Source organism: Modestobacter lapidis, assembly GCF_054780755.1.
Genome location: NZ_BAAGVS010000025.1, coordinates 1 through 56,117 on the forward strand (window position 1 = coordinate 1; position 56,117 = coordinate 56,117).

Annotated in this window: 53 protein-coding genes and 2 pseudogenes (1 of these 55 running past the window's edge); 27 read left to right on the forward strand and 28 right to left on the reverse strand. The window is 75.7% G+C overall.

The features are described 5' to 3' along the window. Positions 1-1,926, reverse strand: a 1,926-nt coding sequence (locus ACYVG5_RS18340) for an Hsp70 family protein (RefSeq protein WP_460683427.1), incomplete at its 3' end; no start/stop codon positions are given. Between the two features lie 401 nt (positions 1,927-2,327). Here ACYVG5_RS18340 and efeB point away from each other — a divergent pair. The 4 genes from efeB to ACYVG5_RS18360 all read left to right on the forward strand — a co-directional run bounded on the left by efeB (position 2,328) and on the right by ACYVG5_RS18360 (position 8,785). Beyond that, entirely contained in the window at positions 2,328-3,611 is a 1,284-nt protein-coding gene (efeB, locus tag ACYVG5_RS18345; protein WP_222048497.1) for an iron uptake transporter deferrochelatase/peroxidase subunit, read from the forward strand. A gap of 24 nt (positions 3,612-3,635) precedes the next feature. Beyond that, on the forward strand, positions 3,636-4,754 hold the full coding sequence (locus ACYVG5_RS18350; protein ID WP_246630193.1) for a glycerate kinase family protein: 1,119 nt from the start codon (positions 3,636-3,638) through the stop codon (positions 4,752-4,754). Between the two features lie 183 nt (positions 4,755-4,937). Further along, the gene (locus ACYVG5_RS18355) at positions 4,938-6,755 is read left to right on the forward strand and encodes a protein kinase domain-containing protein (RefSeq protein WP_460683428.1); all 1,818 of its coding nucleotides are present in this window, start codon (positions 4,938-4,940) and stop codon (positions 6,753-6,755) included. A 116-nt stretch (positions 6,756-6,871) separates the two neighbouring features. Continuing rightward, positions 6,872-8,785 (forward strand): PP2C family protein-serine/threonine phosphatase, encoded by a 1,914-nt coding sequence (locus tag ACYVG5_RS18360; protein ID WP_222048499.1) that lies wholly within the window; start codon positions 6,872-6,874, stop codon positions 8,783-8,785. On the opposite strand, the gene ACYVG5_RS18365 is transcribed toward ACYVG5_RS18360, so the two are convergent. After that, positions 8,778-9,101: a hypothetical protein gene (locus tag ACYVG5_RS18365; RefSeq protein ID WP_222048502.1), complete on the reverse strand. Its 324-nt coding sequence runs from the start codon at positions 9,099-9,101 to the stop codon at positions 8,778-8,780. The two genes, ACYVG5_RS18360 and ACYVG5_RS18365, sit on opposite strands and share 8 nt — an antisense overlap. Continuing rightward, the gene (locus ACYVG5_RS18370; protein ID WP_222048503.1) at positions 9,098-10,048 is read right to left on the reverse strand and encodes a hypothetical protein; all 951 of its coding nucleotides are present in this window, start codon (positions 10,046-10,048) and stop codon (positions 9,098-9,100) included. Before ACYVG5_RS18370 ends, ACYVG5_RS18365 begins: the two co-directional genes overlap by 4 nt. Before the next feature lie 146 nt (positions 10,049-10,194). On the opposite strand from ACYVG5_RS18370, the gene ACYVG5_RS18375 reads away from it, so the two are divergent. The 3 genes from ACYVG5_RS18375 to ACYVG5_RS18385 all read left to right on the forward strand — a co-directional run bounded on the left by ACYVG5_RS18375 (position 10,195) and on the right by ACYVG5_RS18385 (position 14,304). Continuing rightward, positions 10,195-11,478, forward strand: coding sequence for a competence/damage-inducible protein A (locus tag ACYVG5_RS18375; RefSeq protein WP_222048505.1), 1,284 nt, complete (start codon positions 10,195-10,197; stop codon positions 11,476-11,478). A 351-nt stretch (positions 11,479-11,829) separates the two neighbouring features. Continuing rightward, on the forward strand, positions 11,830-13,458 hold the full coding sequence (locus ACYVG5_RS18380) for an acyl-CoA dehydrogenase family protein (RefSeq protein WP_222048507.1): 1,629 nt from the start codon (positions 11,830-11,832) through the stop codon (positions 13,456-13,458). Positions 13,459-13,590: 132 nt separating this feature from the next. Then, positions 13,591-14,304, forward strand: coding sequence for an NYN domain-containing protein (locus ACYVG5_RS18385; protein ID WP_460683429.1), 714 nt, complete (start codon positions 13,591-13,593; stop codon positions 14,302-14,304). A gap of 17 nt (positions 14,305-14,321) precedes the next feature. On the opposite strand, the gene ACYVG5_RS18390 is transcribed toward ACYVG5_RS18385, so the two are convergent. Then, entirely contained in the window at positions 14,322-14,669 is a 348-nt protein-coding gene (locus tag ACYVG5_RS18390; RefSeq protein ID WP_222048509.1) for a PRC-barrel domain-containing protein, read from the reverse strand. A gap of 71 nt (positions 14,670-14,740) precedes the next feature. Between ACYVG5_RS18390 and ACYVG5_RS18395 the strand changes: the two genes are divergently transcribed. Next, the gene (locus ACYVG5_RS18395; RefSeq protein WP_460683430.1) at positions 14,741-15,184 is read left to right on the forward strand and encodes an AAA family ATPase; all 444 of its coding nucleotides are present in this window, start codon (positions 14,741-14,743) and stop codon (positions 15,182-15,184) included. A 10-nt stretch (positions 15,185-15,194) separates the two neighbouring features. On the opposite strand, the gene ACYVG5_RS18400 is transcribed toward ACYVG5_RS18395, so the two are convergent. After that, positions 15,195-15,674, reverse strand: coding sequence for an ATP-binding protein (locus tag ACYVG5_RS18400; RefSeq protein ID WP_222048510.1), 480 nt, complete (start codon positions 15,672-15,674; stop codon positions 15,195-15,197). A 302-nt stretch (positions 15,675-15,976) separates the two neighbouring features. On the opposite strand from ACYVG5_RS18400, the gene ACYVG5_RS18405 reads away from it, so the two are divergent. Genes ACYVG5_RS18405 through ACYVG5_RS18420 form a run of 4 tightly spaced genes read left to right on the forward strand, consistent with a single transcriptional unit; the run spans position 15,977 to position 19,592 of the window. Then, positions 15,977-16,618, forward strand: coding sequence for an ABC transporter permease (locus ACYVG5_RS18405; RefSeq protein ID WP_222048511.1), 642 nt, complete (start codon positions 15,977-15,979; stop codon positions 16,616-16,618). After that, on the forward strand, positions 16,611-17,804 hold the full coding sequence (locus ACYVG5_RS18410) for an ABC transporter ATP-binding protein (RefSeq protein WP_460683431.1): 1,194 nt from the start codon (positions 16,611-16,613) through the stop codon (positions 17,802-17,804). The genes ACYVG5_RS18405 and ACYVG5_RS18410 overlap by 8 nt, the downstream gene beginning before the upstream one ends. Beyond that, entirely contained in the window at positions 17,801-18,601 is an 801-nt protein-coding gene (locus ACYVG5_RS18415) for an ABC transporter permease (protein ID WP_222048512.1), read from the forward strand. Before ACYVG5_RS18410 ends, ACYVG5_RS18415 begins: the two co-directional genes overlap by 4 nt. A 1-nt stretch (position 18,602) precedes the next feature. Then, positions 18,603-19,592, forward strand: a complete 990-nt coding sequence (locus ACYVG5_RS18420; RefSeq protein ID WP_222048513.1) for a glycine betaine ABC transporter substrate-binding protein — start codon at positions 18,603-18,605, stop codon at positions 19,590-19,592. Here ACYVG5_RS18420 and ACYVG5_RS18425 read toward each other — a convergent pair. Next, positions 19,544-20,530, reverse strand: coding sequence for a nucleoside hydrolase (locus ACYVG5_RS18425; protein ID WP_460683432.1), 987 nt, complete (start codon positions 20,528-20,530; stop codon positions 19,544-19,546). The genes ACYVG5_RS18420 and ACYVG5_RS18425 overlap by 49 nt on opposite strands. Before the next feature lie 886 nt (positions 20,531-21,416). Between ACYVG5_RS18425 and ACYVG5_RS18430 the strand changes: the two genes are divergently transcribed. Both ACYVG5_RS18430 and ACYVG5_RS18435 read left to right on the forward strand, forming a co-directional pair. Next, positions 21,417-23,234 (forward strand): gamma-glutamyltransferase family protein, encoded by a 1,818-nt coding sequence (locus ACYVG5_RS18430; protein ID WP_222048519.1) that lies wholly within the window; start codon positions 21,417-21,419, stop codon positions 23,232-23,234. Positions 23,235-23,335: 101 nt separating this feature from the next. Beyond that, positions 23,336-25,825 (forward strand): SpoIIE family protein phosphatase, encoded by a 2,490-nt coding sequence (locus tag ACYVG5_RS18435; protein ID WP_222048521.1) that lies wholly within the window; start codon positions 23,336-23,338, stop codon positions 25,823-25,825. Between the two features lie 10 nt (positions 25,826-25,835). On the opposite strand, the gene ACYVG5_RS18440 is transcribed toward ACYVG5_RS18435, so the two are convergent. After that, on the reverse strand, positions 25,836-26,279 hold the full coding sequence (locus ACYVG5_RS18440; protein WP_222048522.1) for an ATP-binding protein: 444 nt from the start codon (positions 26,277-26,279) through the stop codon (positions 25,836-25,838). A gap of 349 nt (positions 26,280-26,628) precedes the next feature. On the opposite strand from ACYVG5_RS18440, the gene fabG reads away from it, so the two are divergent. Further along, a complete protein-coding gene (gene fabG / locus ACYVG5_RS18445) occupies positions 26,629-27,384 on the forward strand; it encodes a 3-oxoacyl-ACP reductase FabG (protein WP_222048524.1) in 756 nt (251 codons plus the stop codon). A gap of 110 nt (positions 27,385-27,494) precedes the next feature. Here the strand turns inward: fabG and ACYVG5_RS18450 are convergent, their stop codons facing one another. The 9 genes from ACYVG5_RS18450 to ACYVG5_RS18490 all read right to left on the reverse strand — a co-directional run bounded on the left by ACYVG5_RS18450 (position 27,495) and on the right by ACYVG5_RS18490 (position 36,622). After that, a complete protein-coding gene (locus tag ACYVG5_RS18450; protein ID WP_222048526.1) occupies positions 27,495-28,274 on the reverse strand; it encodes an SDR family NAD(P)-dependent oxidoreductase in 780 nt (259 codons plus the stop codon). A 9-nt stretch (positions 28,275-28,283) separates the two neighbouring features. Continuing rightward, positions 28,284-28,997, reverse strand: a complete 714-nt coding sequence (locus ACYVG5_RS18455) for a DUF5701 family protein (RefSeq protein ID WP_222048528.1) — start codon at positions 28,995-28,997, stop codon at positions 28,284-28,286. 81 nt (positions 28,998-29,078) lie between these two features. Continuing rightward, positions 29,079-30,383: an Nramp family divalent metal transporter gene (locus ACYVG5_RS18460; RefSeq protein ID WP_222048530.1), complete on the reverse strand. Its 1,305-nt coding sequence runs from the start codon at positions 30,381-30,383 to the stop codon at positions 29,079-29,081. Positions 30,384-30,478: 95 nt separating this feature from the next. Next, positions 30,479-31,093, reverse strand: a complete 615-nt coding sequence (locus ACYVG5_RS18465; protein WP_222048532.1) for an N-acetyltransferase — start codon at positions 31,091-31,093, stop codon at positions 30,479-30,481. Next, a complete protein-coding gene (locus ACYVG5_RS18470; protein WP_222048626.1) occupies positions 31,090-31,809 on the reverse strand; it encodes a Mut7-C ubiquitin/RNAse domain-containing protein in 720 nt (239 codons plus the stop codon). Before ACYVG5_RS18470 ends, ACYVG5_RS18465 begins: the two co-directional genes overlap by 4 nt. A gap of 145 nt (positions 31,810-31,954) precedes the next feature. Further along, positions 31,955-32,611, reverse strand: coding sequence for an alpha/beta fold hydrolase (locus ACYVG5_RS18475; protein WP_460683433.1), 657 nt, complete (start codon positions 32,609-32,611; stop codon positions 31,955-31,957). Next, positions 32,541-34,760 (reverse strand): HNH endonuclease signature motif containing protein, encoded by a 2,220-nt coding sequence (locus tag ACYVG5_RS18480; RefSeq protein WP_222048536.1) that lies wholly within the window; start codon positions 34,758-34,760, stop codon positions 32,541-32,543. The genes ACYVG5_RS18475 and ACYVG5_RS18480 overlap by 71 nt, the downstream gene beginning before the upstream one ends. A gap of 66 nt (positions 34,761-34,826) precedes the next feature. Beyond that, on the reverse strand, positions 34,827-35,849 hold the full coding sequence (locus ACYVG5_RS18485) for an NADP-dependent oxidoreductase (protein WP_222048537.1): 1,023 nt from the start codon (positions 35,847-35,849) through the stop codon (positions 34,827-34,829). After that, on the reverse strand, positions 35,846-36,622 hold the full coding sequence (locus ACYVG5_RS18490) for an SDR family NAD(P)-dependent oxidoreductase (protein WP_222048628.1): 777 nt from the start codon (positions 36,620-36,622) through the stop codon (positions 35,846-35,848). Before ACYVG5_RS18490 ends, ACYVG5_RS18485 begins: the two co-directional genes overlap by 4 nt. A gap of 101 nt (positions 36,623-36,723) precedes the next feature. Here ACYVG5_RS18490 and msrA point away from each other — a divergent pair, with 101 nt between their 5' ends. Continuing rightward, complete coding sequence (msrA, locus tag ACYVG5_RS18495) at positions 36,724-37,377, forward strand: peptide-methionine (S)-S-oxide reductase MsrA (RefSeq protein ID WP_222048539.1); 654 nt, start codon at positions 36,724-36,726, stop codon at positions 37,375-37,377. A gap of 76 nt (positions 37,378-37,453) precedes the next feature. Next, on the forward strand, positions 37,454-38,596 hold the full coding sequence (locus ACYVG5_RS18500; protein WP_222048541.1) for a methyltransferase: 1,143 nt from the start codon (positions 37,454-37,456) through the stop codon (positions 38,594-38,596). A gap of 52 nt (positions 38,597-38,648) precedes the next feature. On the opposite strand, the gene pucL is transcribed toward ACYVG5_RS18500, so the two are convergent. Genes pucL through uraD form a run of 3 tightly spaced genes read right to left on the reverse strand, consistent with a single transcriptional unit; the run spans position 38,649 to position 40,425 of the window. Further along, positions 38,649-39,569 (reverse strand): factor-independent urate hydroxylase, encoded by a 921-nt coding sequence (gene pucL, locus ACYVG5_RS18505; protein ID WP_222048543.1) that lies wholly within the window; start codon positions 39,567-39,569, stop codon positions 38,649-38,651. A 35-nt stretch (positions 39,570-39,604) separates the two neighbouring features. Then, positions 39,605-39,922 (reverse strand): hydroxyisourate hydrolase, encoded by a 318-nt coding sequence (gene uraH, locus ACYVG5_RS18510; protein WP_222048544.1) that lies wholly within the window; start codon positions 39,920-39,922, stop codon positions 39,605-39,607. Beyond that, the gene (uraD, locus tag ACYVG5_RS18515) at positions 39,919-40,425 is read right to left on the reverse strand and encodes a 2-oxo-4-hydroxy-4-carboxy-5-ureidoimidazoline decarboxylase (RefSeq protein ID WP_460683434.1); all 507 of its coding nucleotides are present in this window, start codon (positions 40,423-40,425) and stop codon (positions 39,919-39,921) included. Before uraD ends, uraH begins: the two co-directional genes overlap by 4 nt. Positions 40,426-40,445: 20 nt before the next feature. Between uraD and ACYVG5_RS18520 the strand changes: the two genes are divergently transcribed. The 4 genes and pseudogenes from ACYVG5_RS18520 (at position 40,446) to ACYVG5_RS18535 (ending at position 42,762) form a co-directional block, all read left to right on the forward strand. Next, positions 40,446-41,669 carry a DUF6986 family protein gene (locus ACYVG5_RS18520; RefSeq protein ID WP_246630196.1) on the forward strand — a complete coding sequence of 408 codons (1,224 nt, stop codon included), beginning with the start codon at positions 40,446-40,448 and terminating at the stop codon, positions 41,667-41,669. 62 nt (positions 41,670-41,731) lie between these two features. After that, positions 41,732-41,941: pseudogene (locus ACYVG5_RS18525) on the forward strand (hypothetical protein); the annotation flags it as partial. Between the two features lie 194 nt (positions 41,942-42,135). Further along, positions 42,136-42,255: pseudogene (locus ACYVG5_RS18530) on the forward strand (sensor histidine kinase); the annotation flags it as partial. Continuing rightward, positions 42,238-42,762: an ATP-binding protein gene (locus ACYVG5_RS18535; RefSeq protein ID WP_460683435.1), complete on the forward strand. Its 525-nt coding sequence runs from the start codon at positions 42,238-42,240 to the stop codon at positions 42,760-42,762. The pseudogene ACYVG5_RS18530 and the gene ACYVG5_RS18535, both read left to right, overlap by 18 nt. A 93-nt stretch (positions 42,763-42,855) precedes the next feature. Here the strand turns inward: ACYVG5_RS18535 and ACYVG5_RS18540 are convergent, their stop codons facing one another. Further along, entirely contained in the window at positions 42,856-43,266 is a 411-nt protein-coding gene (locus ACYVG5_RS18540; protein ID WP_222048548.1) for an STAS domain-containing protein, read from the reverse strand. Positions 43,267-43,352: 86 nt separating this feature from the next. On the opposite strand from ACYVG5_RS18540, the gene ACYVG5_RS18545 reads away from it, so the two are divergent. Then, on the forward strand, positions 43,353-43,928 hold the full coding sequence (locus ACYVG5_RS18545) for an NADPH-dependent FMN reductase (protein ID WP_222048550.1): 576 nt from the start codon (positions 43,353-43,355) through the stop codon (positions 43,926-43,928). Here the strand turns inward: ACYVG5_RS18545 and ACYVG5_RS18550 are convergent, their stop codons facing one another. After that, the gene (locus tag ACYVG5_RS18550) at positions 43,929-44,444 is read right to left on the reverse strand and encodes an NUDIX hydrolase (protein WP_246630197.1); all 516 of its coding nucleotides are present in this window, start codon (positions 44,442-44,444) and stop codon (positions 43,929-43,931) included. Between the two features lie 42 nt (positions 44,445-44,486). Here ACYVG5_RS18550 and ACYVG5_RS18555 point away from each other — a divergent pair, with 42 nt between their 5' ends. After that, a complete protein-coding gene (locus ACYVG5_RS18555; protein ID WP_222048554.1) occupies positions 44,487-45,026 on the forward strand; it encodes a DnaJ family domain-containing protein in 540 nt (179 codons plus the stop codon). Here the strand turns inward: ACYVG5_RS18555 and ACYVG5_RS18560 are convergent. The 5 genes from ACYVG5_RS18560 to ACYVG5_RS18580 are packed head-to-tail and all read right to left on the reverse strand — an operon-like array spanning position 44,923 to position 50,119. Further along, positions 44,923-45,633, reverse strand: coding sequence for an ABC transporter ATP-binding protein (locus tag ACYVG5_RS18560; protein WP_222048556.1), 711 nt, complete (start codon positions 45,631-45,633; stop codon positions 44,923-44,925). The two genes, ACYVG5_RS18555 and ACYVG5_RS18560, sit on opposite strands and share 104 nt — an antisense overlap. Next, entirely contained in the window at positions 45,627-46,625 is a 999-nt protein-coding gene (locus tag ACYVG5_RS18565) for an ABC transporter ATP-binding protein (protein WP_222048557.1), read from the reverse strand. Before ACYVG5_RS18565 ends, ACYVG5_RS18560 begins: the two co-directional genes overlap by 7 nt. Further along, a complete protein-coding gene (locus ACYVG5_RS18570) occupies positions 46,622-47,449 on the reverse strand; it encodes an ABC transporter permease (protein WP_222048558.1) in 828 nt (275 codons plus the stop codon). Before ACYVG5_RS18570 ends, ACYVG5_RS18565 begins: the two co-directional genes overlap by 4 nt. Next, on the reverse strand, positions 47,442-48,503 hold the full coding sequence (locus ACYVG5_RS18575; protein ID WP_246630198.1) for an ABC transporter permease: 1,062 nt from the start codon (positions 48,501-48,503) through the stop codon (positions 47,442-47,444). The genes ACYVG5_RS18570 and ACYVG5_RS18575 overlap by 8 nt, the downstream gene beginning before the upstream one ends. Continuing rightward, positions 48,500-50,119 carry an ABC transporter substrate-binding protein gene (locus ACYVG5_RS18580; RefSeq protein WP_222048559.1) on the reverse strand — a complete coding sequence of 540 codons (1,620 nt, stop codon included), beginning with the start codon at positions 50,117-50,119 and terminating at the stop codon, positions 48,500-48,502. The genes ACYVG5_RS18575 and ACYVG5_RS18580 overlap by 4 nt, the downstream gene beginning before the upstream one ends. A 189-nt stretch (positions 50,120-50,308) precedes the next feature. On the opposite strand from ACYVG5_RS18580, the gene ACYVG5_RS18585 reads away from it, so the two are divergent. Next, the gene (locus ACYVG5_RS18585) at positions 50,309-50,836 is read left to right on the forward strand and encodes an antibiotic biosynthesis monooxygenase (RefSeq protein ID WP_222048560.1); all 528 of its coding nucleotides are present in this window, start codon (positions 50,309-50,311) and stop codon (positions 50,834-50,836) included. Positions 50,837-50,866: 30 nt separating this feature from the next. Here ACYVG5_RS18585 and ACYVG5_RS18590 read toward each other — a convergent pair whose 3' ends face one another. Next, entirely contained in the window at positions 50,867-51,280 is a 414-nt protein-coding gene (locus tag ACYVG5_RS18590) for a MarR family winged helix-turn-helix transcriptional regulator (RefSeq protein ID WP_222048561.1), read from the reverse strand. 91 nt (positions 51,281-51,371) lie between these two features. On the opposite strand from ACYVG5_RS18590, the gene ACYVG5_RS18595 reads away from it, so the two are divergent. The 3 genes from ACYVG5_RS18595 to ACYVG5_RS18605 all read left to right on the forward strand — a co-directional run bounded on the left by ACYVG5_RS18595 (position 51,372) and on the right by ACYVG5_RS18605 (position 55,402). Continuing rightward, on the forward strand, positions 51,372-53,219 hold the full coding sequence (locus tag ACYVG5_RS18595; RefSeq protein WP_222048636.1) for an ABC transporter ATP-binding protein: 1,848 nt from the start codon (positions 51,372-51,374) through the stop codon (positions 53,217-53,219). 109 nt (positions 53,220-53,328) lie between these two features. After that, positions 53,329-54,240 (forward strand): diguanylate cyclase domain-containing protein, encoded by a 912-nt coding sequence (locus ACYVG5_RS18600; protein ID WP_222048562.1) that lies wholly within the window; start codon positions 53,329-53,331, stop codon positions 54,238-54,240. Positions 54,241-54,286: 46 nt separating this feature from the next. Beyond that, entirely contained in the window at positions 54,287-55,402 is a 1,116-nt protein-coding gene (locus ACYVG5_RS18605; protein ID WP_246630201.1) for an alkene reductase, read from the forward strand. 285 nt (positions 55,403-55,687) lie between these two features. Here the strand turns inward: ACYVG5_RS18605 and ACYVG5_RS18610 are convergent, their stop codons facing one another. Continuing rightward, a protein-coding gene (locus tag ACYVG5_RS18610) for an SDR family NAD(P)-dependent oxidoreductase (protein WP_222048563.1) crosses the window boundary here: on the reverse strand, positions 55,688-56,117 show its 3' portion. 326 nt of this gene lie beyond the right edge of the window; the window shows 430 of its 756 coding nt (coding positions 327-756); its start codon lies off the right edge, out of view — the gene reads right to left on this strand; the stop codon is at positions 55,688-55,690.

Here is a 56,117-nt window from a genome sequence, read left to right on the forward strand (position 1 = left end):
TGTCGTGGTGGGTGGCGTGGTGGCGGGCGGGGTCGTCGTGGTGGGCGGTGTGGTGGTGGGCGGCGTGGTGGTGGGCGGTGTGGTGGTGGGTGGCGTGGTGGTGGGCGGCGTGGTGGTGGGCGGTGTGGTGGTGGGTGGCGTGGTGGTCGGTGGCGTGGTGGTGGGCGGCGTCGTGGATGACGGCGGTGTGGTGGTCGGCGGCATGGTCGGAACGACCGGCGGCGTCGTCGGCGGGGTGGTCGGGAACAGCGACGGGGGCGCTCCGGCCGCGGTGCCCGGAGCCGGCGCGACCGGCCCACCGGTGGACCGGGCCGGGGTGCTGCTGGACCGGCTCGTGGCCAGTCCGGCGAAGGCGACGGGCTGCCCGCCGGCGGGCGTGAAGACCGCCAGCGGCGAGGTCGCGGCGAGGAGCTGACCCCGGGAGGTGGTGCCGAGGTCCACCGGCGTCGGGACGAGGGGCACCACGGGGACCTCCGCGGCCGGGGCGACCTCTTCCGGCGCGGGATCGGCAGCCCGGTCCGGTGCCGTGCTGGGGTCCGGCTGCCCGGTGCGCGGCGCCGTCCGGTTCTCGGCCATGCCGGAGGAGGACTGGGACAGCGTCGAGTCGCCGTCGGGCTGCAGGACCGCGGCCAGCACCGTGGTGGCGAGGCCCACGCCGACGAACGCCGCCACGACCACGGCGGTGGTCCGGGTCAGCCGCCGGGAGCGACCCGCGGCGGACACCGGGCCGATGGACCCGGGGTGGCTGCCCGGACCGGTGGCGACGGCGCCCCCCTGCCGGCCCGCGCTGTGGTCGCGGGGCATCACGGGTACCCAGCCGGCCTGCGCCGCGTCCTGCTCGGCCGCGGGCTCGCCGAGGTCCAGCTCGTCGACCGCGAGCGCGGCGGCCCCCAGCGCGGCCGCGAGCTCCGGCTCGGGGGAGACGGCCAGCGGCCGGCCCAGCGCGGCGGTCAGGGTCTCGGCCACCACGGGCACGCGGGCGCTCCCGCCGGCCAGCACCACGGTGTCGATCTCGTCGACGCTCAACCCCGCCGCGGTGACCGCCCGGCGCAGCGCGTCGACGGTGTCGCCGAGGGCCGGGGCGATCAGCCGCTCGAGGTCGGTGCGGACCAGCCGCACGGTGCGCGGGCCGTCGGCGAGCGGCACCTCGACCGGGACGGCCTCCTGGGTCGACAACGCTTCCTTCGCCGCGACGCAGGCGCCCCGGACGGCTGCCTGGGTGGCGGGGTCGCCGGGGAGCTGGTGCCCGTCTGATTCCAGCGAGCGGGTGACGAGCCCGATGATCGCGTCGTCGACGTCCCGGCCGCCCCAGTCCAGGGCCTGCGGTGGCACGCCGACGTGCTCGACCCGGCCGTCGCGTGCCGTGCCCACGACCGACACGTCCAGCGTGCTCGCGCCGAGGTCGTAGACCGCCGCGGTGGAACCGGCCTCCAGCCGGCCCGTCGCGATGGCGTGGCGGACGGCCGCGACGGCCGTCGTCACGATCGACGACGCGGGCAGCCCCGCGGCCCGCAGCGCGTCGCGGAGCAGGCCCCGCCGGCTGTCGTCCCAGGCCGGCGGGACGGCGAGGACGGCCCAGGCCGCCGGCCCGCCCTCCTGGCGGGCCGCGACGCGGTGGGCGTGGGCGATGACCGCCGTGAGCAGGCCGACGGCCGGCACCGTCCGCCCGGCGACGGAGGGCGCCTCGGGCGCGCCGAGCCGGCCGAGGACGTGGTCGACGACGTCGGCGGTGTCGGCGGCCTGCGCAGCCGCCCCGAGGACCGACAACCGACCGGTCGGGTCGACCCGGACCGCGGCGGGCCCGACGGCGGACCCCCTGCCGAGCTGCACCGGCTCGGCGGGCCGGCCGGGCCCCGCCGCGTCGCGGCAGACGGCGGCCACGACCGTGGCGTCGCCGATGTCGATCCCGAGTCCGTACGTGTGCATCCGCGCCGCTCCAGGTGAGACGAGCCACCGGGCACGCGACCCGGCCGAACTGGCACCGTAACCACGCGCGATCGAGCGGTGGAGTTCACCGGGCGACGGCCTGGTCGTCCTCGATCAGGACCGTCCGGCATCCCGGAGGTTCATCGCTGACAGTGATCGCGCGATCATCGACGCGTGGGGTCGCCCGGCACGGAGCGTGCCCGTCCGACCGGTCGGTTACCCGCCAGGGGGCCGGCGGCGCACCGACGAGCGCTGCGCAGCGACGGAATCCAGCTGGGACACTTTCGTTCCGGGACCGGATGGACGGTGTACGACCAGCTCACGGAGGAGCAGTTGCGCGGACTCGACGACACGATCACGGTGCTGGCGGCGTCGGCCGGCCGGCCGGCCCTGGTGGTCGCGTGAGGGCGGCGGGCGTCTCGCGCCGCCGCTTCTTCTCCCTCGCCGGGGCCGGCACCGCCGGGGTGCTCGCCGCTGGTGCCGCCGGTGGGGCCGTCGGCCGGGTCACCGCCGGGGAGCCCGCGACGTCGGCCGCCGCCGTCCCGTTCGCCACCGAGGCCGTCCCGTTCACCGGCGGCCACCAGGCCGGGATCGTCACGCCCGCGCAGGACCGGCTGCACTTCGTCGCCTTCGACGTCACCACCGGCGACCGTGCCGAGCTGGCCGGGATGCTGCAGACCTGGACCGCGGCCGCGCGGCGGATGACCGCCGGGCAGGACGCCGGCGACACGGGTGCGGTCGACGGCGACCCGGACGCGGTGCCCGACGACACCGGTGAGGCGCTCGGGCTGCCGCCGTCCCGACTGACCCTGACCGTCGGTTTCGGCCCGACCCTCTTCACCACCGCCGACGGCACCGACCGGTTCGGCCTCGCCGGCCGGCGGCCGGCACCGCTGGCCGAGCTGCCTGCCTTTCCCGGCGACGCGCTCGACCCGGCGACCAGCGGCGGCGACCTGTGCGTGCAGGCCTGCGCCGACGACCCGCAGGTGGCGGTGCACGCCATCCGCAACCTGGTCCGGCTCGGGGCCGGGGTGGTCCGCATCCGCTGGTCGCAGCTGGGGTTCGGGCGGACGTCGTCCACCTCCGGCGCGCAGGCCACGCCGCGCAACCTGTTCGGGTTCAAGGACGGCACCGCCAACCTGAAGAGCGAGAACTCGGCGGCCATCGAGAGGTTCGTCTGGGTCGGCGCGGACGACCCGGGTGCGGACTGGCTGGCCGGTGGCTCGTACCTGGTCACCCGGCGGATCCGGATGATGCTCGAACCCTGGGACGCCTCGACGCTGGCCGAGCAGGAGGCGACCATCGGGCGCACCAAGGGCACGGGGGCCCCGCTCGGGCAGCGCGCCGAGTTCGACCCGGCCGACTTTTCGGTGCGGACGGGCAGGCGGCCCGCCATCCCGGAGACCTCGCACCTCTTCCTCGCCCATCCGACGAACTCCGGGACGGCGATCCTCCGGCGCGGCTACAGCTTCGTCGACGGCACCGACGGGGCGGGGCGGCTGGACGCCGGGCTGTTCTTCATCGCCTACCAGCGCGATCCGGAGACCGGGTTCACCCAGGTGCAGCGGAACCTGCGGCTGGACGCGATGAACGAGTACATCCGGCACACGTCGTCGGCGGTCTTCGCCTGCCCGCCCGGGGTCACCGGCCCCGGCGACTGGTGGGGCCGCGCACTCTTCTCCTGACCCGGCGGACCTAGGGTTCGCCGCATGCGCGGAAATCCGGACGGCAAGTTGCGGGTGGTCCTCGCCCCGGATTCGTTCAAGGGCACCCTCTCCGCCGCGGCGGCCGCCGACGCCCTGACGGCCGGGTGGCGCAGCCGCCGTCCGGACGACGAGCTCCGCACCTGCCCGCTCGCCGACGGCGGTGAGGGCACCCTGGACGCGCTCGGCCATGACCTGCCCGCGTCCTGCTGGCGGACCGCGGACGTCACCGGCCCCGACGGCCGGCCGGTGCGGGCCGCCTGGCTGCTGCTGCCCGACGGCACCGCGGTCGTGGAGATGGCCCGGGCGGCCGGGCTGCCCCTGCTCGACCGGCCCGACCCGCTGCACGCCACCACCCGCGGCCTGGGTGAGCTGCTGGCCGCGGTCGTCGCCGACCCCGCGGTGCGGCGGGTGATGCTGACCCTGGGTGGCTCGGCGACCACCGACGGCGGCACCGGCGCGCTGGCCGCGCTGGGCGCCCGCTTCCTCGACGCCGACGGTGCCGACCTCCCCCCGGGCGGTGGCGCGCTGGCCCGGCTCGCCCGGGTCGACCTCAGCGGGCTGACCCCGCCGCCGCCCGGCGGCGTGCAGTGCCTGGTGGACGTCACCGCCCCGCTGCTCGGCCCGCTGGGCGCGGCCGGCCAGTTCGGTCCGCAGAAGGGCGCCTCGCCGGCGCAGGTGGCCGAGCTGGGTGCCGCGCTGGCCCGGCTGGCCGACCTGCTCGACGGCGACCGGGCGGCGCCGGGAGCCGGTGCCGCGGGCGGGACGGCGTTCGGGTTCGCCGCCGGCTGGGGCGCGGAGTTCGTCAGCGGTGCGGCGGCCGTGGCCGCCGCGGCCGGGCTGGACGACGCGCTGGCGTCGGCCGATCTGGTGGTCACCGGGGAGGGCCAGTTCGACGCGCAGTCGATGCGCGGCAAGGTCGTCGGGGACCTCGTCGCGCGGGCCGGGCGGTACGGCGTGCCCGTGGCGGTCGTCGCCGGCCGGGTGGTCTCCGACGGCGACCTGCCGGTGGCGCGGGCCGTCGCGCTCACCGACCTGGCCGGCTCGGTGGAGGCCGCGATGGCCGACCCGGCGCGCTGGCTCACCGAGGCCGGGGCGCGACTCGCCGACCGTCCGCCGGGCTGACCCGCCGGCCGACGGGCCGGCCGCCCCAGCGCGGTACCGTGTACTTCTGCCCCACCAGTCACGCCGGTGTGCGGCAGCCCCGGGAAGCGGGCAAACCGACGATCCGGTTGTGCCTGCCGCGCCCAGCCTGCCGACCGGCGGGGGACGTACCGGGTGGACGGCGGGACGAGGGGGACGGCGCACGTGGTGGAGCCCGCGCGGAGCACCCTCGGGAACCGCTACGAACTGGCAGGCCTGCTGGCCACCGGTGGGATGGGCCAGGTCTGGCGCGCGTACGACCAGCTGCTCGGCCGGCCCGTCGCGGTCAAGGTGCTGCGCAGCGAGTACACCGGCGACCCGCTCTTCCGCGCCCGCTTCCGGGCCGAGGCCCACCACGCCGCGGCCCTGAGCCACCCCAACATCGCCGCGGTCTACGACTACGGCGAGGAGGTGGCGCTCGACGGCTCCGACGAGCGGCTGGCCTACCTGGTCATGGAACTGGTCGAGGGCGAGTCGCTGTCGGCCGAGCTGTCCCGGACCGGAGCGCTGTCGCCGGCCCGCACCCTCGAGGTGCTGCGCCAGACCGCCGGGGCGCTGGGCGCCGCGCACGCCGCCGGCGTCGTGCACCGGGACGTGAAGCCGGGCAACGTGCTGGTCCGCGCGGACGGCACCGTCAAGATCACCGACTTCGGCATCGCCTGGTCGGCCGGCAGCGTGCCGCTCACCCAGACCGGCCAGGTCATCGGCACCGCCGCCTACCTCTCGCCGGAGCAGGCCGCCGGCAGCCACGCCACCGCGGCCAGCGACGTCTACTCCCTCGGCATGGTCGGCTACGAATGCCTGACCGGCCGCAAGGCCTTCGACGGCGACAACTCCCTGGCCATCGCCATCCGCCAGCTCCGCGACCAGCCCGAGCCGCTGCCGCCCGAGGTGCCCGCCGGGGTCCGCTCGCTGATCGACCACGCCCTGGTCAAGGACCCGGCGCACCGCATCGCCGACGGCGACGCCTTCGTGGCCGCGGTCGACGACGTCCTCGCCGGGGCGGTCCTGCCGCCGGTCGCGCACCCGGACACGCTGAGCTTCTGGCTGGTGCCCGGCGGGGTCGCCGGGAGCGGCGCGGGGACGGGCACCGCTCCGGGCACGTCACCCGGCACCGGTGCCGCCGCCGGGGCCGCGGCACCGGCCCGCGGCTCCGCCCGGAGGCGGCTGGGCCGGATGCTCGTGCCGGTGGCCGCACTGCTGCTCGGAGCGGGCATCGCCGGCACCGTCGTCCAGCAGTCCGCTCCACCCGCGGGCGGCGGCGGGACGGCGGAGGCCGCGGCCGTCGCCGACCGGCCGGCCGCCCCCAGCGGCGCGCCGGTCGTCGCGTTCGCCGCGGGCCACCACGTCGGGCGGCCGGTCGAGCAGGTGCGGGCCGAACTCGAGGGGCTCGGGCTGCTCGTGCAGACCGAGGCGGTGACCACCGACGAGCACGCCGCGGACCTCGTCCTCGAGGTCACCCCCGGCAGCGGTGAGCTGCGCCGGGGCGACCTCGTCCTGCTCCGCTACGCCGTGCTGCCGCAGCGGGTGGCGCCGTCCCGGCCGGCGCCGGCGGAGACCGTCGTCCAGCCGCCGGTCGGGACGCCGGACCCGCCGGGAACGACGGAGCCCACCCCCGCGACCACCGTCCCGGCCACCGGCGCGCCCAGCGACACCGGCGCCACCACCGGAGTCCCCGGGACGAGCACCCCCGGGACGAGCACCCCCGGGACGAGCACCCCCGGGACGAGCACCCCCGGGACGAGCACCCCCGGGACGACCACCGGCACCGGCCCGGCGACCGGGGACGGCACGGATCCGGACAGTGGCGTCCCCGAGGAGACCGGACCCACCGGTGGGAACACCGGCGGTGCGGGTACCGGGACGGGCCCGGACGCCGGGTCCACCGACGGCAGCACCCCGGGCGGCACCGGCAACCCCGGCACCGGCGACGCGGGCAGCGGCGGCGCCGCCCGGGTCGGGCAGGGCGGCACCGTCCGCTGACCGCGGGGCCGCCGCGGGCGCGTTCCCGGGAGCCCACGCGGACCGCCGCTGGCGGTATGTTCCCCGCCAGCACAGTGCAGCGCGGCGCTGTCTGCGGCGGATGGACGCGGGGGAACGTGGCCAGTCGAGCACCGGTTCCGGTCGAGGGCCCGACGACCGACTACTCCGCCGTGTTCCGGGCCATGCCCACCCCGTACCTGGTGCTGACACCTGACCTGGTCATCGTCGACGCCAATCCGGCCTACCTGACCAGCACCGGTCGCACCCTGGCCGGGATCGTCGGCCGGCCGGTGTTCGAGGCGTTCCCCGGCAACCCCAACCCCACCGACCCCGATGGCGGCGTCGCGAAGATCCGGGCCTCCCTGGAGCGGGCCCGGAACACCGGCCGACCGGACACCATGCCGGTGCAGGAGTACGACATCCCGGCCCCCGACGGTGGGTTCACCCGGCGGTTCTGGAGCCTGATCAGCATCCCGGTGCCCGGGCCGTCCGGTGGCTGCCGGTACCTGCTCCAGCGGGCCGAGGACATCACCGACTACGTGCAGCAGCGCGGGCCGGGTCCCGCCGGCCTGGACGATGGCGGAGACGACGGCGGATCCGGCCCCGACCCGGCCGGGGCCCCGGACGTCTGGCGCCGCCGGGTGCTGGAGGTGCAGACCGACCTGTACGCCCGGGGGGTGGAGCTCCAGGCGGCGCGGGAGGCCGAGGCGCTGACCGCCCGGCGGCTGGCCGCGCTCGCCCGGGTCGCGCTCCAGGTCAGCAGCGCCGAGACGGTCGAGGAGCTGATCCGGGTGGTCACCGAAGGCGGCCTGGCGGCCCTCGGCGCGCACGGCGGCGCGGTCGCGGTGCCGGTCGGCGACCAGCAGGTCCGGCTGGTCATGAGCGAGGGACTGCGCCCGGCCGCCGGCGGCGGGGACGGCCTGCTGCCCTGGGACGCCCCCTACCCCGGCTGCGTGGCGGCCCGCACCGGCCGGCCGGTCCGGTTGCCGGACCGGCGCGCGACCGAGACGTTCGCACCGGCGATGCGGGACGTCATCGCGCGAACCGGCGCGGAGGCCTGGGTGGCGGTGCCGCTGCTGAGCGGCGGGCGGCGGCTCGGATCGCTCAGCGTGGCCTGGCTGGAGCCCCGGACCTTCGCCGCCGAGGAGCTCGACCTGCTCGACGCCTTCGCGGCGCAGTGCGCGCAGGCCCTGGAGCGGATCGGCACCCGGCAGTCCGAGCAGGTCGCGCACGCCGCCGTCCAGGGCATGGCCGAGGCGCTGCAGCGCAGCCTCCTCACCGAGCCGCCGGAGCCCGACCACCTGGAGATCGCCGTCCGGTACCTGCCGGCGACCAGCCTCGCGCAGGTGGGCGGCGACTGGTACGACGCGTTCCTGCTGCAGGACGGCCGGACGGCGCTGGTCATCGGCGACGTCACCGGCCACGACCGGCACGCCGCCGCCGCCATGGCCCAGGTGCGCAACGTGCTGCGAGGTATCGCGCACTGCCGGCGCGGGCGTCCCGCGGCGGTGCTCAGTGCCCTGGACCGGGCGATCCTCGACCTGGACGTCGGATCGCTGGCCACCGCGGTGCTCGCGACCGTCGAGCAGAGCGCGGACGACGCCCGCTGCGGGGTCCGGGTGCTGCGCTGGTCCAACGCCGGCCACCCGCCGCCGCTGGTGATCGAGGCCGGCGGCACGGTCCGGGTGCTCGAACGCCCGCCGGATCTGCTGCTCGGGGTGGATCCGACGGCCGAGCGGGCCGACCACGCGCACGTGCTGCCCGACGGCGCGACCGTGCTCTTCTACACCGACGGGCTCATCGAGCGCCGCGGTGTGCCGCTCGACGACGGGCTGTCCTGGCTGACCGGCGTGGTCGCCGGCTGGGCCCGGCTGCCGCTGGAGGAGCTGTGCGACCGGCTGCTGGCCGAGCTCGGCGCCGTGGAGGACGACGTCGCGTTGCTGGCGCTGCGGGTGCATCCGGACAACCGGCCCCGGCCGTCCGGGGCGGGGCCGGCGCGGGTACCGGAGGAGCACGGCGCGGTCAGCTGACCGGCCGCCCGTCGCAGCGCAGCGCGGCCACCAGGCAGCCGACCGCCACGGCCAGCGCGACCCGGCCCGGGGTCAGCGCCGTCCCCCCGCCGAGGGCGCCCCCGGCCAGGACCCCGCCGGCGCCGGTCAGGACCGCCAGGGACAGCAGGCGGCCCCGGCCGGTCCGCACCCCCACCACGACGAGCACGACGGCGAGGGCGACGAAGACCCGGGCGGGCGCGGCGGTGCCGGGCACGAGCGGTTGCCAGGGCAGGCCGAGCGCGGCGCCGGCGCACGCCCCCGCGGCGGCCAGCCAGCCGGCCGGACGGCGGCTCACTCCTGCCGGCCCGGGGCCAGCCACACCGCCCCGGCGGCGAGGGCGAGGGCGGCGGTCAGCAGGAAGCCCTGGTCGCTCGCCACCAGCGGCAGCGCGATGAGCACCCAGAAGGCGGCCAGTCCGGCTGCACCGGCGGCACCGACCCGCCAGGCCGTCCCGGCCGGAAACCGCCGGGGGAGGAGGGCGAGGACCAGCGGAACCAGCGCGACCACCGCGGCGACGGTGGCGAACGCCGACCAGCTCGGCACGGCCGACCACAGCGACCGGCCGAGGGGGTCGAGGAGGAGGCCGACCTCCAGCACCACCAGGGCGGCGACGCCGAGGCCCAGCCCGGCGAGGACGCTGCGGTCGGGCTTTCCGGTGCCACCGCCGCGGCCGGCGCGCAGCCCGCTGCCCAGCCGGGCGCCGAGGGCCCGGCCGGCGGCCCGGGCACGGGTACCCCGCCCCGACGTCCCTGCCCCGTCGTTCCCGGTCCCGTCGTTCCCGGTCCCGTCGTTCCCGGCCCCGCCGTCGTCGACCGGTGGGCCGGCGGACGGGGCTGCGGTGCTGCCGGCGGCCGGCGGCACCGGCGGGGTGGCCGGCCCGGAGAACCCGGGGACGATGTCGAGCGGCCCGGTCGAGTACGGCGGGCCGGTGGGCGCCGCCGGCGGACCGGGCTGCGGCCACGGCTGCTCCGGTGGATCCGCCTGCGGAGCGGCCTGCGGTGGCGCGCCGGACGGGCCCACCGCCGGCAGCACCGCGGTCGTCGGTGGCTGCTGAACCGCGGCCGGCGGCGCCGGGTCCGGCTCCGACAGGAACGCCGGCCGCGGTGGTGGCGGGGGCACCGGCTGCTCCTGGGCCGGCGCATCCGGCGGGACCACCGGGATCGACCGGGTCCGCGGCTCCTGCGGCTGGCTGGGCTGCTGCGCCGGCGGGTCCTCCGGACGAGGCGGGGGCGGCTGGCTCATCTGTCCTCCGGGCTGGCGGGCGGTGCGCCGGCCGGCTGTGGGCCGGCCCGTCGGGCCACGGTATCGGCGCGGGCGGGGCTGCACGGCCCGACGGCCCGGGCCGCGCCGGTCTGCTGCCGGCCGGGTGGCCCCCTTACTGTCGGCGCGTGGCAGTGCGCGCAGGCATCGTGGTCACCGGCACCGAGGTGCTCACCGGCAGGGTCGCCGACCGGAACGGCCCGTGGTTGGCCGAGCGGTTGCGCACCCTGGGGGTCGACGTCGCGGCGGTCGTGACCGTCGGCGACCGGCCCGAGGACCTGCGGTCCGCGCTGACCTTCCTGGCCGACGGCGGCGCCGGCCTGGTGATCACCACCGGCGGCCTCGGCCCCACCGCGGACGACCTGACCGCGCAGGTGGTCGGGGACGCCCAGGGTCGGCCGTCGGCCGTCGACCCGGCGCTCGAGGAGCGGATCGGCGCCATCGTGGCCCGCCTGACGGCCCGGCGCGGCTGGCGGGCGGATCCGGCGGCGACGGCGGCCGGGGTCACCAAGCAGGCCCGGGTGCCGGCCGGGGCCACCGTGCTGGAGCCGGTGGGTACGGCGCCGGGGCTCGTCGTCCCGGTGGCGGAGGGGCGGTCGGGCCCGCCCGTCGTCGTGCTACCCGGTCCGCCGTCGGAGCTGCAGGGCATGTGGCCGGCCGCCGTCGCGTCCGACGTGCTGCGCGGCGTGCTGGCCGGCGCGGCGGAGCTCCGCCAGGAGACCCTCCGGCTGTGGGGCACGCCCGAGTCCGAGCTGGCCGCCACCCTCCGCCGGGTGGCGGGGGAGCTCACCGGCCTGGAGGTGACGACCTGCCTGCGGGACGGCGAGCTGGAGATCGTCACGCGGTTCGGACCGGACGCGACGGTGGCCTACGAACGGCTGGTCGCCGCGGTGCGGGCCGACTTCGCCGGCACGGTCTTCAGCGCCGGGCCCACGGTCGACGACCTGGTCGCCGGGGGGCTCGCCGACCGCGGCTGGACGATCGCCACGGCCGAGTCGTGCACCGGCGGGCTGCTGTCCGCCCGGCTGACCGCCCGCGCGGGAGCGTCGGCCCGGGTGCTCGGCGGGGTCGCCGCGTACGCCGACGCGGCCAAGCAGCGGCTGCTCGACGTGCCGGCGGGAACCCTGGCCGCCGAGGGCGCGGTGAGCCCGGCGGTGGCGCTCGCGCTGGCCGAGGGTGCCCGTCGGCGGTTCGGGGCGGACGTGGGCATCGGCGTCACCGGGATCGCCGGGCCGGCCGGGGGGACGGCGGAGAAGCCGGTGGGCACCGTGCACCTGGCCGCCGTCGGCCCGGCGGGGACGGCAACCCGCTCGCTCGTGCTGCCGGGCTCCCGGGAGGCGGTGCGGCAGCGGGCCACCACCGTGGCGATGCACCTGCTGCGGGTGCTGCTGATCGGTGGCCCGCCGGCCTGACCGCCTGCCGCGCGGACCGGCCACCGGCCGGTCGGCCGCGTCCGGTTCCACGTGGAACGACCGGGAGGACCAGCGGATCATGATCTTCCGAAATACCGGTCGGATGGGTTAGCGATCTTCGATTGTGCGTATCAGGCGGGCATGCGTCCCCAGACCCCGTTGCTCCCGCCGGGGCCGCCCGGGGGCTGATCGTGGCCGCACCGCCCACCCAGGTGTCACGGGGGCACCTGGGTGCGGGCCGCCTCTTCCCGACCGGGCCGCGATTCCTCTCGGGGGCGGATCGCGGCCCGGCCGTCCCGGATCACGGTCCGAGCTCGTTCCCCGCGGCGGCCCGTCTCGTACGGTGCGCACATGAGCGTCACGCACGAGGTGACCAACCAGGCGCCGCCGCTCACCGGCCACGATCCGATCGCCGGTGACGTCGTGCTGGCGGATGCGTGCCGGCGGTACGCCGGGGCCGACGCGCTCGCCTCCCTGTCCGGGCTGGGCAGGCTCGCCGGCAGCGAGCAGGCGCAGGAGTGGGGCCGCCTGGCCAACGAGAACCCACCCCGGTTGCGCACCCACGACCGCTACGGCCACCGGGTGGACGAGGTCGAGTTCCACCCCGCCTGGCACGAGCTCATGGCCGCCGCGGTCGGGCACGGCCTGGCCGGCGCGCCGTGGAGCGCAGCCGCAGGGGGTGATCGGCACGCCCACGTGCGCCGTGCGGTCGGCTACGTCGGCTGGACCCAGGTGGAGATGGGCCACGGCTGCCCGGTGACCATGACCTACGCCGCCGTGCCCGCGCTGCGCCGCGCACCAGAGCTCGCCGCCGCCTACGAGCCGGGGCTGACCAGCCGGCACTACGACTTCGGGCTGGCCGACCCGGCCGGCAAGACCGGCCTGGTGGCCGGCATGGGGATGACCGAGAAGCAGGGTGGCTCCGACGTGCGGGCCAACACCACCCGCGCCGTTCCCCGCGGCGACGGCAGCCACGGCCTGACTGGGCACAAGTGGTTCACCTCGGCGCCGATGAGCGACCTCTTCCTGGTGCTCGCCCAGACCGACGAGGGCCTGTCCTGCTTCCTGGTGCCGCGGGTGCTGCCCGGTGGGAAGCGCAACGTCTTCCGGCTGCAGCGGCTCAAGGACAAGCTCGGCGACCGCTCGAACGCCTCCTCCGAGGTCGAGTTCGACGGGACGACGGGGTTCCTCGTCGGCGAGCCCGGCCGGGGGGTCCCCACGATCATCGAGATGGTCAACACCACCCGGCTGGACTGCGTGCTCGGCTCTGCGGCGACGATCCGGGCCGCCGTGACCCAGGCGGTGCACCACGCCCGGCACCGCTCGGCCTTCGGCGCCCGGCTCGTCGACCAGCCGCTCATGCAGAACGTGCTCGCCGACCTCGCGGTGGAGAGCGAGGCGGCCACGCTGCTCGGCATCCGGCTCGCCGCCGCGCAGGACGCCGGGGAGGCGGACCTCCTCCGCCTGGCTGGTGGCGTCGCCAAGTTCTGGGTGTGCAAGCGCACGCCGACGGCCGTCGCCGAGGCGATGGAGGTGCTCGGCGGCAACGGGTACGTCGAGGAGTCCGGCCTGCCCCGGCTCTACCGGCAGGCGCCGCTGAACTCCATCTGGGAGGGCTCGGGCAACGTGATCGCCCTGGACGTGCTGCGTGCCCTGGGCAGCCGTTCGGCGGCCCGGGCCGCGGTCACCGCCGAACTGGCCGGGGCCCGCGGCGCCGACGCCCGGTTCGATGCGGCGGTCCGGCGCCTGGACGCCGAACTGGCCGATCCCGACCAGCTCCCGCTGCGTGCGCGCCGCATCGCCGGGCTGCTGGCCTCCTGCCTGCAGGGGGCGCTGCTGCTGCAGCACGCCCCGGCCGCCGTCGCCGACGCCTTCTGCGCCAGCCGCCTGGCCGGCGACGCGCACGGCGTGCTGGGCACCCTGCCGGCCGGCACCCCGGTCCGGGAGATCGTCGACCGCGCTGCCATCGGGCCGGTCTGAAGAAGGACCACCCTTCCCCCCACGCCTCGCAAGCTCGGCGCGGGCCCCTGAAGGGTGGCCGCTCCAGCAGGTCACCAAGGTTCCCCCGGTGGGGGAGTCCCCTCCGCTGCCGCCGCCCGGCACACTGGGCCGGTGACCGACACCCTCGAGCCGGGGATCTTCCTCCCGGAAGGCCACGCCGACGGCTCCGACGACGGGCCGGCCGGCGTCGGCCGGCCCGCGCTGGACCTGCTGGTGTGGGATGCCCCGAACATCGACATGACCCTGGCGAACGTGATCGGTGCCCGGCCGACCGCCGCGTCCCGGCCCCGGTTCGACGCGATCGCCGCCTGGTTCGTCGACGGTGCCGGCGACCCCGCGGCGGAGGGCGCACCCGAGGTCGAGGCCTGCGTGTTCGCGAACGTGCCGCCGCAGCACGCCACGTCGCTGCAGCGCTGGGTGGAGGCGCTGCGCAGCTTCGGGTACGCCGTCTTCGCCCGGCCGAAGACCCAGCCCGACGACGACATCGACCAGTCGATGCTCGACCACATCAGCGTCCGGACGCACAGCCACTCGCTGCGCCGCCTCGTCGTCTTCTCCGGCGACGGCCGGAACTTCGCCGAGCCGCTCGAGGACCTCGCCCGCGGCGGCACCGAGGTCGTCGTCGTCGCCTTCAGCGAGGTGGCCGGGTACGCGATCAGCTCCGGGCTGATCCAGTTCATCGACATCGAGGACGTGCCCGGGGCGTTCGCCGCCCCGCTGGACCGGGTGCGCCTGGACGCCCTTCCGCCGGACGGCGCCTGGCTGCGGCCGACCAAGAGCCTGCGCGACGCGGCCGGGATGTTCACCGCCCGCCGGAGCACCTGACCGGCCGCGTCAGCAGCTCAGCGGCGGGCCAGCCGGCGCACGCCGGGAGAGTAGGGCAGCGAGTAGTGCGCGAACACCTCCGGCTCGTGCTCGGCGGTCAGCTCGCCGTCGGTGTCGATCGACGGGGCGTTCTTCGCGAGATCCTTGCCCACGGTGACGCGCAGGTGGTCGGGGGCCACCGTCGCACCGGTCAGCGGCACGAAGGTCAGCTTGTGCCGGCCGATGAAACCCGTGGTCACCGTGGCGAAGAAGGGCTGGTCGGTGGCGGTGTCGACGTAGACGGACTCGAGGGTCCCGATCTTGGCGCCCTCCGGGTCGATCACGTTCAGCGTGCGCCAGTCGCGGATGTTCTCGGCCGGGAACACAGGGCCTCCTCGGGGTCGTGGGCAACTGCCCTGCCCGTGCCCGCACGGGGAGGGCGGCAACCCTGGCGGCGGTGAGCCGGGCGCAGCCCGCGGAGCCGATCCCGGCCGAGTTGGTGGTGATGGTCGGCCTGCCGGGGTCGGGCAAGTCGACCTGGGTGGCCGCGCACCTGCCCGGCCACACCGTGGTGAGCAAGGACCACTGGCCGCGGGCGCGGCACCGGGAGGCGCGTCAGCGCCGGGTGGTCACCGCGCTGCTGGCCGACGGGGTGGCCGTCGTCGTGGACAACACCAGTCCGTCACCGGCCGAGCGGGCGCCGCTGGTCGAGCTGGCGCGGACCGCCGGGGTGCCGGTCCGGGCGGTCTTCCTCGACGTGCCGGTGGACACCTGCCGCGAGCGCAACGACCGGCGCACCGGGCGCGCCCGGGTCCCGCTGGTGGGCCTGTACGCCGCGGCCGGGCGACTGGTCCCGCCGAGCGCGGACGAGGGTTTCGACCGGGTCGACGTGCTGCGCTGAGCCGGGCTGGTCAGTCGTTGGCCGACGAGCTGCGTGGGCGCGGGACCGACGCGACCTCGAGGCCGGAGGGCAGCCGCGCCCACACGTCCTTGCGGCCCGGCCCGCCGGCCCAGCCGTAGTCGAGGGACAGCTGCGCCACCATCGGCAGCCCCATGCCCCCGAACGCCGGGTCCCGGTCGACCGCGGGACGGGGCGGGGACTCGGGTGCCTCGTCGCTGAGCACGATCAACCAGCACGCCGCGTTGGTGACGATGACCGCCTGCACGTCGCCGCCGCCGTGCCGCAGCGCGTTGGAGGACAGCTCCTCGAACACCAGCAGCAGCCCCTCGCGGGCGTCCTCGGTCGACCGCGCGGCCAAGGAGGGATGCGCCAGACGGGCCCGCAGGTCCATCCGCACCCGGGAGGCGTCGTGCACCGTGGGCAACGCCCATCGCCACTCGTCACCCCGCTCGGCGGGGACCGGCGCCGACGGCCAGACCAGTCCACTCACTGTGCGCCCCCTCAGGCGGCGGTGTCTCCGCCGGCCCCCATCGTGGCGGACGCGGTAGTTCCGTGCAGCGTGTGGGGGGTCGGCCGGGCGCCCCGGGAAGGGAGCCGCCCCCGCCGGGCAGACCGTCACGATCTTGCAACCTGCGTGCGCTCGCCGCCTGGGTGCCGGCTGTGACACCGTGGACCGCGATCGGGCGGGGCTGCCACGCGTGCACCCCCGTCCTGGGCGGCGGCGGATCCGCAGCCCTGCGCGGCCAGGAATGACGACCAGGATGCCGGCGAGGGTGCGGAGAGGAACAGCGGATGTGGGACTTCGTCGTCGACCGACGTGAGCTGATCGCCTTCCAGGCGGTCCAGCACGTCAGCCTGGTCGTGCAGTGCGTGCTGCTCGCCACCGTCATCGCGATCGGGCTGGCCGTCCTCGCCTACCGCAGCCCTAAGGTCACCGGCCTGGCCAACGGGATCTCGGCGATCGGTCTCACGATCCCGTCGTTCGCGCTGCTGGGCATCCTGCTGGCGCCCTTCGGCTTCGGGATCACCCCGGCGGTCATCGCGGTGACCTTCTACGCGGTGCTGCCGGTGCTCCGCAACGCCGTCGTCGGCCTGGCCGGTGTCGACCAGTCGCTGGTCGAGTCCGCCCGCGGGATCGGGATGAGCCGGGCGGCCACCCTGCTGCGGATCGAGCTCCCCCTGGCGTGGCCGGTGATCCTGGCCGGCATCCGGGTCTCCACCCAGATGGTGATGGGCATCGCCGCCATCGCCGCCTACGTGCTCGGGCCCGGCCTGGGCGGTCTCATCTTCTCCGGGCTCTCCCGGCTCGGCGGCGCCAATGCGCTGAACGCCACGCTCGTCGGCACCATCGCGATCGTCCTGCTCGCCCTCGTCCTGGACGTGGTGCTGCTGCTGGTCGGTCGCCTGACCACCTCGAAGGGCATCCGTGTCTGAGACCACTGTCAGCCAGCAATCCGGACCCATCGGCGAGGGGGTGACCGCCCGCCAGGTCAGCGGCGTGTCCATCCGGCTGGCGGGCGTCACGAAGCGCTATCCCGGCCAGCCGGCGCCGGCCGTGGACGCGGTCGACCTGGAGATCCCGGCCGGTGAGACGGTGATGTTCGTCGGCCCGTCCGGGTGCGGGAAGACCACCCTGCTGAAGATGCTCAACCGGCTCATCGAGCCCAGCGGCGGAAAGATCTTCCTCGGTGACGAGGACGTCACCGGGCAGGACCCCGACCAGCTGCGCCGGCGGATCGGTTACGTCATCCAGGCCGGCGGGCTCTTCCCGCACATGACCGTGGCCGCCAACATCGGCCTGGTCCCGCGGATGCTCAAGTGGGACAAGGAGCGGGTCACCGCCCGGATCGAGGAGCTGCTGGAGCTGGTGGGCCTGGACCCGGCCGTGTACCGGGACCGGTATCCCCGGGAGCTGTCCGGGGGGCAGCAGCAGCGGGTCGGGGTCGCGCGGGCGCTGGCCGCGGACCCGCCGGTGCTGCTCATGGACGAGCCGTTCGGTGCGGTCGACCCGATCACCCGCCAGCGGCTGCAGGACGAGCTGCTGCGCATCCAGGAGGAGCTGGGCAAGACGATCGTGTTCGTCACGCACGACTTCGACGAGGCGGTGAAGCTCGGCGACAAGATCGTGGTGTTCGACGTCGGCGCCCGGGTGGTGCAGTACGACACCCCGGAGGCGATCCTGGCCGATCCGGCCGACGAGTACGTCGCGGACTTCGTCGGCGCCGGTGCCGCGCTCAAGCAGTTGAGCCTGACCCGGGTCCACGACGTCCAGCTCCGGCCGGTGACCACGGCGTCGGTGGGGGACGCCACGGCCGAGGTGGTCGCCCGGGCCCGCGCCGCGGGGGACGACTACGTCGTCGTGCTCGACCGGCGCGGTCGGCCGATCAGCTGGCCGTCGCTGCCCGAGCTGGAGCGGGTGCCGGCCGTGCCGGGCACCGTCGACGAGAAGCTGCCGGTGGTCGGGCACGGCTCGACCCTCAACGACGCGCTGGACACCATGCTGGCGGCCAGCCAGGGCGGTGCCGTCGTCATCGGCCGCCGGGACAGCCTCGCCGGGGTGGTGGTGATCGAGACGATCATGGAGGCCATCCAGCGCACCCGGCAGGGGGCGTCGGAATGACGGTCGACACCGGGCGATCGCAGGCGCCGTCGACCGCGGCGGAGGACGAGCGCGACACCGCCCCGCCACGGAAGGGCGGCGGTTGGCGGGCCCTGGCGGTGCAGCCGACCCTGGTCGTCCTCGGGGTGGTCGCCTTCCTCGTCTGGCGGTCCACCACCACGCTGAGCGAGACCGAGGCGCGGCAGCTGGGCTGGACCGTGCTGGCCAACAGCGTCCGCGAGCACCTGTACCTCACCTTCGCGGCGGCGGTCATCGTGCTGGCCATCGCCGTCCCGCTGGGCATCGCGCTGACCCGCGCGCGGCTGCGCCGGTTCACCCCCGCGGTGATCGGGGTGGCCAACGTCGGGCAGGCGGCACCGGCGATCGGGTTGTTCGTGCTGCTGGCCACCTGGCTGGGCTTCGGGTTCCGCACCACGGTGATCGCGCTGGTGCTCTACGCCGCCCTCCCCGTGCTGCGCAACACCATGGTCGGCATCCAGGGGGTGGACAACCGGCTGGTCGAGGCCGGCCGCGGGATGGGGATGAGCGCGTTCGCCGTGCTGATGCGGGTCGAGCTGCCGCTGGCCGTGCCGGTGATGCTGGCCGGGGTGCGCACCGCGCTGGTGCTGCTGGTCGGCACCGCGACGCTGGCCACCTTCATCAGCGGTGGCGGGCTGGGCGTGCTGATCAACACCGGCATCACCCTCTCGCTGAACTCGCTGCTCATCGGCGGCGCGGTGCTGGTCGCGCTGCTGGCGCTGGCCGTCGACTGGCTCGGCCGCGTGGTCGAGCACGTCGCCCGACCGAAGGGACTCTGACGTGCCCTCCCCCAGGAAGCTCGCCGCCGCGCTGGCGGCCACGGGCGTGCTGCTCACCGGCTGCGGCCTGGAGAGCGCCAACACGTTCGTCCCGGAGGCCCAGCCCGCCGCGATCGAACCGCTGCCGGAGGCCGACGGCGCGGAGATCTCGGTGGGCACCAAGAACTTCACCGAGGCCCTGATCCTCGGCAAGATCGCGGTCATCGGGCTGTCGGTCGCCGGCTTCGACGTGACCGACCGCAGCGGCATCCCCGGCGCCGCGCCCGCCCGGGCCGCCATGCTCAGCGGCAAGGTCGACGTGCAGTGGGAGTACACCGGCACCGGCTGGCTGAACTACCTGGGCATGTCCGAGGGCATCCCCGACCCGGTCGAGCAGTACGAGGCCGTGCGGGACGCCGATGCCGAGAACGGGCTGACCTGGCTGCCGCCGGCGGAGATGAACAACACCTACGCCTTCGCCGTGCGCAGTGAGGCGGTCCCCGAGCTCGGTGGCATCAGCACGCTGTCGCAGATCGCGGCGCTGCCGGTCGAGGAGCGCACGTTCTGCGTGGAGTCGGAGTTCGCCACGCGCAGCGACGGGTTCGAGCCGATGCTCGAGGCCTACGGCATCCCGCTGGGTGACCCCCAGGGCGTGCCGCGGGACAAGGTGAGCGTCCTGGACACCGGTGCGGTGTACACGGCCACCGACGCCGGGAGGTGCAACTTCGGCGAGGTCTTCACCACCGACGGCCGGATCGCCGCCCTCGATCTCACCGTGCTGGAGGACGACCTCGGGTACTTCCCGGCCTACAACGTGGCCCCCGTGGTGCGGACCCCGGTGCTGGAGGAGTACCCCGGCATCGCCGACGTGTTCGCCCAGATCACCCCGCTGATCACCGACGAGGTGATGATCGAGCTGAACAGCCGGGTGGACGTCGGCGGCGAGGAGCCGGCCGACGTCGCCTACGACTGGATGGTGTCCGAGGGCCTGGTGTCCCGGCCGGAGGTCTGAGGGGCCCGGTCCGCCCCGCCCGCGAGGTCCACCAGCCGGCCGACCAGGAACCCGACCGCCGCCTCGCTGTCCACCTGCTCGGCGACCGCCACGGCGTCGGGAGCGGTGGAGGCCGCGCGCCGGTCGACCAGCGTCTGCCCGCGGCCGGCACCGGGGCCGGTGTCGACGACGACGTCGCGCAGCACGGTGCCAAGCGTCCCGGGGACGATCGCCTCGGTGAGCGCCAGCGCATCGTGGACCACGACACCGTCGGTGCCGTAGGCGGTGCGGGCGTGGTCCACGTACTGGCCGAGGAAGGCGGCCGCCTGCGCGGCGACCGGCCCGGCGGCGGCGAACCGGGCGATGTCCGCGGCGGTCAGCACGGTGGGCAGCGTGACGTCCAGGCCGACCAGAACCGTGGGCAGACCGGCCCGGAGGACCACGGCCGCGGCCTCGGGATCGGCCCAGATGTTGAACTCGGCCGCGGCGGTGACGTTGCCCCCGCGGGTGGCCGACCCGCCCATCACGATCAGCCGCCCGATCCGGGCGGCGGCCCCGGGGTACACCGCCAGGAGCAGCGCGATGTTGGTGAGCGGGCCGATCGCGGCGACGGTCACCGGCTCCTCGCTGGTGGTCAGCAGGTCCGCGAGCGCCGTCACGGCCGGCCGCGGGTCGACGGCGGCCGGGGACGGCGGCAGGACCACGCCACCCAGCCCGGCGACGCCGTGCACGTGCCCGGCGCGCTCCGGCTGCGGCACCACCAGCGACGTGCCGGCCCCGGCGGCGACCGGCACGTCGCTGCGCCCGGCCAGGTGCAGCACCCGCAGCGCGTTCTCCGTGGTCTGTGCCAGCTCCACGTTGCCGTGCACCGTGGTGACCAGCCGGAGATCGACCTCGGGGCTGGCCAGGGCCAGCAGGATCGCGAGGGCGTCGTCGATGCCGGGGTCGGTGTCGATCACGAGGGGAGTGCGCGTCCGGGTCACCGGGTCATCCCACCAGACCGGCCCGACACGCCGGGGTGTCGCGGGGGCGCCCGAGGTCATCGACCGCGCGCTCGGGGTCTGACCTGCGCTTTCGTCCCGGACTGTCGACAAGTGACCGTCCCGGGGGACGGCGACCGGCCCTCCTGGCGGGCCCGCACAACGGTTGGGTCACGCGCGCCGGCCGGGGTGTCCCGGATCGGGGTCCGACCGGCCCGCCGTCCGTAACTTCTTCCTTGCCCGCGGTCCCTTCCCCGGCCGCGGCAACTCTTCCCAGGAGGGAGCAGGACATGGCGCTCGACACCGCACCGCTCGACACCGTCGTCGGCCTCCTGGCGCATCCCGGAACGCTCCTGCGGCGGGCCGCGGCCTGGGGCGCCGACGCCGAGGGCGAGCGGCTGAGGACCTACTGCCTGGCGACGGCGGGAGCCCCGGCCGCCCCGCGCCGCCGGCCCGCCCCGCGCCCCGCACCCGTAGCGGCCCGGCGCCCCGCCATCCAGCGGGCCGACCCCGCGCTCGAGGCCGCCCTCGCCCGGGCGGTCGACCTCTCCGTCGACCTGCTCACCACACCCACCCCGGCTGCCGGCACGCGTTCGCCGGTGCGGCAGCTGATGACCCGGCTGCGCACCGTCGCGCGGCGGGCCGGCGCCTGGGGCGCCGGGCCGGACGGCGAGCGGCTGGCGTGGAACCGCCCGGTACCGCCGCGGCGGTACCGGCTGACCCTGGTCGAGCTGCGCCACCGCGCTCCCGACGACGACGCCCCGGTGTCCCGTCCGGAGCTGCCGAGCACGCCGGCCGTGCCGTCGCGGCGGTGGCGGGGTTCGTCGAGCAGCGCGCCACAGCCGGTGGTCCTTAGGCTGGCTTCGTGTTCACGACGCGGCCGGAACTCGCCGGCACCTTCGGCATGGTCGCCGCCACGCACTGGCTCGCCAGCGCGGCGGGGATGGCGACCCTCGAGGCCGGGGGGAATGCCTTCGATGCGGCCGTCGCGGCAGGGTTCACCCTGCAGGTGGTCGAGCCCCACCTCAACGGCCCCGGCGGGGAGGTCCCGATCATCTTCGCCCGCGGAGGGCAGGGGCCAGGCGCGGGGGTCCCCGTCATCCTGTCCGGTCAGGGGGTCGCCCCCGCCGGCGCGAGCATCGAGGCCTTCACCGACCTCGGTCTCGGGCTGGTCCCCGGCACCGGTCTCCTCGCCGCGACCGTCCCCGGCTCCCTGGGAGCCTGGCTGACGCTGCTGCGGGACCACGGCACCCTGCCGCTGGACGCCGTCCTGCGCTTCGCCATCGAGTACGCCGAGTCCGGTCACCCGCTCCACCCACGGGTGTCCGCGACCGTCGCCTCGGTCTCCGAGCACTTCCGCACCCATTGGCCTACCTCGGCCGCCACCTGGCTCGCCCCCGACGGAGCACCCCCCGCCGCCGGTCGCCTGTTCCGCAACCCGGTCCTCGCCTCGACCTACCGCCGCCTGCTCGACGCAGCGCGCGGTCCCACTCGAGAGGCATCGATCGACGCGGCACTCGCGGCCTGGTACACGGGGTTCGTCGCCGAGGCGATCGACGAGTTCTGCCGGTACCCGGCGATGGACGACTCCGGTCGTCGCCACCGCGGGTTTCTGACCGGGCACGACTTGGCCAGCTGGACGGCGACGTACGAGCCGCCGGTCACGCTGGACTGGCAGGGGTGGACGCTCGCGAAGGCCGGGCCGTGGTCGCAGGGGCCGGCGTTGCTCCAGGCGCTCGCGCTGCTCGACGGCGTTCCCGCGGCCGGTCCGAACGCTCGGTACGCCTCCGCCGTCCCCGACGCCGCGCTCGTCCACGCGAGCGTCGAGGCGGTGAAGCTGGCGATGGCCGATCGTGAGGCCTGGTACGGGGACGACGCCGGGGTGCCGGTGGACGACCTCCTGTCCGCCGGGTACAGCACGGAACGGCGGGCGCTCATCGGCGACCGGGCCAGCAGGGAACTGCGGCCCGGCTCGCCCGGTGGGCGCCCGCCCAGGCTGCCGAGGTTCGTCACCGACGCCTCGGCCCGGGTGCACCCCGCACCCGGCACGCTCGCCGGCGTCGGCGAGCCCACCGTCGACGTCCGCGGCACCACCCGCGGCGACACCTGCCACGTCGACGTCGTCGACCGCTGGGGCAACATCGTCTCGGCCACCCCGTCCGGTGGCTGGCTGCAGAGCTCGCCGGTCATCCCGTCCCTGGGCTTCCCGCTGGGCACCCGGGCGCAGATGTTCTGGCTCGAGCCCGGCCTGCCCAACTCGCTGGTGCCGCGCAAGCGGCCGCGCACCACCCTGACGCCGTCCCTCGCGCTGCGCGGCGGGGTCCCGGCGCTGGCGTTCGGCACCCCCGGCGGCGACCAGCAGGAGCAGTGGCAGCTGTGCTTCTGGCTGGCGCACACCGTGGGCGGGCTCGACCTGCAGGCGGCCATCGATGCGCCGGCCTGGCACACCACGGCCTTTCCGTCGTCCTTCCACCCCCGGGACAGCACGCCCGGTGAGGTGGTCGTGGAGTCCCGGATCGGCGAGCCGGTGATCTCGGACCTGCGCCGGCGCGGGCACGACGTCACCGTCACCGACGCCTGGTCGCTGGGCCGGCTCTCGGCGGTGTCGCGCGATCCGGAGACCGGGGTGCTGGGCGCCGGGGCCAACCCGCGCGGGATGCAGGGCTACGCGGCGGGGCGCTGAGCCGGTGGCCGGGCGCCCCGGCCCACCAGGCAGAATCGGGGACGACGAGTGCGGGCAGTCACCCGCCCATCGCGCAGGCGGGGGAGAGGCGGGCACCGATCATGTCACCGCTGAACCCCGCCCGGATCGCGGCTGCCCAGCGGCTCGTGACCGCGGGAACCGGTTCCCGCGGTGTCCAGCACCTGACCGAGCTGGCCGCGCGGCTGCTCGGCACCCCGGGCGCAGGGGTGTCGGTGGTGGGTGCGGTGCAGACCGTGGCCGCTGCGACGGGATGGAACGGGGGCTCGATCGGGGCCGAGGTCCCGCTCGCCGACTCCTTCGGCGCGCAGGTGGTGGCGGCCCGCGGGCCACTCGTCGTCGACGACGCGCGAACCGATCCGCGGCTGGCCGGGCTCCCGTCGGTGGTCAGCGGCGACGTCGTCTCCTACCTGGGGGCCCCGCTCCTGAGCAGCAGCACCGGCCTGATCGTGGGCGTGCTCGCGGTGTTCGGCCCCGAGCCCCGGCCGTGGGCCGACACCGACGTCGCGCTGCTCACCGAGCTCGCCGTCCCGGTGGCCACCGAGCTGGAGTACGCCGCCGTCGTCAGCGAGTTCGAGGCCGGCAAGCTCCGCTGGGGGCTGGCCATCGACGCCGCCGGCATCGGCAGCTTCGACTGGGACCTGGTCACCGGCACGCTCTTCTGGGACGACCGGCTCCTGACGCTCTTCGGGTACGAGCAGTCCGGCTTCTCCCAAACCATCGAGGCGTTCACCGCCCGCCTGCACCCGGACGACGTGGAGCGGGTCACCGAGGCGCTGCAGGCCGCGATCGACAGCTGCGGCACGTTCGACGCCGAGTACCGGGTGGTGCTGCCCGGCGGGGACACCCGCTGGGTGCAGGGCCGGGGCCGGGCGCTGGCGGACGAGCGGGGCGTCGCCGTCCGGCTCCTCGGCGCCGGCTACGACACCACGGCCCAACGGCACGGCGACGCCCGGGTGGCCCGCGTGCTCGAGTCGATGCCCTCCGCCTTCTTCTCCCTCGGCCGCGACTGGACGTTCACCTACGTCAACGCCGAGGCCGAGCGGCTGCTCGGCCGGAACAGGGACGAACTGCTCGGCGGCAGCATCTGGGGGCTGTTCCCCGCGGCAGCCGACAGCGTCTTCGAGGAGCAGTACCGCGGTGCGGCGGCCTCCGGGGAGCTGGCGGTGTTCGACGCCTACTACCCGCCACCGCTGGACAGCTGGTACGAGGTGCGGGCCTGGCCGGGCCCGGATGGGTTGGCGGTCTACTTCCTGGAGATCACCGAGCGACGGGCGGCCCAGGAGCGGGCCCGCCGCACCGCGGAGCGGCTCTCGCTCATCGCCGAGGTGACCGCCGCGTTCTCCGCCGGCCTCGACCAGCAACGGCAGACCGCCGAGGCACTGGGCGTGCTGGCCCGCGCGGTGGTGCCGGTCCTCGGTGACTGGGTGATCGTCAGCGTGCTGGAGGAGGGGGACCGGCTGCGCGACGTCGCCAGCTGGCACCGGGACGCCGAGCTGCGCCCCGCTGCGGCGCGGTACGCCGAGCTGCGGCTGGCTGCGCTCAGTTCCACCGCGCCGATCGTCGCGGCGCTGAGCACCGGTGAGGTCAGGATCGTCGACGACGTGGGCGCGGCGGTGGGCCGGACGCTGCCGCCGGGCGAGGTGAGCGACGCCTTCTGGGAGCTGGCGCCACGGACGGCGGTGGCCCTGCCGCTGGTCGCCCGCGGCCGGACCGTGGGGGCGCTGAGCGTCTACCGCGCCGCCGACCGGGCGCCCGCCGACGCCGAGGACATCGCCACCATCCGCGAGGTCGCCGACCGCACGGCCCTGGCGCTGGACAACCTGCGGCTGTACGAGCAGCAGCGGCAGATGGCCGAGGACCTCCAGCGCAGCCTGCTCACCGAGCCGGTCCAGCCCGAGCACGCGCAGATCGCCGTCCGGTACTCCCCGGCCGTCCGGGCCGCGCACGTCGGGGGCGACTGGTACGACGCCTTCGTGCAACCCGACGGGGCCACCATGCTGGTGATCGGCGACGTCGTCGGGCACGACACGGTGGCTGCCGCGGCGATGGGCCAGTTGCGCGGGCTGCTGCGCGGCATCGCCTTCCGCGGCGGCGCGGGGCCGGCCGAGGTGCTCGGCGACCTCGACCGGGCGATGCAGGGGCTGCAGGTGCACACGCTGGCCACGGCGGCGATCGCCCGGTTCGAGCAGTCCGACGAGGAGCGCGCCCAGGGCGTGGTCCGGCTGCGCTGGTCGAGCGCGGGGCACCCGCCGCTGATGGTGCACGACCCCCACGGCGCGGTGACGGTGCTGGGCGGTGAGCGCTTCGACCTGCTGCTCGGGGTCGACCCGCGCACCCGGCGGCAGGAGCAGGAGCTCCTCCTGGCGGGCGGGAGCACGGTGCTGCTCTACACCGACGGGCTCGTCGAGGGGCGCGACATCCCCCTGGACGACGGCGTGGACCAGCTGCGGGCGCTCTTCGCCGAGCTGGGCGGGCGGCCGCTGGAGGAGCTGTGCGGCGGGCTGGTCGAGCGGTTGCGCCCCGGCGGTTCGGACGACGACGTGGCGCTGGTCGCCATCCGGCTGGACTGACTCCGGGGTCTCAGCGGCGGGGCAGCAGGGCCCAGACGCTCTTGGTGTCCGCCTCGAGGTGCCAGCCGTGGGCGTCGGACATCTCGGCGATCAGGTACAGCCCGAGGCCGCCCTGGCTCGGGTCACGCCCGATGGCGGGCTGCGGTGGCCGGGTGGGGGCCTCGTCGCACACCTCGACGAGCCACGCCCCTCCGGCGGGCTGCACCCTGGCCCGGACCCCGCCACCACCGTGGCGCAGCGCGTTGGAGGCCATCTCGTCGAAGGCCAGGACGACGGCCTCGTTCAGCTCCGCCGCAGCCGGGTCCTGCTGGTCGGACGCCGCCGCCAGGCCGGCGCGCAGCTGGGCGCGGGCCCTCGGCAGTTCGGAGACGTGGGAGAACTCCCAGTTCCAGCCGCCCGTGGCCGGTGGCGGTGCGGAGGAGGGCCACCGGAGCCGGGCGGGATCGCCGGTCACGGCGCCACCTCGCTGCCCTCCGCCGGCGGGAGGTGCCCCCAGCTCGTCGGTTGCGCGCCCGGGGGCGCTCCGTCCAGGTGTGACCTCGCAGGCTCGGTCACACCGTCTCCTCGCACTCCGGCCGTCGGATACTCGACGGCGACCTACTGTCTTGGCACGTTCGGAGCCCGGCAAACCCGATCCGGGGTGTGACTCCCGCCTCAGGAACGTTCCCACGGCCACCGGCCGGGCCGGCGGCCGCCCCGCCGACGGCAGGGCAGGCGGATACGGTCGGCCCGGGCACACGGCCCGCACCGGGCCCCACACCGGGCCCCGCACCGGGCTTCCGACACCTCACCAGGGAGACGCAGTGGCAGAGCACAGGACGGCGATCGTCACCGGGGCAGCGCGCGGGATCGGCGCGGCCATCGCACGGCGGTTCGCGCAGGACGGCATGGCGGTCGCGGTCCTCGACCTCGACGAGGGCGCCTGCGCCGGCACGGTCGAGGCGGTCACCTCCGCCGGCGGCGAGGCGCTCGCGGTCGGGGCCGACGTCGCCGACGAGGCGTCCGTGGCTGCGGCGGTCGAGCGGGTCGCCCAGGAGCTCGGCGCCCCCACCGTGCTGGTGAACAACGCCGGGATCACCCGGGACAACCTGCTGTTCAAGATGAGCGTCAGCGACTGGGACGCCGTGCTGGGCGTGCACCTGCGCGGGGCGTTCCTGATGACCCGGGCGGCGCAGAAGCACATGGTCGAGGCAGAGTTCGGCCGGATCGTGAACCTCTCCAGCGTCTCGGCGCTCGGCAACCGGGGCCAGGTGAACTACTCCGCGGCCAAGGCCGGCATGCAGGGCTTCACCAAGACCCTGGCCTTCGAGCTGGGCCGCTGGAACGTGACCGCCAACGCCATCGCCCCCGGGTTCATCGAGACCGAGATGACGGCGCAGACCGCCGAGCGGGTCGGCGTGCCGTTCGAGCAGTTCAAGGAGATGGCGGCCAAGCAGATCCCGGTCGCCCGGGTCGGCCAGCCCGAGGACATCGCGCACACCGCGTCGTTCCTGGTGAGCGAGGGGGCCGGCTTCGTCTCCGGCCAGGTCATCTACGTCGCCGGCGGTCCCCGCGACTGAGCACCTGGTCGTCCTCCGGACTCCGACCGCGTCCAGGTGCCGTCCCGGCTGACGTCGAGCGTGTCCTGGCCCGGCGAGGAGGAGCCTCCGGTCCCGTCCTCGCCGGGCCATCAAGCCTGGCCTGCAGTGGGGTCCTTCGTCAGACCCCGCCGGGCCAGCTGGGCGGTGAGCGCCGTCCAGGCCCGGGCCGGCACCAGCCGGGCCAGTTTCATGCCCACCGCCATCGGCAGCGGGAAGACGACTTCCGCCCGGTCGCGGGCGATGCCGTCGGCGATGGCGCGGGCGGCCACCGCCGGCTCCACCCGGAACGGCATCGGGAAGCGGTTGCGCTCGGTCATCGTGGTGCGGACGAAGCCGGGATTTACCGTCTGGACGATGATGCCGCGCCCGGCGAGCGAGCCCCGCAGGCTCTCGAACAGGCTGATCAGGGCCGCCTTGCCGGCGTTGTAGGCCTCCGATCCGGGGATGCCGCGGTAGCCGGCGACCGAGGCCACGCCCACGATGCGGCCCCGCCCGGCGGCGAGCATCGCCGGGACCACCGCCTCCAGGGAGTGGACCGCGCCCAGCACGTTGACCTGCAGGTGGTCGGCGAACAGCTGGCTGTCCCAGGGGTCGACGACGAACTCCGACCAGGTCCCGGCGTTGAGGACGGCGACGTCCAGCCCGCCCAGCGCCGCGCGCACCGCGGCGCCGGCCGCCACCGTCGCGGACCGGTCCGTCACGTCGACCTGGACGGCGACCATCCGGTCCCCGGCCACCTCCGCGAGCCGGTCCGCCCGGCGGGCGCTGACCGCCACGTGCGCGCCGCGGTCGGCGAGCTCGCGGGCGAGGGCTGCGCCGATCCCGCTCGACGCGCCGGTGATCCAGATCCGGGCTCCCGCGATCTCCACGCGCGCGGCTCAGGCGCCGGCGTTGGCCGGTGCCAGCGGCGACGTGCCCGTGCCCGCCGAGGTCGGCGAGCCGCCACCGGCCTGAGCGGGGATCAGTGCCGTCCGCCCGGTGGCGGAGGCGAAGCCGAGCCAGGTGTGCCGGTTGCCCGCCCAGCACCAGCCGACCTTGGGGGCGCCCCGCCGCGCCGCGCCGTCGCGGCCGGTGCCGTTGCTCAGCCAGAGCGCCGGGGTGCGGGCGTCGAGCCGGCCGTCGGGCTTGCGGAGGCGGGAGCCGATCGTCATGAAGCAGTGGTTCCGCTCCAGGGCCTCGGGCTGCTGGAGCAGCCAGTGCAGGCCCTCGGTGAGGGTGAGCGGGCTGCGGCCTCGGCCGGTGATGTCCGGCAGGGCCTCGTCCGGGCTCCGGTTGGCCAGCTCGTCGCCGCGGTCGGGGGCATCGACGGCGTACCCCGGCCCGGCCGGGAGGATCACCTGCTCGATCGGGCCGAAGGAGTCGACGTCGGTCATGTCCGTCACGACGAAGCCCCGCTTCCCGTGCCGCTCCACGAGCTCGGCGAGCCGGGAGGCCGGGGCGAGGTCGGGGTGGACGACGAGCAGGGCGCCGTCGCGGGGGCCCGCGGCCGCCGCCGCATCGTGGAGCCCGGCGGGGGAGAGCCCGGCGATCTCGTGCACCCCCAGGTCGATCAACCGGTCGGCCTGGTCGGTCAGCGGGGGCAGCGGCAGCACGGGGAACCTCCGGGGAGTGGGCGGTCCGTGCTCAACGCGGTCCACCCGCCGGTGGTTCCCGGCCGTGCTCCGGCACCCTGCTCAGCCCAGGACGACGTCGACCAGCAGGTAGCCGTTCAGCCCGATGATCAGCGCGGCGACCAGCGATCCGGCCAGCGTGGTGGCGCGCCGGTTCACCCAGCCGCCCATCAGGTCCTTCCGCGAGGTCAGCCACAGCAGCGGTACCAGCGCGAACGGGATGCCGAAGGACAGCACGACCTGTGACCAGACCAGCGCCGTCGTCGGGTCGCCGCCCAGGCCCAGCACCAGCAGCGCCGGGGCCAGGGTGATCAGCCGGCGGGTGAGCACCGGGATGTGCCGGCGGAGGAAGCCGGCCATGACCACCTGGCCGGCGTGCGTGCCGACCGAGGAGGCCGCGAACCCCGACGCCAGGAGGGCGAGGGCGAAGGCCAGCGCGGCGCCGGTGCCCAGCTGGTCGCCGAGGCCGGCGTGCACGCTCTCCAGCGAGGTGATCTCGGCGTCCCCGGTGAACAGCTGGGCGGCGATCACCAGCATCGCGGCGTTGACCAGACCGGCCAGCCCCATGGCCAGCAGGACGTCGATCCGCTGGGCGCGCAGCAGCCTGCCCCGCCCGGCCCTGCTGCGGCCGGCGGTGACGGCGTCGCCGTAGCGGCCCGGGGTGAGCGCCGAGTGCACGTAGATGACGTGCGGCATGACCGTCGCGCCGAGGATCCCGGTCGCCAGCAGCAGGCTGTCGGTGCCGGCGAAGCTGGGGACCATCCCGGAGGCGACCCCGCCCGGGTCGACCCCGGAGTTGACCAGCGTGTAGCCGAAGCCCAGGCCGATCACCAGCAGCAGCCCGGCGATCACCCGCTCGAACGGCCGGTGGCCCCGGGACTGTGCGGCCAGCAGCACGAAGGCCACGATCGCGGTGATCACGCCGCCCACCGGCAGTGGCACCCCGAAGAGCAGGTTCAGCGCGACCGCCCCGCCGACGATCTCGGCGAGGTCGGTGGCGATGGCGACGGCCTCGGCCTGCCCCCACAGGCCCCACACCACCGGCCGTGGCAGCCGCTCCCGGCAGCAGGTCGCCAGGTCGCGCCCGGTGGCCAGGCCCAGCTTGGCGGTGAGCGTCTGGATCAGCATCGCCATCAGGTTCGCCGCGACGATCACCCAGAGCAGCGTGTAGCCGAACGAGGCGCCGCCGGCGAAGTTGGTGGCGAAGTTCCCCGGGTCGACGTAGGCGACCGCGGCCACGAACGCCGGCCCGAGCAGCGGCCACAGCCGCCGCTTGGTGGGCTGCTCCGGGGCGGGCGCCGGGGGGCGGGTGCGCGTGCGGGGAAGCGTGCTGGGGAGGACGGCGGCCTCGGTCTTCGACAGGTACACAGGGACCTCGCGGGGGCGATCAGGTGGGCGGTCGCTCCTGGTCTGCCCGCGTCGCCCGGTCCGCCCGGGCCGACCTCTGGCCCGCGGGGGTCAGGTCAGGCTTCCCTGGGCTGCGGTTCGCGGACCAGCGTCCAGACCGGCAGCTCGTGGTCGACCGCGCTGCGCGCGGCGTTCGTGACGGCGAAGCCCAGCCGCTCGAACCAGCGGACGACGTTCGAGGTGTAGGCGTTCAGCGCGGCGGGGACGCCGTCGGCATCGCACCGGTCGAGCACCGGCTGCAGCACCGCGGCGCCCCGGCCGGCGTGCCGGGCCGCCGGGCGGGTGCCGACGGCGTCGAGCCACCAGTGCGGCGCCGCCGGCCGGCCGGTCGCGGCCAGTTGCTCGGTGGCCAGCACCACCCGGTGCCGGCTGCCGAAGGCCTTGGGCAGGTCGCGGTCGAGCACCGCCTGCAGGTCCGCGGCCGGTGCGGGCGCGCCGGGGGCGGTCCAGGCAGCGACGGCGGCGCAGTCGTCGGTGACCCACGTCGTGCCGGCGTCGACGCCGGCCAGCCCGGCGCACACCTCCGCCCAGCGGTGCAGCCGCTGCGCCCGGCCGTCCTCGGGGAAGGCCCACGACGTCCAGCGGTAGTCGGGGTAGGCCGCGGCCAGGCTGGCGGCCAGCCGGGGGACGTCCGGCCGGGTGGCCGGCCGGACGACGAGGGGGGCGATCATCCGCCGATCAGACCATGCGCCCGGGCCGTCGCCGCGCGGACCACCGCGTCGATGCGGGTGGCGTGCGCGCCGCGCCAGTAGACGCGCCGGCACTGCGTGCACCGGGAGAAGTCCTCGACCGTGCGCCGGGTGCCCGGCTCGAGCTGCGCGAGCACCTCGGCCTTCGGCGCGGGCTCCAGCGGCCCGTTGCAGGCGGCGCACCGGGTGAGGGGGGCCAGGGCCGGGGCGAAGCGGTCGAGCACGTCCGCGAGCTGGTCGTCGGGCCGGCTGCCGCGCACCAGGGCGCCGTGCGACAGGGCCCGCCGCATGAGCAGCCCACGGTCCTGGGTGAGCAGCACCCGGTGCTCGGCGGCCGCCTGCTCGACGAGCGAGGGGTCGTCGGCGTCGTTCGACCAGGCGGCGTCCAGCCCCAGCAGCCGGAGCCGGCGGGCGAGGGTGCCCAGGCCGACGTCGAGCAGGAAGCCGCCCGGCGGCACCGGTCGTGGCCGGACGACGGGCTCGACGTCGAGGACGGCCCGCAGGCCCGGCCGGGTGGCGCGCCCGACCGGCGCGCCGCCCAGCCGTACGGCGCCGACCTCGGTCAGCGGCACCCCGGCCGCCTGGACGAGGTGACCGACGGTGGCGTCGGCGTCGGCGGGCAACGGCCGCGCACCGGCCGCCCGGTACCGCGGCGGGAGCAACCACCGCAGGTCCGGGTCGACCCGCACCACGACCATCGGGATCACCCGGCGACGACCCGCGGCGTCATCATCTTCGGAACCCCTGCCGGCACTGGCGCACGGGAGGCCTCCATGGGCGTGCCGTACCCCGCGGTCGCCCCGGGAACCTGCCCGGGGCCGCGGCGCGTCAGGTCGTCACCGGTCAGAGCGGAACGGCCAGGCCCTCCGGGGACGGCTGACGGAGGGCCGTCGCGATGTCCTCGCGCATCGGCTCGAGGCCTGCGCCGGCGAGGACGACGTCCCGGGTGAAGGTGTGCCAGCGGTGCGCGCGACGCAGCATGCTGTGCCCGCCGGGCAGGGTGAAGCGGGCGACCCGGGCGCCGGCCCGGCGGGCGCGGACCCCGAAGTCGGCGGAGAGCCGGGCCGGGACCCAGCGGTCGCCGCGGCCGTGCAGGATCGCCACGGTCTGGTCGCGCAGGTGCATGACGGGCTCGCCCGGCGGGGTCCAGGGTGCGAGGGCGCAGACCGCGGTCACCTGCGGCTCGCCACCGGCGCGCAGCGCCGCCCGGCCACCCATCGAGTGACCGACGAGGACGATCGGCACGTCGCGGCCGTGCTGCTCGCGGAGCTGATCGAGTGACCAGCGGACGTCCTGGTAGGCGTCGGCGGCCTCGCCGTTCCATCCGGCGAGCCGGTAGCGGACGAGCGCGGTGGCGATGCCGCGATCGGCGGTGCTCCGGTGCACGAACTGCTCGATCGCCCGGATGCGCGCGACCGACAACGCGCGTTCACGGGGCGGCTCGACGCTGGCGGCGGTGCCGCCGTGGCAGAACAGGACGATGCCGCGGGTCTCGCCCACCGCGGGGCGCTGCTCGAGTACGGGAGTGTCCACGGGGTCCTTCGGATCGCGGTGCCGGGTGGTTCAGCGGTGCCGGGTGGTTCAGCGGCGGCGGCCGCCGCGCAGCCGGTCGCGGGCGCGGTCGCCGAGGGCGCCGGCCTTGAGCAGGCCGTTGCTGATGGTCGAGGGCCCGTTGCGGCGCTGCAGTGCCTCCCCGATCCGTCGCAGCAGTCCGCTGGCCAACGGGACCACGACGGTGAGGATGACCCAGGTGCGGAAACGGCGGGTGAGGAAGAGCCACATGCACCGGGACTGCCCCGAACCTGCCGCCGCCAACCGAGGCCCCCTGCCGGAGCTCCTCCGAGCGATCCGGGTCAGAAGGGTGGGTCGTCCGGTGGGGCTGCATCCGGTGGTGGCGGTGCCGTGCCGGGGATGTCTGCTGCGGGTGGGCCGTCGATCGAGTCGTCGTCGGTGCCGTAGCGGGGTGGGTGGGTGGTGCGGGTCTGGCCGGTGGGGGTGGTCCAGTGCAGGCCGCCGCGGGGAGGGCGCGGACCTGCCAGCCGGGGGCCTGGTGGCTGAGGCGGTGGTGGTGGCGGCACAGGCTGCAGAGGTTGTCGGCGGTGGTGTCGCCGTGTGGCCAGGGGGTGGTGTGGTCCAGGTCGCAGCGTTGGGCGCGGGCGCGGCAGCCGGGGAAGCGGCAGCGGCGGTCGCGGTGCCGGATGAAGGTTTCCAGGGCGTGGCCGGGCCGGTAGCCCGGTGTGGGTGGTGGCGGCCCGAGCCCGTGGCCGGCGCGGGCGGCAGCGCGGAGGCCGGTGGCGTCGGTGAGGCAGACCAGGGCGCCGGTGTGCTGGTCGACCAGGGCGAGGTGCGGGCGGTGGGCCAGTGCGGTGCCGCTGGTCGAGCGGGTGCCCAGCAGGTCGGCGAGTGCGGCGCGGCGCGCGGCGGGCTCGGTATCAGCGGGCGCGGCGCCCGGTTCCTGGGCATCGGGCTGGTCCGCGTCCTCGGCCGGCATCAGGCCGAGCGCGGCGGCGAGCTGGCGGACCATCGCGGCGGGGATCAGGTCGCCGTCGACCTCGCCGGGTTCGCCGGCGCCGGGGTGGTTGCCGCCCAGCAGGGTGCCTACGGCCGCGACGAGGGTGAGCCGGGCCTGGACGGGGGGCATGCCATGCTCTCCCGGGCGCAGCACCAGGTCGGCCAGGCAGTCGGCCATCCGCTGGGCCCTGGTCCGCTCGTCCCCGGGAGTGGTCGCGGTGTCGGCGTACCGGCCCAGCGCGTCGTGCACCGCGCGGGCGACCGGCAGCGGCAGCACCGCGGCCAGGGTGCTCATGCCGTCCTCCCCCGGGTACAGGACGACCCGCCGTTCCCGGGCCGCGGCCGCGACCCGCCGGGTGACCGCCTGCGCGTCCAGCCGGGCCACCACCCGCCGGGCGGCCTCGCGCAGCTGGGGCGGGGTCTTGCCGGCCACCCGGGCCAGCAGCCGGGCCTCGGCCTCGGCGCGCACCGGCTCCTCGCGTAGCGGGGCGATCAGGTCGCACATCACCCGCACGTGCGCCCAGCTGATCCGGCCCTCCGCCAGCGCGGTCAGGGTGGCCGGTAGCGCGTCGACCAGCTGCAGTGACTGGGCCAGCAGCACCGACGCCGCCGTAGCGGTGGTGCTCAACGCGACCGCGACCTCATCGACCGCCCACTCGCTCACCCCGGCCAGCACCGCCGGGCGCGCGGCGCGGGTGGCCGCCGCGGCCGCACCCACCTCGGCGTCGGGCCGGTCCAGGGACACCGGCCGGGACCGGGCGAACGCGGCCAGCGCGCGGGCCTGCCGGGCCTGCTCCCGCCCGATTCCCGCCTGCGCCGCCCGCACCTGGTCCAACGCCGCCGCCCCGGCCGCGAACTGCGCATCCCACTCCAGCGCACCGGGCAGGAAACCATCGTCGGCATCGGTGGCAGCAGTTGCGGCGGCGGCAGCAGTTGCGGCGGCAGCGCCTGGCTCGACGAGGGGACCAGCAACGCCCGGGGGAACTGCGCGGTGCCACGGGAAGTCCTCGGCCAGCTCCACCTCGACCACCGGCCGCCCGACCACGACCGGTGTCACCGAGGCCAGCAGCCGGCGCAGCTCCTCCTCGAACGACACGCCGGACCGCGGGGTCAGGGCGGCGGCGTCATCGTCGAACACATGTTCGAGGATACGCTCTCAGCGGCTCCCCGACCAGTGGGAACAGGACCTGTGCACAGTCGGGTGTCAGCCCGGATCTGCAGCCAGCCGGACGATCATCTTCCCGGTGTTCCCGCCGCCCAGCAGGTCCTGGAACGCCGCCACGGCGTTGTCCAGCCCGTCGACCACCGTCTCGCGCGCCACCAGCGAGCCGTCCCGCAACCAGCCGGACGCCGTGGCCACGAACTCGGGTCGCAGGTCGCTGTGCGAGCCGACGATGAAGCCGCGCAACGACAGTTGCCGGCCCACGATCTGCCACAGGTTCCGGGCGCCGGGCTGCGTCCCCTCCGCGTTGTAGCCGGAGATCGCCCCGCACAGCGCCGCCCGGCCGAACGTCCGGAACGCCTCGATGGCCGCCTCGAGGTGCTCGCCGCCGACGTTGTCGAAGAAGACGTCGATCCCGTCGGGTGCCGCCGCCGCGAGCAGGTCGGCGACGGCGCCGTCGTGGTAGTCGAAGGCGGCGTCGAAGCCCAGGTCATCGGTCAGCCAGCGGACCTTCTCCGGCGTCCCGGCGCTGCCGATCACCCGCGCCGCCCCGCGGAGCCGGGCGAACTGCCCGACCACGCTGCCCACCGCGCCGGCCGCACCGGACACGAACACCGTGTCACCGGCCCGGAAGTCGGCCAGCCGGAACAGCCCGGCCCAGGCCGTCAACCCCGGCATGCCGAGAACACCCAGGTAGAGGGACAGCGGCAGGCCGGGCAGCGGTGCCACGACCGTGACGGCCGACGCATCGAGGACCGCGACGTCCCGCCAGCCGGAACCGTGCAGCACCAGCGCGCCCTCCGGCACGGCCTCCGCCCGGGAGGCGACGACCTGGCCCACCGTGCCGCCCTGCATGGTCTCGCCGAGCTCCCACGACGGGGCGTACGACTTCGTCGCGCTCATCCGGCCGCGCATGTACGGGTCGACCGACATCGCGATGCTGCGGACGACGACCTGCCCCGGCACCGGATCCGGCCGGGAGGTGGCGACCAGCCGGAAGTCCTCGGCCACCGGCATGCCCTGCGGACGGCGGACGAGCTGCCACTCCCGGGTCGGGACGCTCACCGCGGGAAGTCCGGCTCGTTGCGGGGCACCACGAAGACCTCGGGCACGAAGCTCGTGGTGGGCATCGTCACCATGGTCAGCACCATCCGCGCGACGTCGCCGGGCGGCATCATCCGGTGCTCCGGGATGCCCCAGCGCTCCATCATCGGGGTGTCCATCGCCGCCGGCACGATGCTGTGCACCCGCGCGGGAAACGGCGTCTCGGCGCCGTCCGGGCCGACCATCGCCTTCTCCCGCAGCTCCCGCTGGATGCACCGGGTCGCGCTGCGGAAGGCGGCCTTGGAGCTGTTGTAGGCGATCGCGCCGCTGCCCGAGGTCACCGCGGACAACGACGTCACGTGGACGACGTCCGCCGTCGTGCCGGCCGGCCGGTGCTGCACCACCTTGAGGAACTCGCTGGTCAGGAAGACCGGCCCCTCGCAGTTGACCGCGTGCACCATCCGGTAGTCGGCCAGGTCGATGTCGGTGACGTAGCCCGGCCGGTCGATGCCGGCCACGTTGACCAGCAGGTCGAACCGGTCGCCGTGCCGGTCGAACAGGTCGGCCACCACCCGGCGGCGCACGGCGTCGTCGGTGACGTCGAGCCCGACGACCTCCGCGGTGCCGCCGGCCTCCGTGACGGCCTTCGCCGTTCGCTCGGCCCCCGGGGTGTCGATGTCGCCGAGGACGACGCTCGCCCCGGCCCCGGCCAGCGCCGTCGCGACCGCCCGCCCGAGTCCGCTCGCCGCTCCGGTCACCAGGGCCACCCGGCCCGCCAGCCCGTCCGTCGTCATCCGCTCCGACCTCCTCGCCGCCGGGCGCGCTCGCGCCCGGTCCTCGTCGGTCACCTTCGCCCAGACCGCCGACGGTTGCAGGACGGACCTACAGTTGGGCCATGTTCTTCTCCCGCGCCAAGACCCAGCCGGTCACCGCGGAGGACGCCCTGGCCGGCCGCCCGGAGCCGCTTCCGCACGTCCCCGAGGTGCACGCGGTCAACGGCAACCGCATCCAGCCCCCGTTCCCCGACGGCATGCACACCGCGGTCTTCGCCGCCGGCTGCTTCTGGGGCGTGGAGAAGGTGTTCTGGGAGCTCCCGGGCGTCTACTCCACCGCCGCGGGCTACGCCGGTGGTCACACGCCCAATCCCACCTACGGCGAGGTGTGCTCGGCCGGCACCGGGCACGCCGAGGTCGTCCTGGTCGTCTTCGACCCGGCGGTGACCTCCTACGAGCAGCTGCTCAAGGCGTTCTGGGAGGACCACGACCCGACGCAGGGCATGCGCCAGGGCAACGACGTCGGCACCCAGTACCGGTCGGCGATCTACCCGCAGGGCCCGGACCAGGAAGCAGCTGCCAAGCTCACCCGCGACCGCTACCAGGAGCGGCTGACGGCGGCCGGCTACGGCGAGATCACCACCGAGATCGCCCCGCTCGACGCCTTCTACTACGCCGAGGCCGAGCACCAGCAGTACCTGTACAAGGTGCCCAACGGCTACTGCCCGGTGCACTCGACGGGCGTCTCCTGCCCGGTGGGCCTGCCGGGGGTGTGAAGGAGGACCCCGTCCTCCCCACCCCTCGCAAGCTCGCGGCGGTGCCCTGGACGGGGCCTGAGGCAGAGTGGGCGACGTGACCGCCGACCACTCCGCCCCCGCTCACGCAGACTTCTTCACCCAGCTGCGGCGGGCCCCGGACGTCGAGGCGCCGGAGCTGGTCGCCGTCGACGCCACCGACCGCCTCCTGCTCGACGAGGCGGCCGCTGAGCTCGCGGCGCACCCGGCGGACGTCGCCGTCATCGACGACTCGCACGGTGCCCTGACCCTGGGTGCCGGTGAGCTCCACGGCGCGACCGGCGTCCGGGTGCACCAGGACCTGCTGCTCGGTGAGCTGGCGCTGGCCGCCAACGCCGAGCTGACGGGGCGGGCCGGCACGTACCGGTCGCTGCCGCTGGGCGCCGACCTGGTGCGTGGCGCGCGGGTGGTGCTGGCCAAGGCCCCGAAGAGCCTGGACGCCCTGCGGGAAATCGCCGAGGTCGTGGCGGCCGGCGCCGATCCGGGCGTCACCCTCTACGTCGGGGCGCGGGTCAAGCACATGACCCGGGCGATGAACGACGTCCTCGGCGACTGCTTCACCGACGTCTCCGCGACCCTGGCCCGGCAGAAGTCCCGCGTGCTGGTGGCCCGCGGCCCGCGCCCGGTGGCGCCGTCCTTCCCCCGCTGCCGTGCGCACGACGACCTCGGCGTCACCCTGTGCGCGCACGGCGCCGCGTTCGCCGGCAACAAGGTCGACCGCGGCACCCGCGCGCTGCTGGCCGCGCTGCCGGAGGCGGTGCCCGACGCCGCGAGCGCCGTCGACCTCGGCTGCGGCACCGGCCTGCTGGCCGTCGCGCTGGCCACCGCCCGCCCCGGCCTGACCGTGCTGGCCACCGACCAGTCGGCGGCCGCGGTCGTCTCCGCGACGGCCACGGTCGCCGCGAACGCGCTGGCCGGCCGGGTCGCGGTCACCCGGGACGACGCCGCCTCGGCCGTCCCCGACGCCAGTGTCGACCTGGTGGTCTGCAACCCGCCCTTCCACCTCGGCGTCGCGGTGCACGCCGCGGCCGCCGAGCGGGTGTTCGCCGCTGCCGGCCGGGTGCTGCGACCGGGCGGCGAGCTGTGGTGCGTCTACAACTCGCACCTGCCGCACCGCGAGGCGCTGCGCCGGCTGGTCGGGCCGACCCGGCAGGTCTCGCGTGACCCGGTCTTCACCGTCACCGCCGCCACGAAACGCTGAGCGGGCCCTCCACCCCGGGCCCGAACCCGCCGCCGGCCACTGCCCGGCCGGCTCAGCAGAACCCGGGCGTGCCCAGCCAGGCCACCGTGGCCGGCGGGACGTCGTCGCGCAGCACGCTGCCCTCGATCAGCCCGTACGGCCGGTCGGCGGCGTGGTAGACGACCGCTCCCAGCTGCCCCTCCAGGTGGTTGTCCAGGCCGAAGGCCGAGAGGTCGGCCAGGAAGTGGTGCCTGTTCGGCATCGACATCCGCACCTCGGCGACCTGCGGGTGCCGCTCGAGCACCGCCTCGCCCATCGCGTAGAGCGTCTGCTGCAGCGCCAGCGAGTGGGTGGCGGCGAAGGTCTCCAGCAGCGTCGTCCGCACGCCGGCGAAGGCGTCGTCCCAGGGCAGGTCGGTGGACGTGTACCGCCAGCGCGCGGTCACCGCGGTGGCCAGGATCCGGTCGCTGGTGCCGGGCAGGGTCGTGTACCGGTCGCGGGGGAAGCCCCGGAACTCCGAGCCGGTGGTCTTGAGGACGACGAGGTCGGTGAGCCCGGCGAGCACGTGGAGGCCGGGGCCGGGGCCGGAGGAATCCGCGGTGACCACCGCCGTCCGTACCTCGCCGCCGGTGCGGGAGAACGCGTGGTCGTGCGGCTGCCCGCCGACGGCGATCCGGTCCCAGCCGTAGGACTCCACCGCCACCCGCGCGCCGGTGATCCACTCCTGCGCGCCGGTGAAGTGCCGGGCCAGCCGCAGCGCGAAGGACTCCGGCGTGCCGATCCCGTCGCGGGCGAAGGCGAGGACGGTGTTCTTCTGCGTGTCCGTGGTGAGCACGTGGGCGTTGTCGCCGGCGGTGTGCGCCGCCGTGAAGTCGCCGCGCAGGCTGGTGGAGACGTTGAGGTCGACCAGGGAGTGCCGCGGCGTGGCGCGGTCGACCGCGACCACCCGGACCTCGGCCTTCCCGTACTGGTTGGGTCCGAGGACGATCGCCATGAGGGCAGCCTCCCATCGTCGTTGCGGGTTCTTGCTCAGCTGCCCCGGTACGTCGAGTAGGCGAAGGGGCTGAGCAGCAGCGGCACGTGGTGGTGGTCGGCGGGCTCCCGGACGGTGAAGGTGAGCACCACCTCCGGGTAGAACGTCTCGCGGCCCTGCCCGGCGAACCAGGCGCCGGTGCCGAACACCAGCCGGTGCACGCCTGCTCCCGTGTCGCCCTCGGCCAGCCGGCACCGGCCGTCGGCGTCGGTGGCCCCCGTGGCCAGCTGCTCGTCCCCCGCGTAGAGCGCGACGGCGACCCCCGTCGCGGGGTGGCCGGTGACGGAGTCCAGGACGTGGGTCGACACGCTCATGGGTCGAGCATCCCCCGCACCCGGATCCCGGTGATCTGCGCCAGCTGCTCGGTCACCTCGGCCCGTTCCTGCTCGGGCGAGTTGCCCAGCCGCCGTTGCAGCTCGGCGAGCATCTCCGGCGCCGTCCGCCCGGCCGCGCGGATCAGGAAGACGGTGCCGAACCGCTCCTCGTAGGCGCGGTTCCCCTCGGTCATCGCCGCCCGCAGCTCGTCGTCGGCCGCGCCCATCCCGCTCTGCTCGCGACGGGAGGCCGCGGCCTCCGCCGAGGAACCGGCCACCCGGTCGCCGATTCGTGGGTGCGCGGCCAGCGCGGCGGTGACCTCGTCCCAGCCCAGCGACCGGCTGACCGCCTCGGCGCGTGCGACCAGCGCCTCCCCGGTCGGGTACGGGCGGCCGGCCAGGACCTCGACCGCGAAGCGGGGCGCTGCGCTGCACGCCCGCAGCACCTCCGCGGCGCGCCCGCCCGGCGCGGCGTTGAAGCTGTCCAGGGAACTGTGCGGCACGGCTGCGAGGATGCCAGGACATGATGCGGGCTATGGTTCCCGAGGAGCTGCTCGTCGAGCTCGACCGCCGGCTCGAGCCCGTCGACGCCGCGCGGCTGGCCGCCTATCCCGGGGAGTCGCCGGACCGGCAGCCGGTGCACACCTGCTACGTGCCGGCCGACGCCGTCGTCCCCGGGCTCAGCACCGCCTGGGGGACGGCGGCGCTCGCCGCGCTCGACGAGCACGGCCTGCCCGACCTCGGGCTCGACCCCGCGCTGGTCGACGAGGTGCTGCCCCGGGTGCGGGCCAAGCTGGCCACCGAGCCGGTGGAGGACCTGCGGGTCGACGCCGAGGACGGCTACCGGGGCGGGCCCGGCGCCGAGGACGGCGACGTCCGCGCCGCCGCCGCGGTGCTCGCCGCCGAACCCGTGCGGCCGGCCTACCTGGGCATCCGGGCCAAGTCGCTGGAGGGCCCGACCCGGCGCCGCGGCGTGCGGACCCTCGACCTGTTCCTGGTCGGTCTGGCGGGCTCGGGCCGGCAGCGGGCGATCGTCACCCTGCCCAAGGTCACCGCCGCCGAGCAAGTGGCCGCCTTCCTGCCGGTCCTCGACGCGCTGGAGCAGTCCGCGGGGCTGGGGCTGGACCTGGAGCTGCAGGTGGAGACCCCGCAGGCCGTGCTCGGCGCGGACGGGACGACGACGCTGGCCCGCATGCTGCACGCCGGCGGCGGCCGGGTCACCGGCCTGCACCACGGCACCTACGACTACAGCGCCTCGCTCGGGATCGCCGCGGCCCACCAGTCCGCCGACCACCCCGCGGCCGACGCCGCCAAGCAGGCCATGCAGGTCGCGGTGGCCGGCACCGCGGCGCGGGCGGTCGACGGCTCCAGCAACGTGCTGCCGGTGGGCGAGCGCGCGCAGGTGCACGCCGCCTGGGTGCTGCACGCCGGGCTGGTCCGCCGTGCGCTGGAGCGCGGCTTCTACCAGGGCTGGGACCTGCACCCGGCCCAGCTGGTCACCCGGTACGTCGCCACCTACGCGTTCTTCCGCGCGGCGCTGCCGGCCGCGGCCGCCCGGCTGGACGCCTACGTGCACGAGGTGGCCGGTGGCGTGCTCGACGAGCCGGCCACGGCCCGGGCGCTGGCCACGGTGGTGCTCCGCGGCCTGGACTGCGGCGCGCTGGACGCCGGCGAGGTGCAGGTGGCCACCGGCCTCGACCGGGCCGGGCTGGACCGGCTGGCGGGGCGGCGTTCCGGCGCGGGCTGACGACACGCTCCTGACCACTTGGGGAGGGGTCGGGGGTGACGGGCCGCTCGGCGTCGTTGAGAATGCGAGCAATTGTGTCTGCCCGTTTCGTGCTCGAGAGGTCGCAGCCCGTGGTCGGAGGTTCCGTGGTTCCCCCGGGAGCTGACGCCTGCGGGCACCACCACGCCGCGCTCCTGGTCGACTCACCGGACGAGCTGCTCGCCGCCGTCGTGCCCTTTCTCGACGCCGGGCTCAGCGCCGGCGACCTGGTGGTGCTCGCCTGCTCCCCCGAGCGGGAGGACCAGGTCCGCGGTGCGCTGGGACACCGGGGTGACGGCCTGTCCGCCGAACCGCGGGTGGCCCTGCTGGACACCCGCGCGCCGGACGCGGTCATCGCCACCAGGGCGCTGCTCGCCAGGCTGGGGGAGACCCGGTCGGGTCGGATGCGGATCCTGGGCGACCCCGGTTCGGGCCCGCGCCCCGCAACTGGCGGGAGGGTCAGCGGTACGAAGCGGTGGTCAACGTCCTGCTCGCCCGGTCGCCGATCGACGCGATGTGCGTCTACGACCGGCAGGTGCTGCCCACCGAGGTGGTCGACAGCGCCCTGGCCACCCACCCGGGGCTGGTCGGTGGCGGGGTTCTCCAGGTCAACCCGGCGTTCCAGGAACCCGCGGCCTACCTGGCGCAGCTGCCGCTGCCCCGCGAGGTGCTGGAGGACACGCCGCCGCTGTTCGCCGTGGAGAGCGCGCGTGCGCTGGCGCCGCTGCGCCACCAGCTCGCCGCCGTCCTGGCCACCTGCGTGCTCGACCGGGACCGCGGCGAGGACATGCACCTGGCGGTCAGCGAGATCGCCGCCAACGCCTTCCGGCACGGCGTCCCCCCGGTGTCGGCCCGGGTGTGGGCCGACGAGGGCCGCGTCATCTGCACGATCTCCGACCGGGGAACCGGCTACCGCGACCCGCTGGCCGGGTTCCAGCCCGCCCACGGCGCCGACCTGTCGCGGGGCGGCATGGGGCTGTGGCTGGCCCGCAAGCTCTGGGACCACGTGGACCTCGTGCCCGGCCCGGGCGGCCTCACCGTCCGGCTCAGCTCCGCGCTCCACCCCGGGCGCTGAACCGACCCCGACGGGTCACTCGTCGCTAGGCTGGCCGACCTGCTGCGCCGCTTCCTCGTCACGCTGGGCCGGGTGCCGCGGGAGACCTGAGGGTCAGAACTGGTCGTGCCCCTCCCGGCGGTCGAGCACGGTGAACCGGTGCCACAGGCCGGACAGCTGCAACGGCTTGATGACGGCGATGCTCTCGACCGCCAGCGCGAGCTCGATGCCGCGCGGCTGGGCCAGCTTCTGCAGCTGCACCAGCGCGGCGATCCCCGCCGAGTTCAGGAATGACACCTCGCAGAGGTCGAGCTCGACCCGTGTCAGCGGCGTCCGGCTGAGCATGAGGTCGGTCAGCTCGCGCACCAGGGGGCGCCGGGCGGTGTCGGTGAGCTCACCGACCACCTCGATCCGGGCGGTGGCGCCGTCGCGGGTGCAGGTCACGGTGACGTTCGGGGGCCCGTGCTCGGGCCCGGTCGCTGGTCCGGCGGCGTCCGGCTGCGTTGCCCGGGGAGGCTGCTCCATGAGCGGCTGTGTGCCCGGCCGGTCGTCGGTTCACTCCTTCCGCGTACGGTTGAGAACTCAACGGAAGTGTGTGCGAGGAGTAGCCCGTGTCCCGTCCCGTCCTGCAGGTGGTCGCCGCCAGCACCCGTCCCGGCCGCAAGGGCATCGCCGTCGCCCGCTGGGTCCAGCGCCTGGCGGAGGAGCACGGCGGCTTCGACGTCGAGCTGGTCGACCTCGCCGAGGTGGGCCTGCCGCTGTTCGACGAGCCGAACCACCCCCGGCTGCAGCAGTACACGCACCAGCACACCAAGGACTGGAGCGCCACGGTCGCCCGTGCCGACGCCTTCGTCTTCGTCACCCCGGAGTACAACCACTCCTTCCCGGCCGCGCTGAAGAACGCGCTGGACTACCTGAACGCCGAGTGGGCGGACAAGGCGGCCGCGCTGGTCTCCTACGGAGGCGTCTCCGCCGGGCTGCGCGCCGCGACCGCGCTCAAGCCGGTGCTCAACGCGCTGCGCATGGTGCCGGTCGTGGAGGCCGCGACGATCCCGTTCGTCCAGCAGTTCCTCACCGACGACGGCGAGTTCGTCGGCAACGCCGAGCTCGAGGGCGGCGCGAAGGCGATGCTCGACGCGCTGCTGCGGCTGGACTCGGTGCTGGCGCCGCTGCGCGCCGCCGACTGATCAGCGGTCGAGGAGCAGCAGGCTGTAGGCGGCCAGCGACGGCCCGTCGGTGAACCGGCCGTCCCGGATCATCGCCTGCAGCCGGCTCCCGGGCACGAAGGCGTGCCGCATGTCCGCCTCGGTGGCCTCGCGGGCGGTCGGGCCGCGGGTCAGCCCGGTGGCTAGCCAGACGTCGAACTCCTGGGTGGACAGGCCGGGTGCCAGGTCGAGGTGGCCCAGGCGCCGCAGCTCGGCGGCGCGCAGGCCGGTCTCCTCGGCGAGCTCGGCGCGGGCCAGTTCCTCCGGCGTCCCGTCCTCCCCGGCTGACCAGGTGCCCTGCGGGAACTCCCACGCACGTCGTCCCAGCGGGTGGCGGAACTGCTCGACCAGCCAGAACCCGTCCCGTTCGGCGGCGATCACCAGCGCGAAGTCCGGCCGCTCCACCACGCCGTAGATGCCGGTGGAGCCGTCCTCGCGGACGACGGCGTCCTCCCGCACGCGGATCCACGGGTTCCGGTAGACCTCTCGGCTGCTCATCGTCCGCACCCGACCTAGCCTGGCAGAGGGAGGAGGACGCCGATGACGCAGCGGAAGCCGACCGGGATGTCGTTCGAGACCTGGGTCGAGCAGCAGATCCGGCGGGCCGGGGACGAGGGTGCCTTCGAGGGGCTGTCGTTGACCGGCAAGCCGCTGCCCCGGCGTGACCGGGAGAAGAGCAGCTACGAGTGGGCGCTGGAGTGGGCCAGGCGCGAGGAAGCCGACGTCGCCGCGATGCTGCCCACCGGCCTGGTGCTGCGCAAGGAGCGGGAGGAGCTTCCCGCGCTGATCGCCCGGCAGACCTCCGAGGTCGCCGTTCGGGCGCTCGTGCAGGCGCACAACGAGCGGGTCGACCAGTACTACCGGCGGCCGGTGGAGGGCGTCTGGATCCCGGTCGGGATGGTCGACCTGGACGACGTGGTCGACGAGTGGCGGCGCAACCGCCCGGCCGTGCCGCCCGGGCCGCCGGCCGCTCCGGTCACCGCGCCGTCCCGGCGGCGCGGGTGGTGGCGACGGGTGGGTGCGCCGGCAGGTGCACGGTGGAATCGGCCCAGACGGCGAGCAGGTCCTCGTCGTGACTGATCGCCACCACCCCCAACGAGCCGGCGCGAACCCGGTCCCGGACCACCCCGACCAGCGCCGCGGTGGTGGAGGCGTCGAGCATGGCCGTCATCTCGTCGCAGACGAGGTACCGGGGCTGCTGGGCCAGCGCCCGGGCGAGGCAGGCCCGCTGCAGCTGGCCGTCGCTCACCTCCGCCGGCCTCCGCTGCAGCAGGTCGCCGGTCAGCCCGACCTCCTCGGCGAGCTCGGCGACCCGGCGGGACCGCGCGGCGGTGTTCCGCCGGCCGGCGGTCGGCGTGCCGCGCACGCGCAGCGGCTCGGCCACGACGTCGGCGAGGGACAGCCGCGGGTCCACCGAGAGCCGGGGCGACTGGAACAGCATGGCCACCGCGGTCCGCGAGGCCCGGGGGACCGCGTACCGGACGCCCGGCGAGCGGTACCCGTCGACGGTGACCGAACCGGCCAGCGGGGCGAGCAGCCGGCCGAGCACCCGGGCGACGGTGGTCTTGCCGCTCCCGCTCGGGCCGGCCAGCCCAACCACCTGCCCGGGCTGCACCGTGAGGTCCAGCCCGCGGACCACCGGCACGCCCGGCTGGTGTCCGGCGTCCATCCGTTCCGCGCTCAGCACGGGCCGGCCTCGAGGGCCCGGCAGCGCACGGACCGGGCGCCGGTGCGGTGCACCACGTCGCCGCCGTCGCACCGGCCGGGCCGGCGGCGGTGCCAGGCGCACCCGGCGGGCAGGTCGGTCAGCTGCGGCGGCTGCCCGGGGATGGGGACCAGCCCGCCCGAGGGCAGGGCGGCCAGCAGTTCCCGGGTGTAGTCGTGTCCCGGGGCGGCCAGGACGTCGGCGGCGGGGCCGCTCTCCAGCAGCCGGCCGGCGTACATGACGGCGACGTCGTCGACCGCGCCGGGGACCCGCCGCAGCGCGCCCAGGTCGTGGGTGATGAGCAGGACGGCGCAGCCCGCGTCGGCGACCTCCCGGAGCAGGCCGAGGGTCCGGTCGACCAGCGGCCGGTCCAGCCCGGCCGTCGGCTCGTCGGCCAGCACCACCTGGGGCTCGCCGGCGAGCGCCAGGGCGACGGCGACCCGCTGGGCCATGCCCCCGGACAGCTCGTGCGGGAACCGGTCGAGGTCTGCCGGTGCCAGGCCGACCCGCTCGGCCAGGGAGTCGGCCCGGACCCGTGCGTCGGTGCCGGGGCAGAGCTCGCGGACCACCTCCTCCAGCTGGGCGCGGGCGCTGCGCACCGGGGTCAGCGAGGTCGCGGCCGACTGCGGGACCAGCGCGATCCGCCGGCCGCGGACCTGCCGGGCCAGCGTGGTGCGGCCGGTGGTGAGCAGGTCCAGCGACCCGGCCGGGCCGGACAGCCCGGCCGCTCCGGTCACCGTGGCGTTGGCCGGCAGCAGCCCGAGCAGCGCCCCGGTCAGCACCGACTTGCCGCAGCCGCTCTCGCCGACCAGTGCCAGCACCCGGCCCGGGTGCAGGTCGAAGGAGACGTCGGTGGCGGCGTGCACCTGCGGGGGGATGCGTCGTCCGCGCGCCCGGCCCAGGGCGAACCGCACGGTCAGCCCGGTGACGGCCAGCGCGGGGAGGCTGGTCGTGGTGATCGTCCCGGTGGTCACCGCAGGGTCGCCCCGCGCCGTGGCGCGCTGATCCGCTGCCGGACGCCGGAGCCCACCGCGGCCACCGCGAGGGTGGTGAGCACGAGGCTGAGCGCGGGGAAGAGCAGCGTCCACCAGCCGCCGAGCAGCAGCGAGCTGCGGGCCTCCTCGAGCAGGGTGCCCAGGCTGGGCCGGTGCGGGGGCAGGCCCAGCCCCAGGAAGCTCAGCGTCGACTCGTGCCAGACGGCGTGCGGCAGCAGCAGCACCGCGGCAACCAGGGCCTGGGGGAGCGCGGCCGGCAGCAGGTGCCGGTGCACCACCCGCCACCGGGACGCGCCGCCGAGCACCGCGGCGTCCACGTGCGGCCGGTCGCGCAGCGAGAGCACCTCGGCGCGCACGATCCGGGCCACCTGGGTCCAGTGGGTGAGCGCGATGGAGGCGACGATCGCGACCAGGCTGCCGCGGAACAGCGCCACCAGCACGATGCCCAGCAGCAGGTGCGGCACGGCGTTGATCCCGTCGACCAGCCGCATGACCAGCCGGTCGACCCAGCCGCCGGCCGCCGCCGAGACCGCGCCGACGACGGCACCCAGCACCGTGGACAGGGCGGCGCACACCACGGCGATCAGCAGGGAGACCCGTAGCCCCGCCGCGGTGCGCACGAACAGGTCGCGGCCGGCGGAATCGGTGCCGAACGGGTGGCCGGGGGAGGGGGCGAGGCGGGCGGCGGAGAAGTCGGTGACCCGGTCATCCACGCCGGCCACCCAGGGCACCAGCGTCGCGTAGGCGACCAGCAGCACCAGCACGCCCACGCCCAGGGGCAGCCGGAGGTCGCGGTCAGCCATCCGCGCGCACCCGCGGGTCCAGCAGCACGGTGGCCACGTCGGCCAGCAGCGAGCCGAGCAGCACCGCGACCGTGGTCAGCAGGGTCAGGACGGCCAGCAGCGGGAAGTCCAGCTCGGTGGCGGAGGTGACCACCGCCTGGGCCAGCCCCGGCCAGCTGAACACCTCCTCGACCAGCACGGCGCCGACCACCAGCTCGGCCAGCCGGGTGCCCAGCACGGTCACGAACGGCAGCAGCGCGGTCGGCAGGGCGTGCCGCAGCACCACCGTCCGCTCGGCCAGCCCCCGGGACCGGGCGCCGGTGACGTGGTCCTCGGCCAGCGAGCCCAGCAGTGACTGCCGCACGCTGAGCAGCAGCCAGGGGAGCTGGGAGAGCGCGAGCACGGTGGCCGGCAGGACCAGGTGGGTGGCGACCTGGCCGGCGGACAGCGCGGCGCCGGCATCGGTGAGCCCGGCGACCGGCAGCCAGGAGAGCCCCACCCCGAAGACGGCGACCGCGCCGAGGGCCACCACGAACGGCGGGGTGCCCTGCAGCAGCAGGCACAGCGGGGTGACCACCCGGTCGACCCAGCCGCCCCGGCGGGCGGCGGCCCAGCTGCCGAGCACCAGCGCGAGGACGACGGCGAGCACGAGGGCGACGCCGACCAGCAGCATCGTCCACGGCAGCCGCTCGGCGACCACCGAGACGACGGGCTGCCCGAACGAGCGGGAGGTGCCCAGGTCGCCGGTGAGCAGATCGCCCAGCCACCCGAGCAGGTGCAGGTACCACGGCCGGTCGGTGCCCAGCTCGTCGGCGATCCGGTCCTGCACGTCCTGGCTGGCGGTCAGGTACCGGTCGCCGAGGTACCCGGCCAGCGGGTCGAACGGGGAGGCGGCGGCGAGGGCGAAGACCCCCACCGCGACACCGAGGACGACCGGGACGGCGAAGGCGAGCCGGCGGACCGCCATCCGGGCCGCCGCCCGCCGGCGGGAGGGCCGCGGCGCCGGGGTCGCCCGGGTCCCGGGCGATGCGGCCGGCGCCGGGTCGCGCCGCAGCGCCGGCGGAGCGGCCGTCATCCGGTGTACCGCCAGTCCCGCAGGTTCCACCACGGACCCCAGCTGACCCCGTGCGCGTGCGGCTCGAGCACCGGCTCGGTGCCGGCCCAGTCGCCGTCCGCCAGGACGTAGACGTGCTCGAGGAAGACCAGCTGGACCGCGGGTGGGTTCGCGACGAACCGCTGCTGGACGGTCCGGTAGGCCGCCGCCCGGGTGGCGGGGTCGGTGCTGCGGCGCGCGGCGTCGAGGGCCGCGTCGACCGCGGGGTCGGCCAGGTCGCCGGGGTTGTCGAAGGGGCCGCCCACGCCGGGTCGGGTGTAGGAGGAGTGCAGGGCGGCGTAGAGCTGGGTGTCGGGGTCGTAGGGAACGTCCCCGCCGCCGAGCAGGCCGGCGTCGACCGGGATGCGCGGTCGGAACTCCGGCCGGGCCACCGCCGCCAGGTCCACCTCGATCCCGACGGCGAGCGCATCGGAGGCGAAGGCCTGGGCCAGGTCGCGGCGCAGCGTCTCCTCGGGGAAGTACATCAGGGTGAACTCCGCGCGCACGCCGTCCCGGACCCGGATCCCGTCGTCCCCGGGCACCCAGCCGGCGGCGCCGAGCCGCGCGCGGGCAGCGTCCGGGTCGTGCCGGAACGCCGCGTCAGGATCGTGCGAGTCGCCGAAGACCGCCGGGACCGGCGTGTAGCTCGGCGTGCCGTGCCCACCGAGGATGTCGGTGACCATCGCCTCCCGGTCGACGGCGGAGTTCAGGGCCAGCCGGATGGCCGGGTCGCCGGTCACCGGATCGCCGGCCGGCAGGGAGACCGAACGGTGGTCGGCGCTGGGGTGGCCCACCACGGTCAGCCCCTCGGCATCGGCCATGGTGTCGGCGATCAGCGGGGGCAGCGTCGTGCCGTCGAACTCCCCGGCGGCCATCCGCTGCGCCCGGGTGTTGTCATCGGGGACGTAGACGACGACGAGCTCCCGCACCTCGGGCTCGCCGCCCCAGTGGTCGGGGTTGGCGGTGTAGACGGTGCGGTCGCCGCGCCGCTCGCTGAGCAGGAACGGACCCGTGCCGATCGGGGCGGTGTTGAGCGCGGACTCCTCGGCCGGGCCCGGCGTCTCCAGCGCCTCGGACGGCGCGATGCCGAGCAGCAGCTTGGTCGGGAACGGCGCGTAGGGGTAGGCCAGCCGGAAGGCGACGGTGCGCTCGTCGACCGCCTCGACGCGGTCGATCATCGCGTAGTTGCCGGCGATCGGGGAGGCCGACGCCGGATCGAGCACGGCCGAGTAGGTGGCGACCACGTCGGCGGCGTCGAACGTCGACCCGTCGGAGAACCGGACGCCGTCGCGCAGCGGGACCGTCCAGGTGGTGGCGGTGCCGTCGTCCCGGGGCAGCTCGGTGGCCAGGGCGGGCTCGAGCTCGGGGAGCCCGGTTCCGCCGCCGAGGCGGACGAGCCCGTCGTAGACCTTCGACGAGCCGGTCTCGCCGTGCCCGCCGACCGGGTTGAAGGGCTCCGGTTCGTAGGCGTCGGCGAGGACCAGGCGCCGGGTGTCCGCGCCGTCGCTCGCCGTGCCGGGTGCGCTGCACGCGCTGAGCGTCGTCAGGACGGCGGCCGTCGCGACCAGCCCCCCGGTGGCGCGGAGGGGGACGTGCACGGGCAACGGGGCTCCCGGGATCGACGGACCACGCGCTAGCTGCGAACGGTAGGCAACAAGCTACCTGTTGCCAGAGCCTGGCAAAAAGGCCGCGTGCGGGTAGCGCCGGGCGCTGGTGGGGTCGGCCTCGCCGATGACTTTTCGTCGTCCCATCGGTCTGGTGCGGCAGGATCGCGCGGAAGGAGCGGGATGATCATCGTCGCCGGGGCGCTGCGGGTGCGCCCGGAGGAACGGGCCGGCTACCTGGCCGGCTGCCGGGCCGTGGTCGAGCAGGCACGGCGGACAGCGGGCTGCCTGGACTTCGCGATCTCCGCCGACCTGCTCGACGACGGGCGGGTCAACGTGTTCGAGCGGTGGCGCAGCCGAGCCGAGCTGGCAGCCTTCCGCGGGTCCGGGCCCGCCGACGACCAGCAGGCGGCGCTGCTCTCGGCCGACGTCGCCGAGTACTGCGTCGACTCGGATGGCGAAGACTCGGGTGGCGAAGGCTCGGGTGGCGCCGACTCGGATGGCGCCGGGTCCGAGGAGCCCGGGACGGCGTTTCCCCGGGACATCGGCCGGCCGGCGAGCCGCGCGCTCGCCGCCGCCGGGTACCGCGCCCCGGCCGACCTGACGGCAGTGTCCGAGCGGGAGCTGCTCGCGCTGCACGGGGTCGGCCCCCGGGCCGTGGAGCGGCTGCGCCGCACCATGGCCGAGCAGGGCCTGGCGTTCCGGCGATGACCCCTCCGACCAGACCCTGACCGCAGTCGGTCAGTCGGTGAGCAGCCGCAGGATCCGTTCGAGCTCGGCCCGATCGGCCGGGGCGAGCCGGTCGAACAGCTCGGTGGAGTCCGCCGTCCGGGCATCGGCGAGCTCGCGCTGGATCCGCCGTCCGGCCTCGGTCGGCCGCAGCACCACCGCGCGCCGGTCCGCCGGGTCGGCTGCCCGCTCCACCAGCCCGCGCTCCTGCAGACCGTCGGCCACCTCGGTCGCCGAGCGGGGGGCGATCCGGAGCGCCTCGGCCAGGTCGGACAGCCGCACCCCGTCGCCCGCGCACACCACCCGCAGGGCGCGGGCCTGGTGCGGCGAGAGGTCCCACGGCGCCAGCGCCTCGCGCCACCGGCGGCGCTGGGTTCGCGCGACCCGCATCAGCAGGTCGCCGAGTGCCGTCCCGTCGTCAGCCACCCGGGAATCGTACCGGTACTCCGCCGGTTACCACACCGTGAGGTAACCTCAGCAAACGGAGACGGAACGAGGTGGTCGGATGGACGGCGGCATGGACCCCGTGGGTCGCGGTGGCGGCGGTGGGGGCGGCGGTGGTCGTTCCGGGGGCCGGCCCGACCCGGCCGACCGGGCGCAGCTCGAGCGCTCGCCGGTCCGCTGGGGCCGGGTGGCGGCGCTGTTCCGGCCCTACCGCTGGCAGCTGGGCGTGGTCGTCGCGCTGATCGTGGCCTCGTCCACCGTCGCGCTGGCCACCCCCTTCCTGATCCGGCTGGTCATCGACGTGGCGCTGCCGGAGCAGGACGTCGGCCTGCTGGCCTGGGCCGTGGCGGGGATGGTGGCGGTCGCGGCGGTCACCGCCGTCCTCGGCGTGGTGCAGACCTGGCTGTCCACCACCGTCGGGCAGCGGGTCATGCACGGCCTGCGGACGGCGGTCTTCACCCACCTGCAGCGCCAGTCGCTGGGCTTCTTCACCCGCACCAAGGGCGGTGAGGTGCAGTCCCGGCTGATGAACGACGTCGGCGGGATGCAGTCGGTGGTCACCTCGACCGCGACCTCGTTCGCCTCGAACGCCACCACCGTCATCGGGACGGTGGTCGCCATGGCCGCGCTGAGCTGGCGGCTGTCGCTGCTGTCCCTCGTCGTCCTGCCCCCGGCGATCATGCTGACCCGCAAGGTGGCCCGGATGCGCCGGACCATCACCGCCCAGCGGCAGCGGCACCTCGCCGACCTGCACTCGCAGGTCGAGGAGGGGCTCAGCGTCAGTGGCGTGCTGCTCGGCAAGACCCTCGGTGCGGGCCCGGCCCAGTCGCAGCGGTTCACCGGCACGTCGCAGGACCTGGTCGGGCTGGAGGTCCGGTCCCAGCTGGCCGGCCGCTGGCGGATGGCCACGATGAGCATCGTCTTCGCCGGTATCCCGGCGCTGATCTACCTGGCCGCCGGGCTGCCCGCGACGTCCGGCGGCATGACCATCGGCACCCTGGTCGCCTTCACCGCACTGCAGGGCAACCTGTTCCGCCCGCTGATGCAGCTGCTGGACATCGGCGTCTCGCTGACCGCGTCGATGGCGCTGTTCAGCCGGGTGTTCGAGTACCTGGACCTGCCGGTCGACATCGACGACCCCCCGCACCCGGCCGCGGTCGACCCCGCCGCCGTCCGCGGCGAGGTCCGCTTCGACGCCGTCGGGTTCCGCTACGACGGCAGCTCCCGCCCCGCGCTGGACGGCGTCGACCTCACCGTGCCCGCCGGCACCACGCTGGCCCTGGTGGGCGAGACCGGGTCGGGCAAGAGCACCCTGGCCTCGCTGGTCGCCCGGCTCAACGACCCGACCACCGGCCGGGTGACCATCGACGGGATCGACGTCCGCGACCTCGCGCTGGCCGATCTGGCCCGCATCGTCGGCGTCGTCTCGCAGGAGACCTACCTGCTGCACGGCACGATCCGGGCGAACCTGCGGCACGCCAAGCCCGACGCCACCGACGCCGAGATGGTCGACGCCGCCCGCCGGGCCCAGGTCCACGACCTCATCGCCGCCCTGCCGGCCGGCTACGACACCGTCGTCGGGGCCCGCGGCCACCGCTTCTCCGGCGGGGAGAAGCAGCGGCTGGCCATCGCCCGCACGCTGCTGCGCGACCCGCGGGTGCTGGTGCTCGACGAGGCCACCAGCGCGCTGGACAACGAGACCGAGCGCGCCGTCCAGGCGGCCCTCGACGAGGCCAGCCGCGGCCGGACGACGATCACCATCGCGCACCGGCTCTCCACCGTCCGGGACGCCGACCGGATCGCCGTCCTCCGTGCGGGGCGGGTGGTCGAGCGGGGCACCCACGAGGAGCTGATCGACCTCGGCGGCCGGTACGCCCGGCTGGCCGGCGCCGCCGAGCGGGACGCGGTCCTCGCGGGCTGAGCGCCCGCCTCCGGTCGCCACGCTGTGACCTGGGCCATAGAGTCATGGGTCCGGCTCCGCGGCGGGGCCGGACGAGGGGGGGCCGCCGGAGAGCAGGGAGCGCGCGCAGATGGTGGGGTACCACCGGGATGCACGTGAGCTCCGGCTGACCGGCCTGGAGTCCGACTTCCTGCAGGCCACCAGCGCGCTGGTCTGCGTCGTCGACCGCGACGGCCGGATCGTCCTGGCCAACCCGGCGCTGCAGCGCTTCACCGGCCGGCCGGCCGAGGAGCTGCACGGCCAGCACTTCTGCGACGTCTACGTCGTCGCGGAGCACGTGGAGCTGGCCAAGGACGCCGTCGCCCGCGCCATGGCGACGGGCGTGGCCCACCCGCAGGAGGGCGACTGGCTGGCGGCCGGTGGGGTGCGCCGGCGCGTCGCCATGCAGAACGACGTGCTGTTCGACGACCTCGGGCGGCCCTGGGCCGTCGCGTGCGTGGGCCTGGACGTGACCGAGCGACGGGGGCAGGAGGAGAGGCTGCACCGGCGGGCGCACACCGACCTGCTGACCGGGCTGGCCAACCGGAGCGCCCTGTTCGAGGCGCTGACCCGGCACCTGGACCCGGCGAGCGGCGGGGGCTGCGGCGTCCTCTTCTGCGACCTCGACGACTTCAAGGTGGTCAACGACCGGCACGGGCACGCCGTCGGCGACCACGTCCTGACGCAGGTGGCGGCGCGCCTGCGGGAGCTCGTGGCGCCGGACGACCTGGTGGCCCGCTTCGGCGGCGACGAGTTCGTGCTGCTCCGCCCGGCCGGGAACCCGGCCGGCCTGCGGGCCCTCGCCGACCAGGTGGTGCAGCGGATCGGCGAGCCGGTGCCCGGGCCGGCAGGCGAGCTGGCCGTCGGCGTGAGCGTCGGGATCGCCACCGCCGGGCCCGGCGAGGCGGCCGACGTGCTCATCGCCCGCGCCGACGAGGCGATGTACGGAGCCAAGACCCAGCAGCGCCGCCGACGACCGCGGTTCGAAGACCCGGCGAGCTGAGCCAGCGACCTGGCGTGACGGCGGTCCCAGTCGGCGCCGTTCCGGAATGGTGGCCGCCGGCCCGGGCCTCGAGCCGGACATGGACCTGTTCTCACCCGTGACCCTCGGTGACCTCGAGCTCGCCAACCGCGTCGTCATGGCCCCGCTCACCCGGATGCGCGCCGGTGCCGCCGGCGTCCCTGGGAACCTGCTCGTCGAGCACTACGAGCAGCGCGCCGGCGTCGGCCTGATCATCACCGAGGGCACCTACCCGAACGCGGAGTCGCAGGCCTACCCCGGCCAGCCGGGCATCGCCGACGACGAGCAGGAGGCCGGCTGGCGGCGCGTCGCCGAGGCGGTGCACGCCCGCGGCGGTCGCATCGTCCTGCAGGTGATGCACGGCGGCCGGGTGTCGCATCCCGACATCACCGGCACCGAGCGGATCGTGGCGCCGTCCGCCGTCGCCATCGACGGCCAGGTGCACACCCCGAACGGCAAGCTGCCCTACCCGGTGCCGCACGCGCTGACCACCGAGGAGGTGCAGGCGGTGCTGGCCGACATCGTGGCCGCGTCGAAGCGCGCCATCGCCGCCGGGCTGGACGGCGTGGAACTGCACAGCGCCAACGGCTACCTGCTGCACGAGTTCCTCTCGCCGGTGTCCAACCAGCGCGAGGACCGCTACGGCGGCAGCGCGGAGAACCGCGCCCGGTTCGGCATCGAGGTGGTGAGGGCGGTCGCCGCGGCGATCGGCGCCGGCAAGGTAGGGCTGCGGATCTCTCCGGCGCACAACATCCTCGACGTCGACGAGACCGAGCCGGCCGACGTGCTGGCCACCTACGGGCACCTGGTCGACGCCCTCCGCCCGCTGGGCCTGGCCTACCTCTCCGTGCTGCACGCCGAGCCCGCCGGTGAACTGGTCCAGGAGCTGCGCCGGCGCTTCGACGGTCCACTGATCGCCAACAGCGGCTTCGGCACGGTCACCACGCGAGCCGAGGCCGTGCGGCTGATCGAGGCCGCCCACGCCGATGCCGTCGCCGTCGGCCGGCCGGTCCTCGCCAATCCGGACCTGGTCGAGCGCTGGGCCGGTGAGCACCCGGAGAACGAGCCGGATCCGGCGACGTTCTACGCCGCCGGTGCGGCCGGGTACACCGACTACCCGGCGCTGGCGCTCAGCCAAGGCTGAGCAGTTCCCGCCACGAGGCCCGGCAGCCGTGGAATCCGCCGTGAGCTGCCGGGCCCTGTCGTGTCACGCCTGCCCGCGCGGCCTCGTCCGCCAGTGCGGCTGCCGGCGTAACCAGTTCCGCCGAAGGCGCTGATCTTCCCCATGCTGGATCCCCTCCGTCGTCGCTGCTCATGCCACCGGAGCGGCTCGTCGCGGGGAAACTGCACCGTCGCGGTCCACATTCCTGGACGTCCGCCCGGCGGAGGGCAGCAGGGTGGCGGCCGGTCCCGCGGAGAGGCCGGCGCGTCAGTCGCGCCGGCCCGGACGGAGCCCGGACATCCCGCCGTCCACGGCCAGTTCTGTGCCCGTCACCGAGGCGGCCTGCGGGCTGGCGAGGTAGGCGATCGCCTGAGCCACCTCGTCCATCGAGACGAGCCGGCCGTTGGGCTGGCGGGCCTGGAGGGCCGCCAGCGCGGCCTCGCGGTCGTCGGCCACGTCCAGCAGCCGGCCGATCCACGGGGTGTCGACGGTGCCGGGGTGCACGCAGTTCACCCGGATGCCCTCCCCGACGTGGTCGACCGCCATCGCGCGGGTGAGCGCGGCCACGGCTCCCTTGCTCGCCGAGTACAGCGCCCGCTCGGGCAGGCCCGCGGTCGCGACGATCGAACCGACGTTGACCACCGCCGCCGCGTCCGAGCGGCGCAGCGCCGGGAGCGCGGCCCGGGTGACGCGGGCC

Coding starts and splice junctions, on each gene's coding strand:
- ACYVG5_RS18350 (WP_246630193.1), top strand. CDS start 3,636: ATGCGCGGAAATCCGGACGGCAAGTTGCGGGTGGTCCTCGCCCCGGAT.
- ACYVG5_RS18370 (WP_222048503.1), bottom strand. CDS start 10,048: ATGAGCCAGCCGCCCCCGCCTCGTCCGGAGGACCCGCCGGCGCAGCAG.
- ACYVG5_RS18380 (WP_222048507.1), top strand. CDS start 11,830: ATGAGCGTCACGCACGAGGTGACCAACCAGGCGCCGCCGCTCACCGGC.
- ACYVG5_RS18405 (WP_222048511.1), top strand. CDS start 15,977: ATGTGGGACTTCGTCGTCGACCGACGTGAGCTGATCGCCTTCCAGGCG.
- ACYVG5_RS18415 (WP_222048512.1), top strand. CDS start 17,801: ATGACGGTCGACACCGGGCGATCGCAGGCGCCGTCGACCGCGGCGGAG.
- ACYVG5_RS18435 (WP_222048521.1), top strand. CDS start 23,336: ATGTCACCGCTGAACCCCGCCCGGATCGCGGCTGCCCAGCGGCTCGTG.
- ACYVG5_RS18465 (WP_222048532.1), bottom strand. CDS start 31,093: ATGATCGCCCCCCTCGTCGTCCGGCCGGCCACCCGGCCGGACGTCCCC.
- ACYVG5_RS18470 (WP_222048626.1), bottom strand. CDS start 31,809: ATGGTCGTGGTGCGGGTCGACCCGGACCTGCGGTGGTTGCTCCCGCCG.
- ACYVG5_RS18490 (WP_222048628.1), bottom strand. CDS start 36,622: ATGACGACGGACGGGCTGGCGGGCCGGGTGGCCCTGGTGACCGGAGCG.
- msrA (WP_222048539.1), top strand. CDS start 36,724: ATGTTCTTCTCCCGCGCCAAGACCCAGCCGGTCACCGCGGAGGACGCC.
- pucL (WP_222048543.1), bottom strand. CDS start 39,569: ATGGCGATCGTCCTCGGACCCAACCAGTACGGGAAGGCCGAGGTCCGG.
- uraH (WP_222048544.1), bottom strand. CDS start 39,922: ATGAGCGTGTCGACCCACGTCCTGGACTCCGTCACCGGCCACCCCGCG.
- ACYVG5_RS18520 (WP_246630196.1), top strand. CDS start 40,446: ATGATGCGGGCTATGGTTCCCGAGGAGCTGCTCGTCGAGCTCGACCGC.
- ACYVG5_RS18540 (WP_222048548.1), bottom strand. CDS start 43,266: ATGGAGCAGCCTCCCCGGGCAACGCAGCCGGACGCCGCCGGACCAGCG.
- ACYVG5_RS18550 (WP_246630197.1), bottom strand. CDS start 44,444: ATGAGCAGCCGAGAGGTCTACCGGAACCCGTGGATCCGCGTGCGGGAG.
- ACYVG5_RS18555 (WP_222048554.1), top strand. CDS start 44,487: ATGACGCAGCGGAAGCCGACCGGGATGTCGTTCGAGACCTGGGTCGAG.
- ACYVG5_RS18570 (WP_222048558.1), bottom strand. CDS start 47,449: ATGGCTGACCGCGACCTCCGGCTGCCCCTGGGCGTGGGCGTGCTGGTG.
- ACYVG5_RS18575 (WP_246630198.1), bottom strand. CDS start 48,503: ATGACGGCCGCTCCGCCGGCGCTGCGGCGCGACCCGGCGCCGGCCGCA.
- ACYVG5_RS18585 (WP_222048560.1), top strand. CDS start 50,309: ATGATCATCGTCGCCGGGGCGCTGCGGGTGCGCCCGGAGGAACGGGCC.
- ACYVG5_RS18595 (WP_222048636.1), top strand. CDS start 51,372: ATGGACCCCGTGGGTCGCGGTGGCGGCGGTGGGGGCGGCGGTGGTCGT.
- ACYVG5_RS18600 (WP_222048562.1), top strand. CDS start 53,329: ATGGTGGGGTACCACCGGGATGCACGTGAGCTCCGGCTGACCGGCCTG.
- ACYVG5_RS18605 (WP_246630201.1), top strand. CDS start 54,287: ATGGTGGCCGCCGGCCCGGGCCTCGAGCCGGACATGGACCTGTTCTCA.